Raw genomic sequence first — 55,461 nt, forward strand, 5'->3', positions numbered from 1 at the left:
CGTCGCCGCCGCGCCGGGCCTCGGCCAGCTCGGCCGCGAGCGCGGCGCGCTGCGCCGCGCCCCCGGCGGCCTCCTCGCGGGCGCGGGCCGCCCCCGCGGCGGCCTCCTCGCGGGCGGCGTCGGCCGCCGCCCGCGCGGCGTCCCGGACAGCGGTCGCGGCGGCGGCCTCCGCGTGCGCCCGCCGGGCCTGCTCGGCGTGCCGGTCGGCCTCGGTACGCGCCCGCGCGGCCTCGGCGGCGGCAAGCTCGGCCTGCCGCACCGCCTCCGCGGCGGCGGCGGTGGCCCGCTGGGCGTCGGCGCGGGCGGCGTCGCGTTCGACGGTCAGGTCGGCGGCGCGCTGCCGGTCGGTGTCGCGCTCGGTGCGCAGGCCGCGCAGCTCGTGGCGGGCGGCGTCGCGGTCCCGTTCGGCCTGGGCGCGCAGCGCCTCGGCGGCGCTGGCCTCGCGGCGGGCGACGTCCCGGTCCGCCTCGGCGCGCTCGGCGTGGTCCCGCGCGGCGGCGGCCCGCGCGTCGGCCTGCTCGGCGCGGGCCAGGGCGGCGTCGCGGTCGGCGGCGGCGGCGCGGGCCTCCTGCCGGGCGCGGGTGGCCTCGGCGGCGCTGGTCTCGGCGTCGGTGCGGGCCTCGTCGCGCTCGGTGTGCGCCCGGGCGATGTCGGCGGCGGTCTCGGCGCGCAGCTGGACGAGCTGGCGTTCCACCCCGGCCGGGGAGAGCTCGGCGTGCAGCGCCTCGGTCAGCGTCTCGACGATCTGGTCGAGCCGGTCCACCGCCTCCCAGGTGCGGGCCACCTGACCCGGCAGGCCGGGGGCGTTGCGGTGCCGCATCCGGGAGTTGCGGGAGGCCCGCTGGCAGGCGCCGTCGTTGTCCCGGCAGTAGCGGAACGGCCGGCCGGCGCCGACGCGCTGCGGCACGTCCCGTCCACAGTGGGCGCAGGGGCGGGTGTCGGCGGGGGCGGGCTGGGCGTCCATCGAGGCGGAAGTCTAGTGCCGGCGTCGGGACGGTCAGTCCCCGGCGCGGGCGGCGCGGTCCAGGGTGTAGCGGCGTTGCAGCAGCAGCGCCGCGAGCATCGCCGCGGCGGGCAGCAGCCCGAAGCCCCAGCGGATCGCGTCCAGCGCCGCGTCGGGCTGGGTGACGTTCTGCCCGGCGGTGGAGGCGACGAACCCGCCGGCGGCCAGGCAGAGCGCGTACGCCCAGGGGCCCAGCGCCGCGCCGGTGGCCTCGGTGGCCGTCCACACCCCGGTGTAGGTGCCGGCGGCGCCGGTGCCGGCGCGGATCACGTCGGGCACCATCGAGAACGGCAGCAGCTGCATGCCGGCGAAGGCCACCCCGAGCACCGCCACCGCGGCCACCAGCACCGGCAGCCCCGCCGGCCGGCCCACCGCCAGCACCAGCGACCCGGCGGCGAACGCGCCCTGGGCGCTCAGCAGCGCCCGCTGCTTGCCGACCCGGCGGGCCACCGCCAGCCAGCCGGGGGTGACCAGCAGCGCCGGGGCGACGAACGCGGCCACCAGCACCGTGGTCAGGCCCGGGCGGCCCAGCTCGTACTCGGCGTAGTAGGGCACCCCGGCCAGCACCAGGTGGGTGGTGGTGGACATGGCCAGGTAGGCGGCGACCAGCCAGCGGAACTGCCGGTCGCGCAGGGCGGCGGCGAGCGCCCGCCAGCCGCCGGAGTGCGGGGCGGCGCTCGCGGCGGCGGCCCGGCGCAACCGGGCGATGCCGGCGAGGCCGACCAGCATGGCGGCCAGCATCCCGGCGGCGAGCAGCACGCCCATCCGCTGGTAGCCGCCCCGGGTGGCGGCGTCCCCGCCGGTCAGCAGCGGCGCCAGCAGGCCGGAGACGAGGATGCCGAGCGTCAGCACCACCATCCGGAAGGCCATCAGCCGGGTCCGCTCGTGGTAGCCGATCCGCAGGTCGGCGGGGGTGGCCAGGTAGGGGACCTGGTAGGCGGCGAAGAGCAGGTTGCCGGCGACGAAGAGGACCGCCACCCAGGCGGCGGCGGGCGCGCCGGTCAGCCCGCCGGGCACCGCGAAGAGGGCCGCGAAGGCCACCGGCAGGGCACAGCCGAGCAGCAACAGCCGCCGCCGGTCGCCGCGGCGGGCCTGTTCGACGTCGCAGCGGTGCCCGACCCATGGGTGCAGCAGCACGTCGGCGACCTTGGGCAGCAGCAGCGCCAACCCGGCCAGCCAGGGGGCGACGGCCAGCACGTCGGTGAGGAAGTAGAGCAGCAGCAGGCCGGGCACGGTGACCCAGATGCCCATGCCGAGCGAGCCGGCGGCGAAGCCCAGCAGCGGACCGCGGGGCAGGGCCGCCGCGTCCGCGCTGGTCGGCTGCTGGTCGAGCCCGGTCATGCCCCGTCTCCTCCCGGCCAATCCAACAGTTGCTGGATTGTAGGGGCACAATGGCCGGCATGACCATGCCCCGACGCCGCCCGGGCCGTCCCCGGCGCGACGAGACCCGGCAGACCCGTGAGGTGGTGCTCGCCGCGGCGACCGAGCTGTTCGCCCGGCGCGGCTTCGACGCCGTCGGGCTCCGGGAGGTCGCCGCCGCCGCCGGCGTCGACGTGGCCACGGTCTCCCACCACACGGGTACGAAGGCGCAGCTCTACGACGCCTGCTTCGCGCGGGTGTTCGCCGCCGAGCGGGCGGCCCTGGAGGAGGCGACGGCACGGGCCCGGGCGGCTCTCGAGGCGGGGCCGGGCGAGGCGCTGCGGGCGCTGCACGAACTGGTCGACGTGTTCGTGGACTTCCTGGAGGACCGGCCGGAGACCACCGCGCTGTGGCTGCGCCGCTGGTTGGAGCCGCAGCGCCACGCCGAGCTGGACGAGCGGTACGCGGCGCCGCTGTACCGGCTGGTCGCCGAGCTGCTCACCGCCGCCGCGGCGACCGGCGCGCTGGCCGAGCCCACCCCGCACGTCACCGTGCGCAGCCTGGTCTGGGCGGTGCACGGGCACGTGGTGGCCCTGGCCGCCGGCGGCGGATCGCAGGCCCGCGAGCGCCGCGAGTTCCGCGCCTTCGTGCACCGCTTCCTCGACAGCCTGTACGGCTCTTGACGGGCGGCCCCACCCACGACCATTATCCGACAGTCGTTGGATTTTCGTGGGTAGGGGAGGCGGGGATGGGCGCACCACCGTCCGTGGCGGTGATCGGGGCGGGCGCGGCCGGGCTGGCCACCCTCAAGGCCCTCGCCGACGCCGGCGTGCCCGCGGTCTGCTTCGAGGCCGGCGACCGGGTCGGCGGCCTGTGGGTCTACGGGTCGGCCGGCTCGCCGGCGTACCGGACGCTGCACCTGAACACCAGCAGGAGGCGGACCGAGTTCGCCGACCACCCGATGCCGACGCACTGGCCCGACTACCCCGACCACACCCGGGTCGCCGGTTGGCTCGCCGACTACGCCGACCGGTTCGGCCTGCACGAGTCGGTACGGCTGCGGCACACCGTCGACCGGGTCGTCCCCGGGGCCGGCGACCGGTGGACCGTGCACGCCGACGGACCCGACGGGCCGGTCACCGTCACCGTGGCCGCCGTGGTCGTCGCCAACGGGCACAACCGGGTGCCGAAGTCACCGGTCCCGCCGCCCCCGGGCACCGGCACCGCCCAGCAGCTGCACAGCCACGCCTACCGCGGGCCGGAACAGCTCGCCGGCCGGCGGGTGCTGGTCGTCGGTGGCGGCAACTCCGCGATGGACATCGCCGTCGACGCCTCGTACGCCGCCGCGCGCACCCTGCTGTCGCTGCGCCGCGGCGTGTGGGTGGTGCCCAAGCACCTGCTGGGCCGCCCGTCGGACACCCTCAACGGGGCGCTGGCCCGCCGGCTGCCGTGGCGGCTGCGCCAACGGATCAGCCAGACCATGCTCACCGCCACCGTCGGACCCCCGACCCGCTACGGCCTGCCCGCACCCGCCCACGGCTTCCTCCAGGACCACCCCACCCTCTCCGACGGGCTGCTGTCCCGCCTCACCCACGGCGAGATCGAGGTACGGCCCGGCGTCGCCGGCTTCGACGGCGACCGGGTCACCTTCACCGACGGCCGCGCCGACGAGGTCGACCTGGTGATCTGGTGCACCGGCTACCGGGTGGATCTCCCGTTCCTGGACCCGGCGCTGCTCGGCGACCGGCCGGACGCCCTGCCGCTGTACCGGCACGTCTTCCACCCCGACGTGCCCGGCCTGGCCTTCGTCGGGCTGATGCAGTCCACCGGGGCGGCGTTCCCGCTCGTCGAGGCGCAGGCCCGGCTGGTCGCCGCCCAGCTCGCCGGCACGTACGCGCTGCCCGACCCGGCCCGGCAGCGCGCCGACATCCGGGCGGAGCTGCGCGCGGCGACCGACCGCTGGGGCGACCGCCGCCCGGCGATGCGCGTCGACTTCGACGCCTACCTCGCCCAGCTGGCCCGGGAACTCGACGAGGGCGCCCGCCGGGCCGCCGCCACCACCCGGGTGCCGGCGTGAGCGGGCTGGCCGGCCGCCGGGCGGTCGTCACCGGCGCGCACGGCACCTTCGGCCGGCAACTCTGCGCCGTGCTGCACGCCGCCGGGGCGCGGGTCGTCGGCGTCGACCGCTACCCGGGCATGGCTGCCGGCGTGCCCGTCCTCGGCTGCGACCTGACCGACCCGGCCGCCGTCCCGCCCGCCGTACGCGCCGCCGCCGACCGCCTCGGCGGGCTGGACCTGCTGGTCAACAACGCCGGCGTCGGCGGTCCCGCCCCGGCGGAGCTGCCTCCCGACGAGACTGTCCGCCAGCAGCTGGAGGTGAACCTGCTCGCCGCCTGGCGGACCACCGCCGCCGCGCTGCCCGACCTGGTCGCCGCCCGCGGTCGGGTGATCTTCGTGGCCAGCCGGATGGCGGTGCTGCCGCTGCCCCTCGCCGCCGCGTACGGGGTGAGCAAGCGGGCCCTGGTCGCCTACGCCGACGCGCTGCGCCACGAGGTCGGCACCCACGTCGGCGTCAGCGTCGTCTACCCCAGCATGGTCGCCTCACCGATCCACGCCAGCACCGCCGAGGCGGGTCTGTCGCTGGGCGGGGTGTCGCGAATGGAACCCGTCGAGGGAGTGGTGGCGGCGATCCTGCGGGCGGCCACCGCCCGCCGGGCGCCCCGGGACGTGGCCACCACGACCCGGGGCCGGCTGGAGATGGCCCTCGCCCGGCACGCTCCCGCGCTGGCCGACCGGATGGTGCGCCGTACCGTCGCGGGCCGGATCGCCGCCGGTGACCTCGATGCGGCGCCGCTGGCCGCCGGGATGGTCCGCCGGCACCGCGACGCCACCGGCTAGCGTGTGCCGGTGCCCGTCCCCTCGTACGTGACCCGGCTGCGCGCCCACATCGGCCACGACCTGCTCCTGCTGCCCGGCGTCAGCGGCGTGGTGCGCGACGACGCCGGGCGGGTGCTGCTGGCCCGGCGGGGCGACAACGGCCGCTGGTCGGTGCCCGCCGGCATCGTCGACCCGGGCGAGCAGCCGGCCGACGCCGTGGGGCGGGAGGTCTTCGAGGAGACCGGCGTGCGGGTCCGGGTCGACCGGGTCGGCGGGGTCGCCACCCACCCGGTGGTCTATCCCAACGGCGACGTCTGCGAGTACCTCAACGTCTGGTTCCGCTGCGCGCCGGTGGGTGGCGAGCCGCGCGCCGACGGCGACGAGTCGACCGAGGTGGGCTGGTTCGCCCCGGACGACCTGCCGGAGCTGGACGAGTGGGCGCGGCTGCGCATCGACACCACGCTGCGCGAGGACGCCCCGACCTGGCACGCACGGCCCGGCGAGCGGCACCCGGCGCTGCGCCGACCCGACGCCCTCTGAGGCTCGTGCCGAGCCGGCGGCCGGGACGGGTCAGCCGGTGGCGACGGCGGCCCGGGAGCGGTCGGCGGCGATGCGCACCGCGAGGCCGGCCAGCACGGTGCCCATCACGTACCGCTGCGCCCGCGCCCAACCCGGCCGGCGGAGCAGGAACGCCGACACCGAACCGGCGGTCAGCACGATCAACGCGTTGACCGTCAGCGCGATCACGATCTGGGTCAGCCCGAGCAGCAGGCTCTGCACCGCCATGTGGCCGCGCGCCGGGTCGACGAACTGCGGCAGCAGCGACACGTACAGGATGGCGATCTTCGGGTTGAGCAGGTTGGTGACCAGGCCCATGGTGAACAGCCGGCGCGGCCGGTCCGGCGGCAGCGGCGTCGGGGTGAACGCCGACTGCCCGCCCGGGCGCAGCGTCCGCCAGGCCAGCCACAGCAGGTACGCCGCGCCGGCCAGCTTCACCGCCGTGTACAGCGGCGGCACCAGCACGAAGACCGTGGCGATGCCGGCCACCGCGGCGGCCAGGTAGACCAGGAATCCGACCGCCACCCCGAGCAGGGAGACCAGCCCGGCGCGGCGGCCCTGGGTCACCGACCGGGACACCAGGTAGACCATGTTCGGCCCGGGCGTCAGCACCAGGCCGAGCGCCACCAGACCGATCCCCACCAGCGCGCCCACCGTCACCATCGCCGCACCGCCCCTCCCGTGCCCGCCCCGACCCTACGCCGGGAACCGCTGCGCCGTGCGCACCGCATCTTTGCGCCGGCCCGTTCAGCGGTGACACTGCTGTGATGTCCGTCGTCCTGCGGGTGCCCGCCACCACGTCCGCCGCCGAGTTGGTCCTGCGCCCGTGGCGCGACGACGACATCGAGGCGCTGCTGGAGATCTACCGCGATCCGGAACTGCGGGCGCGCACCCGGCACCCGCTGCGCACCGCCGCCAACGCCCGCCGCTGGGTGGCGCGGCACCGGCAGGGCTGGGCGGCCGGCCGCCGCTTCTGCTTCGCCGTCTGCGAGACGGACCCGGTCGACGGCGGGCAGCGACTCGTCGCCTGCGTGCTGCTCAAGGACGTCACGCCGGGACGGCCGGAGGCCGAGGTGGGCTACTGGACGGCCGCCGCGGCCCGGGGCCGCGGGGTGGCCTCGCGCGCGGTGGACGCGGTGAGCGGTTGGGCGTTCACCCGCTTCGCCGCCACCGGACTGACCCGGCTGGAGCTGCTGCACGAGGTCGACAACCCGGCGTCCTGCCGGGTGGCGGAGAAGAGCGGGTACCCGTTCGTGGAGGTGCTGCCCGCCCGGCCGCCGTACCCGGGTGACGGGCACCGCCACGTGCGCCGGGGGGACTGACGTCCTCGGCGGGGATCAGGCCGGCGGCGTGGCGGGCGGGCCGAGCAGCCGCAGCAGCAGGCGCGGCTCCCCGGGCCAGGCGGCGAGCAGCACCTCACGCGGCACCTGCCGGCCCGCGTAGCGCAGGGCGAGCGCGACCACCACGATGTCGTCCAGCGGGCCGATCACCGGCAGGAACTCCGGGATCAGGTCGATCGGGCTGGCCAGCCAGAGGCCCGCCACCACGATGGCGACCTTCGCCTTGCGGGGGACCCGGGGGTCGGCGCGCAGCCGGCGGACCGTGGTCAGACAGTCGGGGATGAACGCGGCCAAATCGCGCAGGATGCCCGGCGGCAGCCGCCGGGCCAGGAGCACCAGCAGCGCCCAGCTGGCCAGCAGGCAGGCCACGGCCACACCGAGCCCGATCAGCCAGTCCCGCACGCTGCCCTCCTCCGACCCGCGTCGCCCCTGCCGGGAATCTACGCCCCGGCCCCCGTCACCACCCGCCGGCGGGGAATGCCCGGCCGCGCCGGGGCGCTGAACCTCGGCGGTACGGCGGATACGGTGGTTCGGGGAGGTGGGTGACGTGAGCAACGCGTGGGAAGCGGCGGTCGAGGCGCAGATCCGCACCGCCGTGGAGCGCGGCGACTTCGACAACCTGCCCGGCATGGGCAAGCCGATCCCGGGCCGCGGCGCCCCCTACGACGAGTCGTGGTGGATCAAGAGCTTCCTGGAGCGGGAGGCCCTGCCCAGCGATCTGCTGTTGCCGACGCCGCTGCAACTGCGCCGCCGGGTCGAGCAGGTTCCCGACGAGGTCCGTGACCTGCCCACCGAGGAGTCCGTCCGGGCGTACGTGGCCGCGCTGAACACCGAGATCGTGGCCTGGCTGCGTACCCCGACCGGCCCGCGGGTGGTGGTCCGGCCGGTCAACGTCGACGAGACGGTACGACGCTGGCGGGCCGACCGGGAACAGCGCTCGGCGGCTGTCGTGGCCGCTGCCACCGAACCGGCGACCACCACCGGCCGGCCGGGCCGGCGCCGCCGCTGGCGTTTTCCGTGGCGGCGCTCGCGCTGACCGCACCCCCGTCGCTGGCGCCGGCCAGCAGCTCGTAGCCCTCGGCGTAGGGGCTTGAGCACCAACCGAACGGCGTGACGTTCGCCGGGCCGCAGGTCGACGTGGAGCGCCCGGAGCGAAGCGTGGCCGTACTGTTGGCCTCCTCCGGCCTGATGCCGTATCCCGGTGATGATCAAGCGGCCGGCCTCGATGACACCATCGCCTTCGTCACCGAGGGGTCCCGGGGGCACTGACGAAGTTTCGGTCGGAAAACCGTTTGAGCCGTCCTTTCGCGTTCCCGTAGGTTGCCTGCGGCCCGTCGCACCGAGGACAGAGGACAAACCGCGTGACCCCGCCTGCTCTTTAGACCTGACACCTTCTTCCGCTCACCTGTAGCCGACGCTCCCGTCGGTTCTGCCGGGCTGCCCTTGTGCGCCCGGTCATACAGCGTCTGAGGCCGCGCGCGTAATCGGCCTCGTGTCAGGTCCAGAGAGAGATCATGTCTTCACAACCTCATATCGTGCTGCCCTGGGTCGTTCGTCGGACCAGGTTGCCTCTGCTGTCGTTGCGGTGCGCGGACTGCCGGTCGGAGTCGGCCACCACCGGCGAGGGCAAATTTCGCGTCAACGCCAACGGCAACCTGCTGGACGTCTGGCTGCTGGTCCGCTGCGTGTCCTGCGATCGGACGAGCAAGCTCAGCGTCCACGAGCGGGCGCCGGTCAGATCCCTCGATCCGGCCGAGCTCCACGGCTACCACGTCAACGACCCGGAACTGGTGGCGTCCAGGCTGTTGGATCCGCTGCTCGCCCGGCGCAACCGCTTCACCCTGGACTGGACGGGGGCCTGGCAGCTCGACACCCCGTCGGCATGGCTCGACGAGGCGTGGCCGGTCCAGGTGGAGGTCGTCTTCGAGGATCCGGTACCGGTGCGCCCGGAACGGCTCATCGCGCAAGGGCTCGGCCTCAGCAGGAACGAGGCACTGCGCCGGATCAAGTGCGACATCCCGCTGCGCCGTCCGACGAGGGCCGGATTCACCTTCACCGTGATGGCCGGGGACTAGCGGGGAGGTAGCCGGGCGGGCCACCCGGCCCGCCCGGCTTCACCCCCGAAACCATGCCGATACCGGCGGCGCAAGCCACACCCGTCACAGAACGCTGCCAGCAACCTCTACCGCCGGCCAGCCGGGAGGCTTGACCATTTATTGGATAACCGGCAATGACATTCCGATAATTCGCGCGGACATAACGGGGCAAAACTGTGGTGCATCATAATGTCTGTTCTGTTGATCCCTATTGGATCGGTAGGTTTTTTGGCCCGCGGGCGGGGCCACTGCTTGCTTCGCCGCGGTGGCAGACTGCACCGATGATCGACGAGGCAGGTGACGAGGACGCCCTGGATCGCAGCGATTTCATTCCGGCCGAGGGCGGTGAGTGGCAGGGGCTGTTGTTCGAGAACCCGACGCTAGGACTCGCACCGCAGCTGACCTGGAGCTTTCACTTCCCCTTCCAGCCGGTGTCCCGCCATCATGGGAGCAGCCCACTCACCCTGGACATCGAGTGGCTGCCGATCCAGGCGGACGGGTGGCGCAGCATGGCAGGCCGGAGTGCCAGCAGCTCACGCTTCGCCGAGCCGGGCGAGGCCAGCGTCTACTACTTCGCGCATCACCGCTACGACGCGATCCAGCTGCAGGTACTGGAGCAGCGCGACCTGGCCATCCAGGTCCGGGCGAACGTGTCCGGTGACCTGGACAGCCTGGGAGTCGAATCGGTCGCCGCGGACGCGTGGTTGCACTTTGCCGGCATCACCGTGGCGCTGAGCGACACGGTGACCGCCGACGCGGCCCTCGCTCGGCTCAGGGACTTCAGCGACATCACCGGGCTGACGCATGCCGCCGTTCCCAACGGGATCCACTTCCGGTTCGCTCCCGCCGGCCCCATGGAATAGGTGCGGCGGTGCGCAACGCGGAGTTCACCGATCCCCGCCTCGTCGCGGTCTACGACGTCGAGTGCCGGTGGGGCCCGGACGACGACTTCTTCGTCACCGAGGTCGGCGTCAGCCCGGCCGCCCGGGTGCTGGACTTCGGCTGCGGCACCGGCCGGCTGGCCCTGGCCCTGGCCGCCGCCGGGCACACCGTCACCGGCGTCGACCCGGCCCGCGCCTCACTGGACGCGGCGCGCGCCAAGCCCGGTGCGGACCGGGTCACCTGGGTCGAGGGTGGCGCGGAGGTGCTGCCCGGCGGGGCGTACGACGTGGCGGTGATGACCAGCCACGTGGCGCAGTTCGTGGTGGACGACGACGAGTGGCGGCGGGTCCTCGCCGCGTTGCGTCGGGCGCTGCGTACGGGTGGCCGGCTGCTCTTCGACTCCCGGGATCCGGCCGATCGGCGTTGGGAGCGGTGGAACCGGGTCGACTCACGCCGGTCGGTTCGTCTGTCGGACGGCTCGGAGGTGGTGACCTGGACGGAGGTGACCGACGCCCGGGACGGCGTCGTGCGCTTCACCCGGCACTTCGGCTTCGCCGACGGTGAGCTGCGCGGCGACGCGGTGCTGCGGTTCCGCACCGAGGGGGAGTTGCGGGACTCGCTCGCGCAGGCGGGTTTCCGGGTGCAGCGGATCCACGGCGGCTGGCAGGGGGAACCGGTGGGTGCGGGGGACGACGGCGAGTTCGTGGTCGTGGCGACGGCGGGCTGACGATTTCGGCTCAGCCGCCGTGGCGTACCTCCCGGTCCCAGATCTGGTCCCACGGGCGCCGCAGGCCCTGACAGAGCCAGATCGGGCCTGCCGTTGAGCCCGGAGCAGCGCGCGATGGAGGACAGGGTCTGGTGGCAGTCGCGGTACGGAAGGCTGTCGCAGCGGGTACTTCGGCTGTTGGTGGACGGTGCAAGTGGCGAGCTCAGCCGGAGTACGGTGTCGGCCTCGCTCGATCGGCTCACCATGGCGGTCGACTCCGACCCAGAGGACGTACGCCACGCGGTCCAGGTCCTGAGCAGCTCGCTCGCTCACCGCGGGTTGAAGATCAAGCTAGCTCACTCTGTCAGCAGTTTCAGCCGGCTGTCCACGGCTTCCGGGCTGTAGAGCGACTGAACCACCAGCCGGGCCATTCCTATCGTGCCGGCGTCCTCTCCGAGACGACTGGGTTGGATGCTGGTCCGCTCGATCATCCGGGGCAGGGTGCTGCTCTTCACCTCGGCGCGGACGGACCGCACGACCAGTGGATGGTGTCCGAGCAGGCCACCGAGGACCACGACGGACGGATTGATGCAGGCGAGCAGACCGCCGAGGACATGACCGATCGCCTCACCCGCGCGACGCACGGTGGCCGTCACCTCCGGATCCTTGCGGTCCAGCAGCGTCACCACGTCCGAGAGGCTGGTCACGCGGCGATGTCGCAGTTGCCGCAGAATGGCTCGTCCTGAGGCGTACGCGGCGAGGCACCCGCGTCGACCGCACCGGCACCGTGGGCCGTCCCTGGTGACACGCGTGTGACCGATGTCGCCAGCCGCGCCGGTCGAACCCCGAAGGGGGTGGCCGTCCATCACCACTCCTGCGCCGATGCCCCAGCCGAACTTGACAGCCAGCAGGATGTCCACACCGGACTCAGCGGAGGACATCAGGCTGTCCTCGCCGATGGCCAACGCGCGTGCGTCGTTCTCGAGTACGAGGGGGACCGGCCACCGCCCCTGCAAGGTGTCGGAGATGAGGCGTTCGGACCAGCCCCGCATCGGTGAGCTGTCCCAGTGGGTCTGCCCCTCCTGCACGACCGGCGCGGGCACGCCGAACCCGATGCCGACAATCTCCCAACCCGGAGACCGTTGCAGTACCTCCTCGGCTGCCTTGATCAATGCAGTCAGCACGAGTTCCGACGGCGACCTGCCCTTCACGGCGATCTCGGTCGCCGCCAGGGGTACCCCGGCGATGGACACGGCCGCCACCCGGGCGTGAGTGTGCCCGAGATCGATGGTCAGCACGACCTTGTCGACGGCGTCGAACTCGATGATCTTCGCGGGTCGGCCGCCGGTCGGATCGGTGCTGCGGCTCTCGCGGATCAAGCGGGCGGCGGTGAGTTGCTCGAGACGTTCGGTCAGGGTGGTCCGCGACATGCCGGTGCGGGCCAACAACTGTGCACGGGTCACCCCGGACTCGCTGCGGATGAGGTGCAGCAACCGACCGGCGGACAATGCCACTCCCGCGGGGGCGGCGGCAGCCTGCAGCCGTGGCGGATCGTGCATGGATACAGACGTTACAACCCCCCGCAACCCTTGACGACCAGGAGGACGGCACTTATGTTCAGCAGCCTGACAGAAGGGTGTCGACGACGACACCCACCACAGTGGAGGTCCTCATGTCTTCGATCAACGACAGGCCCCTCTCCCGGCGCACAGCCCTCAAGTTCGGCCTCGGGGCGACTGCGATGCCCTTCCTGGCCGGGTCCTTGTCGGGCTGTCAGGGCGCGAGCACGTCCGGCGGTGGAGACTTCACCTTCATCTCCACCCAGTTCACGCCGATCGAAGAAAAGCAGCGCTACGAGAAGATCCTCTCGACGCATGTCAAGGACTTCAAGATCGCCTACAACTCCATGACGGCCGGGGAGGTCGTCACGCAGGTCTCCGCTCAGGTCAAGGCGAACAAGGTCAGCATCGGCCTGGTGGGGGGGCTGCACGGTGACCTCGCCACCCTCGCGGACAACCTGGAAGACCTGGACACCGTCAAGTCTCAACTGTCCTCCGCCGGCATCTCGGACGACCTCTGGTCGCTGGCCACGCTCGGTGGCAGCACGGTGAAGTACATCCCGTGGATGCAGGCCACGTACGTGGTGGCGGCGCACAAGTCGACGCTGGCGTACCTGCCGTCGGGCGCCGACCAGAACAAACTGACCTACGACCAGTACCTGCAGTGGGCGATCAACGCCAGGAAGGCCACCGGCAAGGCGGTCTTCGGCTTTCCCGCCGGGCCCAAGGGCCTCTATCACCGCTTCTTCCAGGGCTTCCTGCTGCCGAGTTTCACCGGCGGACAGGTCACCGGCTTCGCGTCCGCCGACGCGGTCACCGCTTGGAAGTACATGAAGGAACTCTGGGCGAACATGAACCCCGCGTCGACGAACTACGACAACCTGCAGGAACCGATGGCACGCGGGGAGGTTCTCGTCGGCTGGGACCACGTGGCCCGTCTGGTCAATGCTCCCAAGGACAAGCCCGACGACTGGGTGATGCTGCCTTCCCCGACGGGCCCGAAGGGGCAGGGCTACATGCTCGTCGTCGCCGGGTTCGGCGTACCCAGGGGTGCCGACCTGGACAAGGCCACCAAGGTCATGACCGCGCTGTCGCAACTTGCGGCCCAAGCGGAGACGTTGCGGCAGAACGCGTTCTTCCCGGTCGTCAAGGGCGACCTGCCGACGGACCTACCGCCGGCGGTCAGCCTCGAGGCAAAGGCCGTGGGTGCGCAGCAGAACGCATCCAACGCGATCATCGCGGTGACGCCGGTCGGGTTGGGCAAGCGGGATGGCGAGGTGTCACAGGTCTACAAGGACTGCTTCGCGCAGATCTGCAAGGACGGCAAGGAACCGGCAGCAGTGCTCGGCGCCCAGGCCAAGGTCCTGCAGGGCATCCTCGACCAGGCGAAGGTCCCTTGCTGGGCGCCGGACAAGGCGGTTGCGGGTCAGACCTGCAGCGTGGCCTGAGCCATGACCAGGACGGAACTGGTACGAGAAGGCACGCGGGGAGGTCGTGCCAGTCGTTCGCGCCGGCTCTCGCCGGCGCTGCTGCTGATCTCCCCGTCGATCATCCTCATGCTGCTGCTCTTCGCGTGGCCGATGGTCGCCGGCATCCTGCAGGCGTTCCAGTCGCCGGACGGGCTCGGCCTCGAGCATATCGAGCGGATGGTCGGCGACGGCCAGTTCGGGCCCGCCGTGCGGAACACGCTGCTCCTCATCGTGGTTCTGCTGCCTGTGCAGTTCGTGCTCGCCATCGTCATGGCGCTGCTGCTGCACCAACGGCCGAAGGGCCAGGGCCTCTACTTCTACCTCTGGGCGGTGCCGATCGCCGTCTCCGACCTGGCCGCGGGCCTCGTATGGCTCTCGATCTTCACCGACAACGGGTACCTGAACTCGGGCCTGTCAACGATCGGTGTCGGCCCGGTGTCGTGGCTCTCCTACACCAACCCGGCATCGCAGTTCACGGCGATCCTCGTCGCCGAGCTGTGGCGGGCGACGTCGCTCGTCATGGTCATCGTCGTCTCCGGCCTGCAGGGAATCCCCAAGGACTACGACGAGGCGGCGAACGTCTTCGGGGCGACCTACTGGACGAGGCTGCGGCACGTCTGGTTGCCGCTCCTCAAACCGAGCCTGCAGGTGGCTCTGATCCTGCGGACGATCCTCGCCTTCCAGACCTTTGCCGTCGCGCAGGCCCTGACCGGCCAGGACTTCCCGTTGCTCGTCGGGGAGACCTACCGGTTCTACACCGCGCTGCAGAACCCGAATGTCGCCTCGGCGCTCGCGCTCGTCGTCATGTTCGTGTCGATGGCGGCGGCGTTCCTCTACCTGCGAGTGCTACGCGACGGGACGAAAGGGGCGGCCCGATGAGCACGCTGGCACCCTCGCGCACCGAACAGTCCGACGACGTACCGGTCGATCTGAGGCCGCTACGTCGGCTCAAGCGCAACCGCCTACTGCTCCAACTGGCGTGCGTCGCGGTCAGCCTGTTCATGGTCGTGCCGTTCTACCTGATCGCGGTCGCGGCATTCTCTTCTCCAGCCGCCATGAACGAGTTTCCGCTGCGGTTCCTGCCGACCGCCTTCTCGGTCGAGACGATGTCAACCTTCCTCAGCTCGACCGGTGTCGGTGCTGGCCTGATCAACTCCCTGATCGTCGCCGTCGGCACGCTGGCTCTCTCCCTCGTGGTCGGCGCGCCGGCCGGATATGCCATCGCCCGGTACGTCTTCAAGGGCCGTGACCAGTACCAACTCTTCCTGCTCTTCACCCGGGCGCTGCCCATCGTCGTGCTCTCGGTGCCGCTGGCCGAACTGTTCCTCAACGTCGGCATGTACGACACGCCGCTCGCCGTGGTGTTGCTGCACACGGCGCTGACGCTGCCGACGACGATCCTGGTCACCGCGAGCGTCTTCCTCGCGGTCCCGGTCGATGTCGAGGAAGCGGCCCGCATCTTCGGCTGCGGGCCGCTCGGTGCCTTCGGCCGCGTCGTCCTACCGCTCGCGCTGCCGGGGATCTCGGCTGCCTCGATCTTCACCTTCGTGCTGAGCTGGAACGAGGTGCTGGGCGCCACCATCCTCACCCTCAACCAGCGGACGCTGCCGGCCACCGTGCTCTCGTCCCTGTCCGACTCCCCGCTGACCTTCCGCTTCGCCGGCGGCTTCTTCCTCATCGTCCCGGCGTTGATCTTCATCGCGGTGATGCGCAAGTACCTGATCAACATGTGGGGGACCACCATCCGATGACCCGGCTCCGCCTCCCGCGCCGCACACCGAAAGTGGACGACCACCATGGCTGACATCTCAATTCGTAACCTGGTCAAGACCTACCCTGGCAACACAGAGCCGGCCACCAAGAACATCTCCCTGCACGTCGAAGACGGCGAGTTCATGGTCCTGCTCGGCCCGTCCGGCTGCGGCAAGACGACGCTGCTGCGGATGATCGCCGGGCTGGAGTTGCCCGATGCCGGGGCGATTGCGATCGGTGGCAGGGACATGACCTACCTGCCACCGAACCGGCGCAACCTGTCGATGGTGTTCCAGTCGTATGCGGTGTTCCCACACCGGCGCGTACGCCAGAACATCGGGTTCGGCCTGATGACCCGAAAGATGCCCAAGGATGAGATCGCCAAGAAGGTGGCCTGGGCGGCGGATCTGCTCCAGCTGACTCCGTACCTGGATCGCTACCCGGCACAGCTCTCCGGCGGCCAGCGCCAGCGGGTGGCCGTGGCGCGAGCGATCGTCGTCGACGCCGACGTCCTGCTCATGGACGAGCCACTGTCGAACCTCGACGCCCTGCTGCGGCTCAACTTCCGCGCCGAGCTGAAGAAGATCGTCGAGCACATCGGCACGACCACCGTCTACGTCACCCACGACCAGGTCGAGGCGCTTTCACTCGGCGACCGGGTGGCGGTGATGGAGGCCGGCAAGATCGCCCAACTCGGACACCCGATGGAGGTGTACGACCGCCCAGCGGACACCTTCGTCGGGGGGTTCATCGGGTCGCCACCGATGAACTTTCTCGATGGCCAGGTAGCCGACGGCCGCATCATCTTCGGTGAGGACGCCTCCATCCCCGCACCGGCGGCCGTACCGCTTGGTCCGATCAGGATCGGCATCCGTGCCGAGGCCATCTCCATCGCCGCGCACAGGCCGGACCCGGTTCCCGCTGTCGTCGACGTCGTCGAGCCGTTGGGCGCCGCCACGCTACTGACGGTCAAGGTGGCCGACCAGAGCCTCAAGGTCCAGATTCCACCGAGCCAGCGGGTCTCCTCGGGCGAGACGGTCCTCCTGCACTTCGCCCCGGACTCCGTGCGGCTGTATGACCCGCAGACCGGGCTTGGTCTGCTGGCAAGCGTATGAACGACAGGAGCTTCGTGGTGGACGCGTCGACGTTGGATGAGGCGGCGCGGAGGGTTCTGCGCGACAACGACCTCGGCGGGATGGTGAAGGCCGCGCCGGCGCTCTACCCACATCAATGGTCGTGGGATGCCGCCTTCATCTCCATCGGCCTGGCGCACATGTCCGTCGAGCGGGCGCTGCTGGAGCTGCGTAACCTCTTCGACGCGCAGTGGTCGACCGGCATGATTCCGCACATTGTCTTCTCCGACGTGCCCGGCTATTTTCCTGGGCCGGACGTGTGGGGAACCACCTCGGCCAGGGCCAAACCCGGCGGGGTGCTCACCAGCGGAATCTGTCAGCCCCCCGCGCACGCCATCGCCCTGGCACGCATCCTCGACATCGCCCGGTCGCGGGGCGGCGCGGACGCCGTGCGTGCGGAGGCCTTCGTCACCGAGCATCTGCCGAAAATCGTTGCGTGGCACCAGTGGCTGACCGACGTCCGCGACCCGTCGGGGCGTGGGCTGATCGAGATTCATCATGGCTGGGAGTCCGGCATGGACAACTCGCCGCGGTGGGACTCCGCGTACGCGGGTGTGACCGTCGACGAGCTCGTCGAACTGCGCCGCCACGACACGAAGGTCGTCACCGATCTGGCCGACCGGCCGAGCGACGAGGAGTACCAGCGCTACCTCACGCTGGTCGGGGAGATGAAGTCGGTCGGCTACGACGACAAGATGATCGAAAAAGTCGTGTCCTTCCGCGTCCGTGACGTCTTCATGACCGCAGTCCTGGCCCTCGCAGCCGATGAGACCGCGCGGATGGCCGACAGCCTGGGGCGCGGGGACATCGCCGACCAGCAGCGGCTGCTTGCCGAGCATGCCCGGCAGGGGGTCCTGTCGACCCTCGACCCGGTCACCCGCCGCTGCCGCGACTTCGACGAGATCCGCGGGACCTGGATCCCCGCCGAGTCGGTGGCGTCCTGGTCGGTCGCGCTCTGCGGCGGGGACGAGACCGTGCGGCGTGAGCAGACCGCGATCCTCGCCGGACCACGGTGGGCCGAGCATCCCTCACTGCGTTTCAAGGTGCCGCCATCCGTCTCGCCGGACGACCCCGGGTTCAAACCGCGCACCTACTGGCGAGGCCCGAGTTGGCCATTCCTCAACTGGCTGTTCGTGTGGGCGCTGCGGCGGCACGGCGAGGATGCGCTCGCGCAGCGATGGCGGGAACAGACCCTCGCCATGGTGGCGGACCGCAACTTCGGGGAGTACTACGACCCGCAGACCGGCGAGCCCGCCGGCAGCCACGCGCAGTCCTGGACAGCTGCTGCCATCGTCGACTGGCTGGCTGATCCGCGCACCGAGCAGCATGCTGCGCCACGGCCACGGCCACTCCGGTCGGATCGGGAACCGTTCACCTCTCGGGACAGGTCATGACGTCGACACCCCAGACGCTGGCCCTGCACGCGCCCCGCCTGTTCGGTACGCGTGACTTCCACGCGCCACCGCCCATCGCCCCGGCAAATCCACGAAGGCGGGGAGGAAGCCATCATCGCCGTCGCCACACCACAGTGCCGAGGAGCCGGTGGCGCCGTTGTTGTTGACGTTGACGATCGGAATTCCGGTCGGGCCGAGGCCGTAGACGGCAGCCTGGCCACAGGTGGAAACCCCGTACACGTAGCCGGCGTGGGCCTGCTGCACCAGCTGGCAATCGACACCGGCGGCGGCGAGGGCGGCGCGGGCTGCCTGCGCACCCGCCAGCTGGTACGGCAGGCTCTGCGATGGTTTGCGGAACGGAACCATGCCCACCCCGGCGACGTGCACGCGCCTCATGGCAGCCGTCCGATGTGGCTGGCGACAGCGGCCGCACCGTTGGCGGACAACAGGATCGTGTAGTGGTTGACGTCGGCCAGCTGTTCAATGCCAATCCGGGTGCGGTCCACGCCGGCGGCCTCGAACCGGGCCTCGTCGTACAGGCCCTGAGGTTCGTCGAGGATGCCACGCTCACACCACAGCAGGGTGGTCGGGCAGCCGACGCGGTGGATCGCGGTGGTGATCTGATCGTCCAGGAGCGTGTCGGTGGCATCCTGGCGCACCGCGTCCAGGTTGCACGAGGAGCGCAGTATCGGGGGTTGGCCGACGAGGTCGCGCAGCGCGTACGCCTCCATGACCGGTGACCAGTCCGCCGACAGTGCCGGGTGGGCGCGCCAGAAGTCGAGATACGCCTGCGCGTCCGCGAAGGTCATCCGCAGCCGGCGCATGGCCGGGCCGATCACGGCCTCCAGGGTGGCGTCGATGTCGCCGCCGCCGGGTGTCGGGAGGGTGACCCCGCCGTCGACGAGCAGCAGCGACGAGATCCGGTCCGGGTGGCGGAGGGCTGCGACGGCGGCGACGAAGGCGCCCATCGAGTGCCCGGCGATCGCCACTCGGCCGAGGTGGAGGTGCCCGGCGATGGCGATGAGGTCGTCGGCGTGTTGGGCGAGCCCGTACGGGCCGGGCAGGCCGGCGCTGCCGGCACGGCCGCGCAGGTCGGCGGCGACCAGGGTGGCCCGGCCGGCCAGCGCGTCGGCGACCGCCGCCCAGGACAGCGCGTTGGCGGTGATCCCGTGCGCTGCCAGGACGGTGGGCGCGTTGTCGCGGGTGGCCGGCCACCGGCAGGCCCGCAGGGTGCCGCCGGTCACCGGGACGTCGAGTTCCGTGTACGACATGGGTGGCGCTCCCTACTGGTTCATGGCAACGGCGGGCGGGGCGGTCTGGTCGGCGGTCAGGGTGCGTACGACCGCCGGGGTCAGGGTGCCGCCGTTGCCGGTCAGCCGGGCATGGAACATGGGCTGCAGCGTGGCGTGTTCGACGGCGGGAGAACCTGGCGCAGCGGTCTCATCGGGGCTCCTCAGGGAGAGGTCCTGGGGCGGCGGAAGGTGGCCTCGCGGAACTCGCGCAGCCGCGGGGCGAGGCGGTTCGTGAGCTCGATGCGCTTGGCCTTGCCGGTGGCGGTGTAGGGCACGTCGTCGCCGAAGATGACGACCTTGGGCCGGTGAGCGAAGTCCAGCCGGGCGGCGCAGTGCTCGAGGACGTCCTGTTCGGTGAGCGGGCCGTCGGGGACGACGTAGGCGGCGATCTCGTCGCCGTAGACCCGGTGCTCGAACGGCACCGCGAGGGCGAACCTGATCCGCGGGTGGGAGCGCAGGACCTCGTCGATCTCGAACGGGGAGATGTTGTGCCCGCCACGGATGATCAGTTCCTTGATCCGGCCGGTGATGAAGAACGCCGGTCGGCCGCCCGGTCCGGGGCGCCAGAAGCCCTCGTCGCCGGTGTGGAACCAACCGCCGCGGAAGGCCTCGGCGGTGGCGTCGGGACGGCCCGCGTATCCGAGCATGACGATGGCGCCGCGCACCGCGAGTTCGCCGCGGACCTCTGCGGGCGCGGGCTCGCCGGTGACCGGGTGCAGCACCGCCATCTCGGCGTGCGGCACCGGGCAGCCGATGCTGGGGAAGCCGAAGTCGGCGTGCCAGCGGCGACGCTCGTCGACGTTCAGAGCGGGCATGGCGCAGGCGGCGCAGGTGGTCTCGGAGAGGCCGTAGATGTGCCGGATGGCGATTTCGAACCGCTGCTCGAAGCCGAGTGCGGTTTCCACCAGCAGCGGCCCGGCGCCGCACAGCACCTCGGTGAAGTGGTCGGGGGCGCGGCCGTCGTGAGCGAGGAGGAACTCCAGCAGGGTGGGCACCAGGCTGGCGGTGGTGGCGCGCTCGTTGTCGACGTCGCGCCAGAACGTGTCGGTGCGGAACCGGTCGACCAGCACCGTCGAGGATCCGGTCGACCAGGGCAGCAGGCTGGAGATGACCAGCGCGTTGGCGTGGTGCACGGGCAGGACCGTGTACACGCGCGTCGTGGCGTCCCAGGCGGAGGTGGCGGCGAGCGCGTCCAGGTCGGTCAGCAGGTTGCCGACGGTGGTGATGATGCCTTTCGGGTCGCCGGTGGTGCCGCTGGTGTACAGCCGCAGCGCCGGCACGTCCAGGCCGGTCGCCGGGTCGTCGATCGGCCGGTCGCCGGTGGTGGGCAGCTCGCCGGTCGCATGGCGCGGGGTCGACGTCATGGCCGCCACGGCGGCGGCTCGGTCGGCGTGCTCGGGGGCGTACACCAGCAGTCCCGCCTGCGAGTCGCGCAGCACGTAGGCCTGCCGGTCGGCGGCCTCCTGGACGTTCAGCGGGACGCAGCAGGCGCCGATCAGCCAGCACGCGTAGGCGACCGCGAGGGCATCGGCGGTGTTCCCCGTGAGCGTCGCGACCGCGTCGCCGTGGCTGACGCCGCTATCGCGCAGCCACGCGGCCGTCGCCTCGACCCGGGCCCGCCACCGCCCGACGGTCCACTCGCGGCGGGTGCCGCGGGCGTGGTGCAACTCGGTCAGGTACGTCGTATCGGTGTCGGTGCGATGGCGCAGGAACTCGGCGAACCCGGCGAACGGTGGCTGGAAGTCGTCGACCGGCAGCCGAGGATCGAGCACGGGCTGGCGGTCGGCGGCCAGGGCGGTGGGGCGGGCATCCATACCCGGAAACCTAGGAACCGTTCAGCCTTGAGGCGATGGGGCAACCTTCCGTCGTGCGCCGGTTCGTGTGGAGTTTTCCTCCACTACCGGCCGGCGCGGTCAAGATGGACGTCGATGCGGTGCAACTTGATCGCGAGCTGGTTCTGCAGGGCCTGGTCGCCGCTGCGCCAGCCGTCACCCAGCAGGCCGTTGATCCGTTCGATGCGCTGGTACAGCGTGTTGGGGTGGATGAACAACGCCGCCGCTGCACGGGCGTGGGATGTGTCGGCGTCGAAGTACGCCTCCATGGTGCCCAGCAGGTCCGTGCCGCGCCGGGCGTCGTGCTCGAGCACCGGGGCGAGCGTCGCGGTGATGAAGCGCTGGATGCGATCGCGGCCGGACGGGCCGAACAGGATCCCGAACACGCCGAGGTCCTGCGGGGTGGCCACGCTGCCGGTCCGGCCGAGGGCGGTGAGCACGTCCACGCACTGGCGCGCTTCGCGGTGCGCGTCACGGATCGGGGCCGGCCCAGCCGCGGGCCCGGTGGCGGTGACGGTGACCGCGCAGCCGGCGCAGCGGGCTCGGTCTCCACCATGCTCGGCGGCGGACTGCGGGTCGGCGGCCGGGACCAGCAGCACCACCGTACGGCCGTGCTCGCCGCCCAGGCCGCCGCGCTCGCCGGCCCACCCGGTCAGCGCGCTGACCGCCAGCCGCAGGTCCTTTCCGCTGACCGGTTCGGCCACCACGACCACGTGCGGAGTGTCGAGGTCGATGCCGAGTAGCCGGGCCCGGCGGCGCAGCCCGTCGGAATCGGGTTGGGTGTCGGCGAGCAGGTCGGTAAGTAGGTCGCCGCGGACGCGCTGCTCGGCTTCCGCCAGCTGCCGCTGAGTGAGCAGCAGGATCGCCACGACGAGCGCGGCGCGTTCGAAGGTGCGCTGGTCGGCGTTGTCGAGGTCGCCGCGTCGAGCCGCGAGCACCGCCAACGGCTGGGTGCCTGCGGTGACGGGGGTGGCGCACCCATCCGCGGTGATCACGGTGGCCTGGGTCGTCAGTGCCGCCCGGCACGCCGTGGCCAGGCCGCCGGTGATCGCCGCCGGCTCCTCGCTCGTGCCCGCGGCGGCGAGGGCCCGCAGCGCGGGGTCGGCGACGACGACGGCGCTGTCGAGGGCTTCGGCGACGGCAGCCGCGAGGTCGGGTAGCCGACCGCCGCCGGCAGCGACCGCGGTCAACCGCTCGTGCACGCTCCCGGCGCGCTCCACCAGATCGCTGTGGGCGCGCACATCGGCGAACAGCGACGCGGTCTCGATCGCGATCGCGGCATGCGTGGCCAGGGAGATCAGCAAGGCGACCTCGGAGTCGGCGAAGGGCCGCTGCCGCCGGTTGGCCGCGAACAGCACCCCGATCACCTCCTCGCGCAGCAACACCGGCACCCCAAGCACGGCGATCAGCCCCTCAGCATTGACGATCGCGTCGACCGTGTGCTTGAACCGCCGATCGCCGGGATAGTCCGGGGTGGCGTAGGGGCGGCGGGTCTGGGCGACCAGCCCACCCAACCCGGCACCCATGTCCAGCCGGGCCGCCTTGAACGCATCAGTGCGGATGCCGTCGGTGACCCGCACATAGGTGTCGCCGCGCTGCCTGTCGATCAGCATCAGGTAGGCGGCCTCCGTGCCCAGCAACCCACGGGCGCGGGTGACGATGGCCTGCAGGACCTCCTCCAGGTCGTGCCGCGACGACAGGTCGCCAGCCGTCTCGTACAAGGCGGTCAGCTCCCGTTCGCGCCGGTCCCGCTCGGCCAGCCGCTCCGCGACCGCCCGGGCCAGCTCGATGCTCTCGGTCGCCCGCGGATCGTCGGCGGCGTGGGCGGCCAGCCCGGCCAGGGTATCGGGTACCCCGGCATCGGGGCCGGCCAGCAGCCGAAGCGCCCGCAGGGCGACATCCGGGTCGGCAGTCGACACGATCGTGTCACCTCCTCCGGCCGGTGAGCGGGGACGGTAACACGGCAGAAACAGAGGATGTCACCACCGGAGCCGCATCGTTATGGAGCGCCCCTCCATGTCAGCCATCGATGATGGCGCCTACGCTCCAGGGGCTCCGTCCCGTGCCGCTCGGCCGACGTACGCCGATGCGTGGCAAGTTCACCGTCGCGTTCGCCGAGCAGAAGGCAGCCAACACGCCAACACCCTGGCCTGTCTGGCCACCGGCCGTCAGGGCACCGCAGGCAGGCTCACACGAGCCAGCGGTTCTTCTGTACCAGCGGCAGCCGCGTCCACCACCGGCCCAAGCCGCAGGTGTGGCCAGCACGAGTGGCTGCGAGAACGACCAGCACCAGGGCGTAGATGATGTGGTAGTCGACCAGCGGGTTGGTCGACCCGGTCGGCTCGCCAGCGTTGTTGTGCTGCGCCGGCGGGAACTCGGCGAACCACATCAGGACCATCATGACCGCGCCGGCGACGGCGGCCACGCGCAGCCCGATCCCGGCGATCAACGCCACGCCAATGGCGAGCAGACCGAACATGAACAGGATGTTGGCCCACCAGGTGCCGGCGATCGAGTGAAACACCGAGGTCAACGGGCCGACCTCGACCGAGGACAGAAAGCCCCTGGCCGGCGACCCGCCGTTGATCCACGCCCGCTCCGACGGTGTGGAATAGCCCAGCCCGACGAGCTTGTCCAGGAATGCCCAGAGGAACACGGCGCCGGTCGCGATCCGCAGCACGGCGAGGGCCTTGCCCCCGGTACTGGTCGCCGTCTCCCCGGGCGCCGCCGCCCCCTCGTACGATGGGCGGTCGGCATCGCGCACAGTCACTGTTGCCTCCGGTTCTTCCAGCGAAGCACGCTGATTCTCAACCTCGTGGATTACCCGATCGGCCGTGCAGCCAAACGGTGCCTGCTGACAACCTCGTCCCGGTACACGAGGCGATGACGGGTGGCGACGTGAACCGGCATCTGACACAGGGGTCAGGGCGTGTCCTCGGCAGCTTTCGGCGCGCGACGTACAGGCGGCCACGGCGACGTGACCGTCGCATCCGTATGCCAGCCCTGCTATGCCCAGTCGCCGAGGACCAGTCGCGGACCTCGGGCATGTCCTCGAGGTGCTAGACCAGGTCGAGCTGCAGCGGTACGACGACAGCGGACTGAACGCAGCATCGCGGGCGGACATGGTGCAGCCCGAACCCGCCGGCGATTGCGTCCGTCGTCAGCAGTGCGGCCACCTGAGCCGCGTCCCCGAGCGCGCTGGTCGCGGGGCGAGCACGACCCCCACCAGATCGTGCAGCAGGGGTTGCAGGTGGCGTTCGGTTACGGTGTGGCTCCAGGTCCTTCTCGGTGAGGTGCGGATGCGGATGTCTTGACAGACCGTCCCGCGCGATGCACATTGCGAAATTCCGGCAACTTGAACGATCCAATGCTGCCCTCAGATCGTTCAAAGCGGCGAAGGGGATGACGTGCCCGAAAAGGTAACCATCGCTACGGTGGCCCGACGTGCCCGAGTCAGCCGGCAGACCGTGTCCAACGTGCTCAACGCGCCGCACATCGTGCGCGAGGAGACCCGGCTGCGCGTGCAGGAGGCCATCGCCGCGCTGGGCTACCGGGCCAACCAGGCCGCCCGGCAGATGCGGACCGGCCGGTCCCGGCTGATCGCCGTCCGCATCGAGCCCACCCGCGATGGGATCAACGGCTCGGTGCTCGACCGGTTCCTGCACGGGCTCACGGAGACCGCCGAGGCCGCCGGCTACCGCGTCATGCTCTACACCGCCGCCGACACCGAGCGCGAGATCGCGACGTACGACGACCTGCTCGGGGCGTACGACCTCGACGCCTTCGTGCTCACCGGCACCGACCACGGCGACCCCCGGACGGCCTGGCTCGCGCAGCGGGAGGTGCCGTTCGTGACCTTCGGCCGGCCGTGGGACGCACCCGACGTGCACCCGTGGGTCGACGTGGACGGCGCGGCCGGCACGGCGGAGGCCACTGCCCACCTGCTGGCCGCCGGTCACCGCCGGATCGGCTTCATCGGCTGGCCAGCCGGCTCCGGAGTCGGCGACGACCGGCGGTCGGGTTGGCGCCGCACGCTCGTCGCGGCCGGTGTCGACCCGGCCGGACTTGCCCGGGAGGCGGTGGACGGCATCGCCGAGGGCGAGCGCCACGCGCGCGGGCTGCTCGCCGAGGCGGCGCCGACCGCGCTGCTGTGCGCCAGCGACTCGCTCGCCCTCGGCGCCCTCCAGGCTGTGCGGGCCGACGCCCCGGCCCTGGCGGTGATCGGCTTCGACGACACCCCGGTCGCCGCCGCGATCGGCCTCACCAGCGTCAGCCAACCCCTCGGCGAGGCGGCGGCCCGCTGCGTCGATCTGCTCACCGCCGTCCTCGACGGCCCTCACCCCACCACCGACCAGGTACTGCTCCGGCCCACCTTGGTGCGGCGCCACACCGCGTGACCCCCGTTCCCCACAAGAGAACCCGATGTACCCCGCTCCCTCATCCATGGCCGGCCTCGCCGCCGGCCCGGCCGCCCTGGTCAGCGGCTCACTCGGCAAGGGCACCCAGTATCCGTTGAAGCTCGGGGCGGCGCTGCTGGCCACCATCCCGGTGGCGGTCCTCTTCGTGATCTTCCAGCGGTACTTCGTCCGAGACGCGGCCGAGGGGCGCGGAGAAGGGCTGACACGTGCGTCCGGTTTCCGGGTCGCCGGCGATGCGGATGAGGTGCAACCGGCGGCGGCATGGAAGCGGCCAATCGGCGTTCCTCTACCTTCTTCGACGTGGCCGTCTGTGAGTGGACCGGCGCGTTGGTCGGCTGCATCGCGTCGCCCGGCCGCTGGCCGTGGTCCACGTTGGCCGGTCGGTGCGATCGCGACCGGGATGACGGTGTGGTAACGGCAGTTGACCGGTCGATGCGAGGAAGATTGAATTGGAACGTTCAAGTCACCTGGTCCGTCGCGGGCGACCTGGCCCTCACGGGCCGGAGATTGCGTTGGTCGATCACCCTTTGCGGCGGCACGACGAAGCGACGCGATGGAGCGACGCGAAGAGGAGCTGTGATGCGAGGACGACGCCGTTTGTCGCTGTCGGTTGCCGTCATCAGCACATTGGCGCTTGCCGCGGGAGTTGCCGGGTGTGGTGGCGACGACGCCGGCGGCGGAACGCAGGCCCAGCCAGGCACCTTCGATGGCAAGGGTCCCATCACCTGGGCTACCGGCAAGGACACGTCTGGCTACATCAAGTCGGCGTTGGACAAGTGGAACAAGGACCATCCGGACGAGCAGGTACGGCTGATCGAGTTGCCCGAGGCCGCCGACGCGCAGCGGCAGCAGCTGATCCAGAATGCGCAGACCAAGTCGGACGCGTACGCCATCATCTCTACCGATGTGGTCTGGACTGCTGAGTTCGCCGCCAACGGGTGGATCGAGCAGCTACCGGAAAACCAGTTCCCGTTGGACAGGATGCTCCAGCCGGCGATCGAGACGGCCAAGTACTTCAACAAGCTGTACGCGGCGCCGTGGCGCACCAACGGCGGGCTGCTGTTCTACCGCAAGGACCTGCTCGATAGCGCGGGGGTCACGTCGGCCCCGAAGACCTGGGACGACATGAAGCAGGCCTGCCAGAAGGTGCAGGCAAAGAATCCTGGGATTGGCTGCTACGCCGGCCAGTTCGAGAAGTACGAGGGCCTTACGGTCAACTTCAGCGAAGCCGTGCACTCCGCCGGCGGCGTCGTGGTGGACGGCCAGGGCAAGCCGAACGTGAACACGCCCGAGGCGAAGCAGGGTCTGGACTTCCTTGCGCAGGGCCTGTCGTCCGGGGTGATTCCCAGGGATGCCATCACCTATAAGGAGGAGGACGGCCGGCGCGCCTTCCAAGACGGCAAGCTGATCTTCCACCGGCAGTGGCCATACCAGTACGCCCTGGCGAACGCCACCGACGGCTCGAGCAAGGTCAACGGCAAGTTCGCGGTGAGCCCGCTGCCCGGATTGAGCGGCCCGGGCAAGTCCAGCCTCGGCGGCCTGAACCTGGCGATCAGCAAGTTCGGCAAGAACAAGGGCAGCGCCCTGGAGTTCATCAAGTTCGTCACCAGCGAGGCCGAGGCGAAGGTGCAGCTGGAAAAGACGTCGGAGGCGCCGGTCTACACCGCGCTGTACGACGACCCGGGCTTGCAGCAGAAGTTCCCGTACCTGCCCATGCTCAAGGCGTCGGTGGAGAACGCGGTCGCCCGGCCGCAGGCGGTCAAGTACGGCGACACGACCCTCGCGATCCAGGAAGAGGCGTACGCGGCCCTGACCGGTAAGAAGTCCTCCGACCAGGCGCTGAAGGACCTCCAGAGCAAGCTCGAGTCGATCACCAGCAAGTAGCCGCATCGCGGGCCGGGGCGCCGAGCCCCGGCCCGGCACACCTCGGCAGGGAGGTCCCCACGTGACCACGACGACCTCGGTGGATCCGCCCACCACGAGACGCAGACTGCGCGGGCGCGACCCCGGCCGTGGCCAGGGCGTGGGCAGACTGGCGGCGTACCTGGTCTCGCCGTCCCTCCTCGTGCTCGGCCTGGTGATCGGGTATCCGATCCTGTCCGCACTGCGGCTCTCGTTCGTCAAGTCGATCGAGGGCATCGACCCGAACACCGGCCTCATCACCCGCACGACTGCGTTCTCGCTGGAGAACTACACGAACATTTTCACGGGCGATACCGGCAAGGTGTTCTGGAACGCCTTCTGGAACACGACCACGTTCACTGTCGTCACGGTGGTCATCGAGACCACGATCGGCATCTGCATGGCGCTGATCATGAACAAGGCGTTCCGGGGCCGCGGCTTGGTCAGGGCCAGCATTCTCGTACCTTGGGCCATCCCGACCGCCATCTCGGCCCTGCTCTGGCGCTGGATCTTCGCGGCGGACGGCATTGCCAACGACGTCCTCAACGCCAACGTGCTGTGGACCACCGAGGGCTTCCAGGCGTGGCTGGCCGTGGTGATCGCCGACACCTGGAAGACCGCGCCGTTCATCGGCCTGCTGGTCCTCGCCGGAATGCAGATCATCCCGGCCGAGGTGTACGAGGCCGCGAAGGTCGACGGCGCGAACGCGTGGCGCACCTTCTGGCGGATCACCCTGCCACTGGTCAAGCCGGCACTTGTGGTCGCCGTGCTGTTCCGGATGCTCGACGTGCTGCGGATGTTCGACCTGCCGTTCGTCCTCATCGGTCCGCACAAGGCGTCAGTCGAGACACTGTCCATCCTGTCCTGGTACGAGATGAACAACTTGCGCTTCGGTCCCGCCGCGGCGTACTCGACGGTGTTGTTCATATACGTCGCGGTCGTCGCGTACGTCTTCGTCCGGGTCCTCGGCGCCGACATCGTCGGCCGCGGCATTGAGAGGTCACGATGAGTCAACCGGCCGGCAGATCGGTCACCAGAACCCGGCTGCCGGAGACGGCCGCCGTTGGCGTTGGCAAGGGGCCGCGCTGGCGGACCAGCCCTTTGTACTACGTCGGCGTGGCCGCGATCGTGTTGTACTGCCTGGCGCCGTTCTACTGGATGGTGGTCTCGGCGCTGAGGCGGCCATCCGACCAGTTCTCCAATTCGCTCGTGCCCGCGCCGCCGTCGCTGGACAACCTCAAGGCGGCGTTCTCACCGGGGAACGGGTTCGGACGTGCGCTGCTCAACAGCGTCATCGTCGCCGGCACGACGACGCTGCTCACCCTGATCCTTGGCGTCAGCGTCGCGTACGCCCTCGCCCGGCTGAACTTCCGCGGCAAGGGGCTGATCCTCTCGATCATCATCGCGATGTCGATGTTCCCCGGGATCGCGGTGGTGGTGCCGCTGCTGCAACTGTTCACCGAAATTGAATGGATCAACACCTACCAGGCGATGATCGTGCCGAGCATGAGCTTCGCCCTGCCGCTGGCGATCTGGCTGCTCACCGCATTCTTCAGGCAAATGCCGTTCGAGCTGGAGGAGGCCGCGCAGATCGACGGGTGCACCCCCGCACAGGCATTCCGCAAGGTGATCATGCCGCTGGCCGCGCCGGGGGTGTTCACCACCGCGATCCTGGTCTTCATCGCGGCTTGGAACGAGTTCATCATCGCGGTCAGCGTGGTGAACAAGAACGAGATGAAAACCGCGAACGTGATCGTGTCCCAGTTCACCGGGCAGTACCGGTTCGACCAGCCGTTCGGTACGCAGATGGCCGCCGGCGTCGTGGTAACGATTCCGCTCGTCATCGCGGTGCTGCTGTTCCAGCGGCGGATCGTGGAAGGCCTCACGGCCGGTGGGGTGAAGTAACCGCCGCGCAGCGCGCTGGTCGGTGCGCTCATCGTCGGGCTGCTCAACAACGGCGGAACGCTGCTGGGCATCGACCCGTTCTGGCTGCAGGTCGCGATCGGCGGGCTGATCCTGGTCGCCGTCGGCATCGACCAGCTGCAGGGCACGCGGCTCGGGCGCAGGGGAGTGTGAGCGGTGCTCATCGCACACGATCTCGGCACCACGGGCAACAAGGCGTCGCTGCACGAGGACGACGGACGGCCGGCGACGAGGTCACGCACCCGAAGCCCGCGACCGACATCTACCTCGCGGCGGCGGCGCGCCTCGGTGTGACGCCCGCCGAGGTCGTCGTGATCGAGGACTCGCCCACCGGTGCGCGGGCGGCGCGACTCGCCGGCTGCCGGGTGCTCGGTGTCGAAGCCCCGGGCCGGCCACCGTTGACGGATGTCGAGGCCAGCTTCCCGGACCTGCCGACGCTCGCCGCTCACCTGCAGACCTTGTTGCCGGCCGACGCGATCCACGTGGAGTCTTGTCCCGTACCGGTCACGGTTCGCCCGACGGGCACGGATCGAATCCGTTTGGCGTCGCGGCGGTGCCCCGACTAACTTTGCCTCGATGCTGATCAGAGAGTTCGCCGACGCCGACTGGCCGCAGGTGTGGCCGATCGTGCGGGAGGTCGTCGTCGCGGCCGACACCTTCGTCTACGACCCGGGGCTGACCGAGGAGTCGGCTCGCGCCATGTGGGTGGAGGCACCGCCGGGCGTCACCGTGGTCGCCCTCGACGGTGACCGGGTCCTCGGCACGGCGAAGATCGGCCCGAACAAGCCCGGGCCCGGCGCGCACGTCGCCACGGCCAGTTTCATGGTGTCCGCCGGGGCGCGGGGTCGCGGCGTCGGCCGGGCGATGGTCGAGTACGCCCTGGACCGGGCCCGCCGGCAGGGGTACGCGGCGATGCAGTTCAACGCGGTGGCCGAGTCCAACACGTGGGCGGTGGAGCTGTACCGGCGGCTCGGGTTCACGGTGATCGGCACGGTGCCGGAGGCGTTCGCGCTGCCGGACGGCAAGCGGGTCGGCCTGCACATCATGCACCGCTTCCTGTGAGCCCTGCGGGGGACACCCGCGCGGGCGCGGCGGTGCCAGGATGGGCCGATGAACGATGAGCCGATCGACCTGGCGGTGGCGCTGGCCGGTTTCGACCAGCTGTGGAGCCCGCGGATCGTCACCCGGGTCAACGACTACGACGTACGGGTCGCCAAGGTGGCCGGGGAGCACGTCTGGCACGTCCACGACCACACCGACGAGTTCTTCCTGGTCCTCGACGGCGAGCTGCGCATCGCGCTGCGCGACGGCGACGGCGAGCGGACGGTGGTGCTGCCCCGCGGCGCGGTGTACGTGGTGCCGCGCGGGACGACGCACCGGCCGTCCTCGGTGGACGGGGCGTCCATCCTGATGTTCGAGCCGTCCGGCACGTCCAGTGTCGGGGACCGGCACGACGAGATCCCCGAGCACGTGGACGCCACCACCGGCCACGCGCTCTGACCGGTCAGCCCACCGTCGCCCCGGCCCGCGCCGGAGCCGGGGCGCCGGGCCCGGTCAGCCGCCGTCCGCCGGGCACGGCGGCGGTGCCGGCGCAGGCGAGCGCGACCAGCAGGGCCGCCCCGGCCAGCGGCGCGGACGCGCCCCAGGCTCCGGCGGCGAGCGGGGCGACCGCGTAGCCGATCGGCATCGCGCCCAGCGACATCAGCCAGTCGTACGAGGTGACCCGGGCGAGCACCTCGGGCGCGAACTGCCCCTGCACGACGGTCTCCCAGATCGGGTTGAGGAAGCCCAGCGCGGTCAGCGCGAGGCAGTACGCGGCGATCACCGCCGGGGCGGGCGCCGCGGCGGCCAGCAACACCAGCGGGACCGCGTACGTGGCCAGGGCGAGGTTGCCGACCAGGACGGGCCGGCGGGGCCGGAACCGGCCGGCCGCCAGCGAGCCGGCCAGCATCCCGACGGCCCCGCCCTGGAGCATGAGCACCCACACACCCTCGCCGCCCAGGCGGTCGACGGCGACCGCGGGGCCGAGGGTCATCAGCACGGCCGCGGCGCCGTTCCACACGCCGTGCCCGATCAGGCTGGTCCAGTACCAGTCCCGGGCGCGCACCTCCCGCCAGCCGCGCAGCAGGTCGGTGCCGAGGGAGCGGTGCGGCACCGGCACGTGCCGGACCCGGATCGCGGCCAGCAGCAGGGCGCTGACGGCGAAGGAGAGCCCGTCGAGGACGAACGCCCAGCCGGGGCCGGCGGCCCAGATCAGCAGGCCGGCGAGGGCGGGACCGGCGAGCCGGCTGACGTTGGCGGTCACCCCCAGCAGGGCGTTGGCGCGTTGCCGCCCGTCGGCCTCGACGGTGCCGGCGACCAGCGGGGCGGCGGTGGGGATGGCGAAGGCGGAGGCGGCGCCGCCGACCGCGGAAGCCACCGCCACGTGGGTCAGCGAGGGGGCGTCGGCGAGCAGTTGCACCCCGACCACCAGTTGGGCGGCGCAGCGCACCAGGTCGGTGGTCACGGCGACCCGTTGGGCGTGGAACCGGTCGGCCACCACGCCCCCCAGGGGCAGCAGGAGCAGCCGGGGGACCATGGCGCAGGCCAGCACCAGGGCCAGCGAGCCGGTGGAGCCGGTCGCGCGGAGCACCGCCAGGGCGAGGGCGACCGGTACGACCGCGTCGCCCAGGCCGGACACGGTGCGGCCGAGGAACAGCAGCCGGAAGGAGCGTGCGCGGAGAGGATGGGTCACGCCGACAAGTTAGTTCGACACCGAACATTTCGTCAACGAATATTTAGCTGTCGACGTACAGTGGCCGGCATGACCGCACGTGACCGCACCGATCGGCACATCGAACGCTGGCTGCCCGTGCTGCCGGAACTCGACCCCGACGTCGAGGGGGCGGTCACCCGGATGTCCGGCTTCACCCGGCACCTGCGCACCGTGAAGGACCGCTCCCTGGCCGAGCTCGGCCTGCCCGCCCACGAGTACGACACCCTGCACGCCCTCGCCGGGCGGCGCGGCCGGGCCACCCCCGGCGAGCTGGCCGACGACATGGCGATGGCCCCCGCTTCGGTGACCGCCCGGGTCGACGCCCTGGAGCGACGCGGCTTCGTGCGGCGCACGCCGTCGACGGTGGACCGGCGCCGGGTCGACGTGGAACTGACCGAGGCCGGGCACGCGGCCTGGCACGCGGCGATCGAGGTGATCGGCCAGGAGGAGCACCGCCTGCTCGGCGTGCTCACCCCGGACGAGCGCCGACTCCTGGCCGACCTGCTGCGGCGGGTCTCCCTGCACGCGGAACGCAGCACCGGCTGAGCCGGCCGGGAAAACGCCTGGCGTCGCCGGTGAGCCGGCTGGCAGGGTGGCCGGCATGACGACCCAGGCTCTGGCGGGCGCCCTCGCCGACGACGTGCGGCGACAGGTCTTCGCGGCGATCGTGCTCGGCGCCGCCGACGCGACGGCGGTGGCGGACCGCACCGGTCTGCCGACCCGGCAGGTCGTGACCGCGCTGCGGCGGCTGGCCGAGACCGGGTTGATCACCGACGCGGGCGGGGACCTGCGGGTCGACGCCGACCGGTTCCGCGAGGCCGCGCGGACGCCGGCGCCGGACGCCGCCGCCGAGGAACCGGTGGACCGGGTGCTGCGCACCTTCCTGCGCGACGGGGTGGTGGTGCGGCTGCCGGCGCAGCGCGGCCGGCGGCGGGTGCTGCTGGCCCACGTCGTGGGCGCGTTCGAGCCGGGTGTGCGGTACCCGGAACGGACGGTCGACGAAATCCTGCGGCGCTGGTGCGACGGCGGCGGCTCGGATCACGTGACCCTGCGTCGCCACCTGGTGGACGAGCAGTTGCTCGCCCGTGAGCAGGGGATCTACTGGCGCATCGGGCCGTGACCGTCCGGGGCGCAAACCATCTGGTGCCGGACGGTGTTGTTAGCCTCGGGGCATGACCTCGCGCTCGCCCGGTGGCTCACCCGACCTGATGTTCCTGCTCTCCTGGGCGAGTCACGCGCTGATGGCGGAGCACGCCGCCGGCCTGGCCCGGCTGGGCATCTCCCCGCGCGCGCACTGCGTGCTGCTCAAGGCGCGGCCCGGGGGGCTCACCCAGCGGCAGATCGGCGAGCTGTGCGGGATCGACAAGACCACCATGGTGGTGACCCTGGACCAGTTGGAGGGCGCGGGCCTGGCCCGACGCCTGCCCTCGCCGAGCGACCGGCGGGCGCGGCTGGTCGAGGTGACCCCGGAGGGGGAGAAGGTCCTCGACGAGGCGCAGGAGATTGCCGGCCGGATCCAGCAGGACGTGCTGGCCACCCTGCCCGAGGCCGACCGCGCCGTGTTCCTGCGCTCGATCAGCGCCCTGGTCGGCGGTCGACTCGCCGGCGGCGGGGCCTGCGGCGCCCGCCCCGCCTGCTAGTCCTGAGCAGGATAGTTCCGAACGAAACTATCTGGTACGGTCGCACCTGTCTGGTTCCCTGACCGAGGAGCACGCATGACCGCGACCGCGCATCCCACCGTTACGACCCCGTCCCTGCGCCGCCGCGCCCTGGGCGTGGCCGTCACCGTCCTGACCTGCGTCGTGCTCTGGATCGTGGGCGCGGTCGCCGGGGTCGACTACACCGTCGAAAACCCCGGCCAGCCGGCGTTCGTCGTCAACCTCGCGCCGGTCATTCTCTTCTCCCTCGGCTCGGCGCTGGTGGGCTGGGCCGGGCTGGCCCTGCTGGAGCGCTTCGCCGGCCGGCGGGCCACCGCCATCTGGATCACGGTCGCGGTGCTGATCGCCCTGCTCTCCCTCGTCCCCGTCGTCGCCACCGAGGCCACCACCGGCGCCAAGGTGATGCTGGGGCTGATGCACCTGGCGGTCGCCGCGGTGCTGATCGCCTCCCTGCCCCGGCGGGCCCGCTGACGATCGACGCATGACGGCGGCGTCCCTGCCGGGGACGCCGCCGCCGCGTCCCCGGCCAGGTCCCCGTCGGCGGAATTGCGTTGACCTCGGCGCGAGGATCGACGGGTGCGCACCACTGAACCCCCCACCTGGACGCTGATGCCGGCCCGGCCCGCCGACCCCGACGCGGCGGATCTGCTGTGGCGGTACTTCGAGGAGATCGTCCGCCGCTACCACCGCCGACCCGTCCGGCCCGGCGAGGTCGAGGCGGCGATGGTCGAATCTCCCAGCGATGACCTCGTCCCGCCGACCGGTCTGCTGCTGGTGGCGTACCGCGACGGCCGACCCGCCGGCTGCGCCGGGCTGCGGCGGCGGCCCGACTGGGCGGAACTGACCCGGGTCTACGTCCACCCCGCCCACCGGGGCCACGGCGGCGGCGCCGCGCTGCTGGCCGGCGCCGAGCGGCACGCCCGCGCGTTCGGGGCCGACCGGATCCGGCTGGACACCCGCGCCGACCTCGTCGAGGCCCGCGCCCTGTACGCCCGGCACGGCTACCTGGAGATCCCCGCCTACAACGACGACGTGTACGCCGAGCACTGGTTCGAGAAGGTCCTCCGCGAGTTGACGCCGGGCGCGCGGCGCGTTAAATAGAGAAGAGGAAGTTGAGCCGCATGGACTCAACTACGACACCTTCGGCCAGGAGAACCGAGGAGGCACGACCATGCTGATGCGTACCGACCCGTTCCGTGAGATCGACCGGCTCGCCGAGCAGCTGTTCGGCACCACCAGCCGCCCCGCCGTCATGCACCTGGACGCCTACCGCGACGGCGACCACTTCTACGCCGCGTTCGACCTGCCCGGCGTCGACCCCGACAGCATCGACTGCACTGTCGAACGCAACGTGCTGACCGTCCGCGCCGAGCGGCGCCGCCCCACCGGCGACAACGTCGAGCTGATCGCCGCCGAACGTCCGATGGGCACCTTCACCCGACAGCTGTTCCTCGGCGACACCCTCGACGCCGACCGCCTCGAGGCCGGGTACGACAACGGCGTGCTGACGCTGCGCATCCCGATCGCGGAGCGCGCCAAGCCGCGCCGGGTCACCGTCACCGCCGGCAGCAGCGGCAACGGGCACAAGCAGCTCACCTCGTGACGGTGGAATCGCCGGTGGACGGGTGCGGCGCGTCCGCCGGCGCCGGATAGATGGCGGCCATCGCGTGGGCGCTGGCCGCCATCAGCTCCCGCAGCTCCGCCGGGGCGAGCACCTCCACCTGCGCGCCCAGCTTCAGCAGCTCGGTGTGCCCGTGCCGCACCGACTCGATCGGCACCGTCGTGTGCAGCCAGCCCTGCGCGTCCGGCGCGCCCGCCGCCGCCCGGGCCGCCCGGCTCATCGCCGGCGGGAAGACGTACGCCATGAACTCCAGCGCCGCGGCCGTGACCCGCACCCGCGCCTCGTCGCGGTAGACGCCGCGCTCGTACCGGTCGGTCCACTCGCGCCAGAAGGCGACCAGGTCGAAGTCGGCGGGCCGGTCGAACCGCTCGTCGCGCACGGTCAGCGCCAGGACGGCCGCGACCCGGTAGGTGCGGACCTGCTCCCCGGCCCGGGCCACCAGGTACCAGCGGCCGGCCTTGAGCACCACGCCCAGCGGCGCCAGCACCCGGCTCACCTCGCGGGGGCGCTTCCACCGCTGGTAGCGGAGATCGACCAGGCGCTCCTCCCAGATCGCCTCGGCCAGCGCGGTCAGGTGCGGGGTGGGTTCCGGGTCCCGGAACCAGCCGGGCGCGTCCAGGTGGAACCGCTGCCGGATCCAGTCACCCTGCTCCGCCAGGTCCGGCGGCAGGGCGGCGCGCAGCTTCAACTCGGCCGCGGTGAGGACCGCGCCGAGGCCCAACTCCGCGGCCGGCCCGGGGACCCCGGCCAGGAACAGCGCCGCCGCCTCGTCGGAGGTCATCCCGGTCAACCGGGTGCGGTAGCCGCCGAGGAGCCGGTAACCGCCGGCCGGGCCCCGGTCGGCGTACACCGGCACGCCGGAAGCGCCGAGCGCCTCGACGTCGCGGTAGACGGTACGCACCGAGACCTCCAGCGCCTCGGCGAGTTCCTGGGCGGTCATCCGCCCCCGGGCCTGCAGGAGCAGCAGCAGGGAGACCAGCCGGCTGGCACGCACCCGACGACGGTAGCGCGCGGCGCGGATCCGCTCGGGCGCGCCTCATGGTCATTGGCCGCCGAGGCTGAGAGCCTTTTTCACATGCTGCGTTCTGACGTCCCGGTCCTGCCCCGCGCCTCGGCCCGGCCCGCCCTGCCGACCGGGCCGGTCGACTTCACCGAGGCGTGGCTGCGCAACCGGCGGCTGTCGGAGCACACCCGCGCCGCGTACCGGCGGGACATCGCCGGCTGGCTGGCCTGGTGCGCCGCCCGTGAACTGGACCCGCTGCACGCCAACTTCCTCGACGTCAACGCCTACGGCCGCGACCTGGAGGCCACCCTGGGCGCGCGGACCGGCCGGCCGCTGACCCCGGCGACCGTGGCCCGCAAGCTCTCCGCGCTCTCCAGCTGGTACGAGTTCCTGGTCAAGCTGCGGGCGGTGGAGGCGAACCCGGTCTCCGGCGCCGACCGGCCGCGCGTCGACCGGGACCACTCGGCGACCATCGGGCTCACCCCGGAGGAGGTGGACGCGTTGCTGGCCGCCGCCGACACCGACACCGGCCCGACCGCCGCCCGCAACCGGGCCGCCATCGCCCTGCTCGCCGACCTCGGGCTGCGGGTGGGGGAGCTGGTCTCGCTGAACCTCGACGACCTGGGTGCCGAGCGGGGGCACCGCAGCGTGCGGTTCGTCGGCAAGGGCGGCAAGCCACGCCGTCGGGCGTTGACCCCCGGCACCGCGTACGCCGTGGACGCGTACCTGGCCGAGCGGGCGGCGGCGCAGGGGGTGGGTGTGGAACAGCTCACCGGCCCGCTGCTGGCCACCGCCACCGGCGGTCGACTCGACCGGCACTCGGTGTTCCGGCTGGTCCGCCGGCTGGCCCTGGCCGCCGGCATTCCGGCGGCGGCGAAGTTGTCGCCGCACTCGCTGCGGCACGCCTTCGCCACCACCGCCCGAGCCGAGGGCGTGCCGCTGGAGGACGTGCAGGACGCCATGGGTCACGCCGATCCGCGCACCACCCGCCGCTACGACCGGGACCGGCACAACCTCGACCGGGACCCGGCGTACGCGATCTGGGCGGCGCGGGCCCGCCGCCGCGGCTGACCCGCGCCGCACCAGGGAGACGACCACCGCCGCCCCCGGTCCGGCCGGGGGCGGCGGCCGTCAGCCGCGCGGGCGGGGACAGATGCAGAACGGCTGGCCCACCGGGTCGAGCAGCACCACCCAGCGCCCGTCGCCGGGCTGGAACTCGGGCTTCGTCGCGCCCGCCGAAACGAACTCCTTCTCCGCGACGGTCAGGTCGTCGACGTACAGGTCGAGGTGGTAGCGCTTGGCGGAGGTCTCGTCGGGCCAGCGCGGCGGCTGGTAGCCGTCGACCCGGCCGAACCCGATCGAGACGCCGTCGGGCCTGCTGATCATGGCGTAGTCGGCTTCGCTGTGGGTGATCTCCCAGCCGAGGACGCGGTGGTAGAAGTCGGCGTGCGCGGCCGGGTCGGAGCTGTCCAGGTTGACCATGGCGAGGTCGGCGGTGACTGTCATGACCGCAAGGCTGCCGCAGGTACCTGACATCTTCTGGCAGGTTCAGTCGACGTCCCGGCGGCGGCGCTGGTTGGCGTGCTTGCGGACGGCGAAGTCGTACGCGTCGGCGAGGAGTTCGGAGACCAGTTCCCGGGTCGCCGGGCCGGGGTCGACGACGCACACCCAGTGTTGCGGGGCGTAGACCGGGTGCGGCAGCAGCGTGTCGGCGCGGGTGTGGTCGACGGCGGCCGGCGGTGTCGGGAACAACGACAGATAACGCGCCCGGGTCAGCCCGATGTTGAGCCGCCACGCCCCCGGCCGCTCCAACGCCGAGGCGGTGTCGTAGTGGTCGCCGGTCACGATCGTGGCGAACGGCAGCCACCGGTCGGCGGGCAGGTCACCGAGCGGGTCGTAGACGAGGAACGTGTCGCCGCCACCGTCGACGGCGCTGACCCCCTCGAACGAGTCGCAGATGTGTCGCTTCATGTCGTCGGCGTCCATGGCTTCAATTTTTTCATTGAAGCTCCTTGTGAAAGTTGAGCCGGACTTCGCGCTCGAAACCCGGCTCAACCGTCAACCGCGGCGGTAACCCCTCAGCAGAGCAGGTCGAGGTGGTGGTGGGCGTCGGCGGCGATGCCCTCGTGCCGCAGCCACCGCCGCCGCCGACCGTGGCCGTGGCGAATGCGACAGGGGCGATGTTCCTGCGCGGACCGGACGCTGCGCATACGGTCGCAGGTGATGAGCGGTGAGCAGGCGTGGACCCGACCGGCCCGGCCCCGCCGGCCGGTACGCACCGGTCTGCTGCTGGGTGGCCTGACGATGGCGCTGTGCCTGGTCGGCGTGGCCGGGCTGGGCGCCTGGAACGTGCAGGTGGTGATGCAGGCCGGCGGCCCGGTGCGGGAGACCGCCGACGGGTTCTTCCGGGAGCTTTCCGCCGGGGAGGTCGACCGGGCGTACGACCGGCTCTGCGACCAGGCGCGCGGGCGGTGGAGCGAGGTCGGCTTCGCCGGCTGGGTGAAGACGCCGCCGGTGGTCAGCGGCTACGAGATCCTCGACGTGTCGGTGCGCACCAAGGCCGGCCGCCCGATCGGTGAGGTGACCGTCCGCGTCACCCGCGACGGCGGGGCCGCCGAGGAGCGCCGGCTGCCGGTGGTGAAGGAGGACGGCGACTGGCGGGTCTGCGGGGACCCGTTCTAGCTCAGTTGTCGTCCGGGGCGCCCGGGTGGGGCCCCTCGGCCGGAGCTCGGCTGGGGAGATCCACCTCGACGGACATGTCGACGCCGCCAGTGGGCTCGGCACCGTCAGCGGGGTCAGCTGCCCGGTCCGCCGCCGGCGACTGCACCGCCGGCCGGTCACCCTCCCGGTCCGGCGGCAGTTGCTCCTGCGGGTCGACATCCCGGTTGGGTTCCTCCGCCGCATCCTCGCGGTTCTTTCTCTCCTTGACTCCCGACGCCCCTTCTTCGACGATCTCCGCGGCTGTCGTCGCGGTCCGTACCACCTCCGGCAGCTTGTCGTCCGTCTTCTGCCAACCGAGGATGCTGGCCGCCGAGACCAGGAGTGTTCCGGCGCCGGCCGCCACGACCTCGCCCGCCCGGTGCGCCCCGGCCTGCAACCGCTCCCGCAGCGACGCGTCGGCGGTCGCCGCCCGCTCCTCGGCCCGGTCCAGCGTCTCCGCCGTCTCCGCCCCCCGCGTGCCCGGACCTCCGGCGTCCCGCCCATCGCCCTGCTCCGGCGACCGTTCCGCCCCGTCCCGATCCTCGCCCCGCCCGGTGCTCTCGGCGCGTCGCGGGTCGCGGCGGTCGTCGTCGTCCGGCTTTCCGGCCACGTGCAGCGGGTCGTCCCAGCGTGGACCCATCTGTCACACCTTCCTGGCATATCGGCCGCTGGCGAGGACCCGCATCGGCCATCGGCAGGCGGCGAAGTGGGTGTCGACGGCCTCGGCGAGCCGGTCGGGCCAGGAGGGGGTGTCGTACCCCGCCCCCACGGCCGTCTCGACCACCGACGGCGTACGCGACCCGAAGGCTACGACCCGGCAGGCTGCCCGGTCCCGCTGGTCGATGTCGAACAACTCCGAGACGGCGGCGAACTGCTCGGTGACGGTACGGCCCGGGATCTCCACGCCGTACCGTCGCGCCCACTCGGGGCTTCGCGCGGAGCGTCCGGCTCCCGCCGCCGCTCCGGTCGCCTCGGCCCGCAGGTCGTCGCGCAGCACCGCCCAGCGGTACCGGTGCGCCAGGAAGTCGGGTTCCTGCTCCGCGCAGTGCCCGCCGCCGAACGCCGTCCAGTGCAGCGAGTCGACGACGTGCTTCACCAGCTCGTCAGGGTCGCACCGGCTCGACAGTTGCGCGGACCGCGCGGCGACCGCACCGTCGACCGCGTGCGAGAGGGCGCACTCGCGCAGCCGTGCCGGCATCATGCGCAGGACCTGGATCAGTTCCGCGCGCAGGGCCGGGGTGGGCCAGCCGGTGAGGTGCCCCAGTACCGCAAGTTCGGCCCAGAGCCCCAACCAGGGCAGGTCCGCCAGCAGCAGTTGCGCCCGGCGCATGTCCCGCAGGGTGCAGGGCTGGGCCAGGCAGGCAGCGCCGCAGCTGGCGCTGCGCCGGCCGATGATCTCCGACGGGTCGGCGGTGGCGGCCGGCCCGGCCGTCTCCCGATCGGTGCCGTCCGGCACGCGGACGAGCACCGGGTGGTCCATGCCGTCGGTGAAGACCGCGCCGACACCGGGCGGCAGCGTCACGACGAACTCCGACTGACGTTCGGTGAGGTTGACGGTCGCGCCGACGGCGTCCCGGTCGTCCCGCGCGGGCAACCTGTGGATGACCTTCACGGCGGTGTTCTTGATGACGTCCGGGGCGAGTTTCTCCGGGATCTGCTCGGCGATCACCAGGCCCTCCCCGTACGCGCGGATCTCCGCCAGCAGGCCGGCGAACAGCTCCACCGCGTGCGCGGCCGGGCCGGGGCGGTCAGTGCGCCGCAGCAGCCGGTGCGCCTCCTCGAAGACACTCAGGTGTCGCAGGGTCACCCCGGCGGGGTGGTCCTCCCGGCGTACCCGCACCCGCAGGTGCTCGGTCAGCTGGATGAGCAGGACCCCCATGAGGAACGCCTTGTCCCGGTCGTCACCGACGTCCTCTATCTCGAAGACGACGTTCGAGTCCAGCAGGCGCGCGACGTCGATGGGGTGGCCGCCCTCGAAGAAGCCGCCGGTCGTACCCAGCCGCAGGCTGGCCAACCTGACCCGGATGAAGCCCCGGACGTTGTCGGCGACCTCGCGGCCGTACCCGATCTGGTCCACCACCTCCTCCGCCACCTGTTGCAGGTCACCCAGGGTCGGATAGCGCGGCCGGTGCCCGGGCAGCCGCGGCTCACCCAGGGCCAGGTCCCACCCGAGTTGTTCATAGGAACGTGCCAGGGCGGCGCCGAGTACCTGGGGGAAGGGCTCGTCCGCGTCGAAGGCGGCGAGGAACAGGGCACGGACCAGGTCCGCGTGGGTCTGCAGCGGGAAGCCGGGCACCGGCCGCAGCGGGTTGAACCCCGCGGGCGGCGCCGTACCCTCGCCGGGGCGGACCACGACGACGCTCGCCCGCCGCAGCCGGTTGGCCATCCGCCGGTACTCGGCCTTCGCCGGCTCGATCACCAGCCAGGGCAACCCCACCGCGGCGGCCTGTTCGAGCAGGTGCCGCACGGTCTGCGATTTGCCCGCCCCGGTCGCGCCGCAGACGAAGGTGTGCCGGTTGAGACTGCTCATCGGGATCCGCAACTGGTCGCCCACGTTGCCGTGCCGGTCGAGCACATCACCGATCGCCATCGACTCGGCGCGGACGTCATTCCCCGCCCGTGCGGCCGCGGGCTGCCGTACCTCGACGGCGGTGGTCTCCGGGGTGACGTCGAACTCAGATCGGACGGTCAGGCGCACTCCGGGCGCCTCCTCCGTCGGGGGGACCGCCAGCGCGGCGACCAGCGACGAGCTGCCGAGGAACGCGCCACCCGGGACCACGGGCCGTGGTCCCGGGGACCGTGCCGGTTCGCCGGTCACGGTGGCCAGTTCGGCCCGCCCGAGCAGGCCGGTCAGGTCGCCGGAGGCGCGGGTGGGCGCCAGGGCGTACGGCAGACCGTGCAGGTCGACCGACGCGCAGAGCAGGCCCGCCACGGCCGCGGCGGCCCCCGGCGTCGTACCGGCGGCCAACAGGTCGATCCGCCACCACCCGAGCGTCTCGGCGGCGGCCAGTTCCCGGTGCCGGCGCCCGAGCCGCAGGGCGCGTACCGCCTGGGTGGGCGACGAGCCTCGGGCCTTGGCGTCGCGTTCCTGAGCGGCGAGCTGCCGGGCCTGCTCCGCGACCTCGTCGGCGGGGACCGGGTCGGCGACGAGCAGCCAGGCGAACGCGCCCTGCCAGACGCCGAGCAGGCAGTCGTCGAGCCGGGGGCGCAGGTCGGTGGCCGGATCCCGGTCGTCCCGCTCCTCGACCAAGCCGTCCGTCATCCCGACGAGCCGCGTCCAGCAGGGCAGCGCGTCGAGCAGCGCGGTCAGGCCTCCGGCGGGGTAGGCCAGGCCGACCGAGCCGGCGAAGAGGCTGGACCGGTGCCGACCGGCGGTACCCGCGGCCGCGGCGGTGCCCGCGGCTTCGACGCCGCCGCCGGTGAAGACGTGCACGCCGCTCTGCTCGTCCGGCCGGCACCAGCCGACCACGACGCGGCCACCGCCTCCGGTCGCGGCAGCCGCATGGTACGCCGCGACGACGGCGGCCAGCCGCTGGCGGCGCCCCGGATCACCGCGTGCCTGGTCCATCAGCGGGCGCATCCGGGGCAGCTCCACGATCCGGTACGCCGTCACGTGGTCGAGCCAGCCGCGTACGTCCGACCGGGGATCGGCCGGAGACGTCACCGCCAGTCCTCCGGGTAGTGCTCCTCGACCCACTCGGACTCGTCGTCGTCATGGTCGGGGCGCGGTTGTCCGGGTAGGTTCCGCAGCGGTGTGCCCGGCTCACCGGACAGGTAGGCCGCCGCCGCCTGCGAGGGGTCCGGGAGAGGCAGGTCCGGCAGTGGACCGGTGGTGACCCGAGGGAGGGAGACGATGTCCGGGTTGCACTCCACACTGCGTACCGACAGTCGCCCCGTGCCCTGGGTGACCTCGATCAGCGCATAGTCCGGCAGGTCCTGGAGGGTGCGTGGCTCGACCACGTACTCGTACACCCGTTGCTCACTCTGGGACTCGTTCCAGTTCGTACTGTCGGCGACCGTCCTGGTGTGGGTCCAGCTCCGGCCGACGCTGACGTGCTTCTGCCACAGGGCACCGCTGGTCTGGTCGGAGAATCCGAGGCTGTTGCCCTGGGAGTGGGTCTGGCTGCCGCCGAGCGTACGGGTGAGCTGGCTGAGGACGAAGGTGTGTTGCCGGCCGATGAAGTCGGCCGCTCGCGCGGCCTCCTCGTGGTTGCTCAGGCGCATGAACGCGACCACATCCGCGCCGACGGCGCGGACCGCCGAGTCCCGCAGGTGACGGAACATCAACACGAGTCGGACCCCGCGGCGTACGCACAGGTCGGTCAGCCGCTCGATGTGTCGGTGGCTGAGGTCGTCCGCGCCGGCGATGACCAACGGGCCGGCGAACGGCTCCGGCGAGGTGAGCCGCTGGACCAACCCCTGCAACACCAGTTCCTTGAGCAACTCCTCCCGGACGTTGTACGCGGCGTTCTCGTAGACGAGGCAGGTCAACCCGGGTTTCCCCAGATCGTGCCGACCCTGTTCCTGATCGGTCGCGGCGAACAGTTCGCGCAGCGGGTACAGGTGGGATTCGATCCGTCGCAGGTTCGGGTGGGCCTGGCGCCGGAACTCGTCGGAGAAGAGCGAGTCGGTGATGTGCTCCCGCTCGGCCTCGCTCAGCTCGGGAAAGTCGCCTGGCTCGTCGAGCAGGACGCTGACCGCCGCGGCGATCCTGCGGATCGTGACATCCTCGCCGAGCGCCCGGCAGACGGTCGACAGGATGCGGTCGTCCTGCGCGCGGTCGGCCCGCCGACCGGCGGGGGCGTCGCCGTGCATCGCCTCGACGAGGCTGTCGACCAGACCCCGTCCGTCCACCTGGGACAGCAGCGTGGTCTCGCCCACCTGGTCGGGCAGTCGGACGGCGGTGACGTCGACGGAGGCCGCCCTGGCCAGCCAGACCAGTTCGTGGCAGGCGGGCTCGCCGGAGAAGTCCACGAGGGTCATCGCGCCCCTGGTGCGCAGCATCGAGGCGCCCATCACGGTCAGCAGGGCCTCCCAGCCCCAGGCGCTGCCACCGACGATGTCGACCCGGCGGGTCGTCGGCGGCAGCAGCGCTGCCCCCCATTCGAGATAGCCGCTGACCCGCTCCCGCTCCTCGGCGTCGAACTGCTCGCGCAGCTCCTCCCACCACGCGCAATGGGCCTCGTAGCGCCGCAGCTGCTTTTCGCGCTCCCGCTCCGGCCCGGCCTCCGCGTAGCGACTGTTGGACCAGCTGTGCCACGCGCCACCCACCATCACCGCGAGCCCTATCGCGAGGATGACGCGCAGGTCGGACGGTCCCTGGCCCACGATGCCGAGACAGAGCAGAACCACCGTCACGCCGAAGCCGATGCCCACCCACCGCCGCATCCGGCGCCACTTGTCCACCTTCGCCGTCGCGGCGTCGAAGAAGACCTCGTCCCGCACGGGTTCGAGAGTCGGGTACGGCTCGGGGAAGTGGTAGCGGTAGCGGTTCCGGTCGCGGAAGATCCAGCCGAGGCGTTCCCCCTCGACGAAGAGGAAGTCCAGGTACTTCGATCCGCCCGCGGAATCGGTCATCGTTCACCTCGTATGGTGAAGTGGGGATCGAAGCAGTATCCCGAATCGATGAATCGATGACCATAGTCCTCGTGGGCGCACCCTCAGCCGGTACCCGACCGGGGCAGCCGATCTGACCCCCCGGCCCGGCGGCCGTCGTCGGCGCGGCTAGGAGCGCGGGCCCAGGTCGCCGGAGCGGTAGTGCCGCCGGCAGAGCACCTGGTAGCGCACCTGGTAGCGCACCTCGGCGCTGTCCGCGGTGTCGCCGATGACAACCTGCGCGCCCTCGCGGACCACCCGCCCGTCGACCACCCGGGCGTTGAGCAGTCCCTCCCGGCCGCACCAGCAGAGTACCTCGATCTGGATCCGGGCCACCTCGTCGGCCAGCTCGAACAGCCGCTGGGCGGCGGGGAAGAGGCAGGACCGGAAGTCGGTGGCCAGGCCGAAGGCGTAGACGTCGACGTCGTAGCCGTCGACCAGTTCGGCCATCTGCTCGACGTGCTCGACGTTGTAGAAGGACGCCTCGTCGCAGATCAGGTAGTCGACGCGTACCCCCTCGGCCCAGGTGTCGCGGACCAGTGTCCGCAGGTCGAGGGAGTCGGTGACCTCGACGGCGGAGTGGGCCAGGCCGATGCGGCTGGTGACCTGCGGGCCCAGCGACCGGTCGATGCGGGTGGTGACCAGGCCGCGGCGGCCCTGCCGGGCGTGGTTGTAGTTCATCTGCAACGCCATGGTGGACTTGCCGCAGTCCATCGGCCCCCAGAAGAACTTCAGGGCGGCGGCGTGCAACGGCCGCCCGTCGACACCGCGGGCGGCGGCGCAGCCGATGCCGTTCTCGTCCGGGCCCGGCAGGGGTCGGGCCAGGCAGGTGGGGGCGGCAGCGGCGTCGTCGGTCACGTCGGGGCAGCCTAGTCCATCGAGGCGCCCCGATCGGTTCGGCTCAGAGCACCTTCGGTGGGGTGTTGCCGGCCGCGAGGATGGCCCGGCGGATCGGCACGGCGGCCAGCAGCGCGAAGCCCAGCACGAAGAAGATCAGCAGTGAGACCAGGCCCACCCGGTAGGAGGCGGTGAGCTGGAACACCAGCCCGAAGGCGAGCGGCCCGAGCCAGCTGGTGCCCTTGTCGCTGATCTCGTAGAAGCCGTAGTACTCGCCCTCCTTGCCGGCGGGGATGAGCTGGCTGAACAGCGACCGGCTCAGCGCCTGGCTGCCGCCGAGGACCAGGCCGATCGCCGCGCCGAGGGCCATGAACGGCAGCGGCGCCTCGGCGGGCAGCCGGAACGCCGCGATGATCACGCCGGTCCACAGCACCAGCGACAGCAGCACCGTCTTCCACGCGCCGATGCGCCGGGCCAGCGCGCCCAGGGCGAGCGCCCCGCCGAAGGCGAGGAACTGCACCAGCAGGATCGTCACGATCAGGGTATCCTGCTCCAGCTTCAGCTCCTTGGTGCCGTACTGGCTGGCGAGGGTGATCACGGTCTGGATGCCGTCGTTGTAGACCAGGAAGGCGAGCAGGAAGAACAGCGTCAGCGGGTACGCCTTGATCTCGCGCAGGGTGCGGCCGAGCTGCCGGAAGCCGTCGGTGAGCACGTTGCCGCCGCCGGCCAGCGCCGCGGCGGTGGGGTGTTCGCGCAGCCAGCGCAGCGGCACCAGGGTGAACACCGCCCACCACACGCCGGCGGACACGATGGACCAGCGGGCCAGGTCCAGGGTGCGCTGCGGGTTGCCCTCCTCGCCGAGCGACCTCACCGCGAGCAGGTTCAGCGCCAGCAGCACGCCGCCGCCGAGGTAGCCGATGGCCCAGCCGCGGCTGGAGATGCCGTCGCGTTCGTCGGGGCCGCCGAGCTGCGGCAGGAACGAGTTGTAGACGACCACCGCCGCGCCGAAGGCGATGTTGGCGATCAGGAACAGCGCGCCGCCGAGCAGGTACCGCTCGCCGGTGACGAGGGCCATCGCGATGGTGGCCCCCGCGCCGGTGAACGCCGCGCCGGCGAGCAGCCGCTTCTTGTGCGTCGACCGGTCGGCGATCGCCCCGATGACCGGCAGCACGAAGACGGTGAGGAACACCGACAGCGAGATCAGGTACGGGTAGTAGGAGCCGGCGGCGACCCGGATGCCCAGCGGGTGCACGTACCCGTCGCAGCTGTCCGCGCCGAGTTCGCAGCCGGCGGCCAGCTCGGTGACGGTGGTGAGGAACGGGCCGAGGAAGACCGTGATGACGGTGGTCTGGAACGCCGAGTTGGCCCAGTCGTAGAGGTACCAGCCGCGGCGTTCCCGGCGGGTGCTCGCCGGCGCTGGGTCCTGCACCGCGGGGGTGACGGTCTCGGCCATGGGGTTCCTCGGTGTTCAGGCGGCCCAGTGGCCGCGGCTGCGGTAGACGTCGCGCAGCACGCCGACGTGATCGGTCATGATGCCATCCACCCCAAGATCAAGTAAGTCGTGCATCTCGGCAGGTTCGTCGATCGTCCAGACGTGCACCTGCAGCCCCAACCGGTGGCAGTAGGCGAGGAACCGCCGGTCCACCACCGGCACCCGCCCGTAGCGCGGCGGCACCTGCGCGGCCACCACCGACGGCGGCAGCCGCAGCCGCCACCCGTGCAGCGACGCCACCCGCAGCCGGGCCACCCCGCGCATGCCGAGGCTGGTCGCGACCCGACCCTCGGTCAGGGCCCGCAGCCGGATCAGCCGGGCGTCGCTGAACGACGCCAGCAGCACCCGGTCGGCCGCGCCCGCCCGGGTCACCGTCTCGACCGTCGGCGCGACCCCGCCGTCGGCCTTCACATCGATGTTGAACCGCACCCGCGGCCACGCGGCCAGCACCTCCTCGAGCCGGGGTACGAGCGCCGCCCCGCCGACCCGCACCGACGCCAGGTCCGCCCAGCGCAGGTCGGCGATGCGCCCCCGCTCGCCGGTGATCCGTTGCAGGGTGGCGTCGTGGAAGACCACGGCCACCCCGTCGGCGGTGCCGTGCACGTCGGTCTCTACGTACCGGTAGCCGAGGCCGACGGCCCGGGCGAACGCCTCGACGGTGTTCTCGTCGCCCTCGGCGGCCCCGCCGCGGTGGGCGAAGGCCAGCGGCGCGGGCGCGTCGAGGTAGCCGTATCGGGTCAGCACGCAGCGCAGTATGCCCCGCCCCGGTGGCCCGCGGACGACCGGCCGGCGAGCACCCCGTGTCGCCGGTCGGGCCACCCGGTACGGTGCCCTGCGACGTCGCGGCGCGCCCGCCGCGACCGGCGTGAGGCGGGGGAGACGCGTGCGGCCCGGCATCCTGTTCGTCACCGACCTGGCCTACCCGGCGCAGGGCCGCCGCTACGGCGACGAGGACGTCTTCCTGACCTCCCGGCTGCGCGAGGACTTCGACCTGGCGCTGTGCCATCCCCGCGACGCGGCCGCCCTGATGGACCGCTTCGACGCGGTCGTGGTCCGCAACAGCGGCCCGGTCCTGGCCTACCGGGAGGCGTACGAGGCGTTCCGCGCCGCCGTGCTGGCCGGGGGCGTGCGGGTGTACAACCCGCTGACCGGCCGGGGCGACATGGCGGGCAAGCGGTACCTGGTGGAACTGACCGCCGCCGGCGAGCCGGTGATCCCGACCGTCGACCGGCTCGCCGACGTCGACCGGCTGCCGCCGACCGACGAGTACGTGCTCAAGCCGGTCGCCGGCGCGGACTCCGTCGGCCTGCGGATCGTCGCGCGCGACCGGCTCGCCGAGGCGGTCGACGGGCAGTCGCTGATCCAGCCGCGGGTGCCGTTGCGGTACGAGGTGTCCTTCTACTTCGTCGACGACGCCTTCCAGTACGCCCTGCACGCTCCCGACCCGCGGCGGCGCTGGGCCCTCGCGCCGTACGCGCCGACCGGGGCGGACCTGGACTTCGCCCGCCGCTTCGTGCGCTGGAACACCCTCGCCCACGGCGTGCAGCGGGTGGACGCCTGCCGCACCGTCGACGGGAGGCTGCTGCTGGTGGAGCTGGAGGACCTCAACCCGTACCTGTCGCTGGACCGGGTCGCCGCCGACGTGCGGGAGGGGTTCGTGGCGGCGCTGACCACCTCCCTGCGCCGCTTCCTGGCCGCCGGCCAGGGTCTTTGACGCAGGCCCTGAGGCGGGTCAGCGCAGCCAGCCGGAGGTCAGGTCGGTGACCGCCGTCCCGGCGAGGTCGGCCAGTTTCACCCGGACGAACTCCCGCGCCGTCGTCGAGGTCTGCGTGCGCGGCGACGGGGTCGGGCCGGTGACGGCCGCGACGACGACGGTGGCGGCGTCCGCCGGGGACTGCGCCGCCGCGAAGACCCCGGCGCCGCGGTCGAGGTACGCGCGCAGCGCCGGCCCGTACACCCCGGCCCGCTCGATCGCGCGGTCCCGGTCGACGCCGACGTTGGCGACGAACTCGCTGGCCACCGCGCCCGGTTCGATCACGGCGACGGTCACCCCGACACCCGCCGCGACCGGCGCGAGGGACTCCATGAACCCCTCCACGGCGAACTTCGCCGCGCAGTACGCCTCGTTGAACGGCTGACCGACCACCCCACCGACGCTGGTGACGGTGACCAGCCGGCCCCGACACGCCCGCAGGTGCGGCAGCGCGGCCCGGCTGACGTGCAGCACCCCGAAGAAGTTGACCTCCATGACGGCCCGTACGTCGTCGACGGTCTCCTGTTCCAGGGTGCCGACGTGCCCGGCGCCGGCGTTGTTGACCACCGCGTCGAGCCGCCCGTACGCGGACACCGTCTCGGCCACGGCGGCGGCGGCCGCGTCGGCGTCGGTGACGTCGAGCCGGCGTACGTCGATCAGGTCGGCGACCCCGGCGGCGTCGGCGGCCTCGCGCAGCCGGTCGGCGCGACCCGGGTCGCGCATGGTGGCCACGGTGCGCCAGCCGGCGCGCGCGCAGCCCAGCGCGATCTCCAGCCCGATCCCGGTGGAGGTGCCGGTGACCAGCACCGTCTGCTCGCTCATGCCCTGCCTGCCTTCCCTCGCCGTTGCCTACCGGGCAGACTCTCACCGTTGGCGTGCGCTCGAAGGCAAATCCACCCGGCCGGCACCGACTCCACCCGCGCAGTCGGGCGAGCAGGCGGTGGGGTCAGCCCGGCGGGCGGCGGCGGTAGGCGCGGCTGGTGTCGACGGGGCGGCCCGGGTCGACGTGGCGGGGGCGGTCCGGCTCGTCGCGGCGCAGCGGCGCCAGGGTGTCGGTGATCGCGTCGATGATCCGGTCGGTGCCCCGCCGGGCGGCGCCGGGTGCGCCGTGGGTCAGGTCGTGCAGGTCCAGCGGGTCGCCGAAGCGCACCCGGATCACCGGTCGGCGCAGCAGCGACCGGGCGATGCCGGGCAGCATGCCCTCAGGTGTCCGGTAGGGCAGCACCTCGTGCGAGCCCCACTGGGCGACGGGGATGATCGGGGCGCCGCAGGCCAGGGCGAGCCGGGCGGCGCCGGTCTTGCCCCGCTCGGGCCACAGGCCCGGATCGAGGCCGATGCGGCCCTCCGGGTAGACCAGCACCACCGAGCCGCGCGCCACGGCCGCGGCGGCGTCGTCGAGGGCCCGGTGCACCCCGGCGGTGCCCCGGTCGACGCGCAGGTGCCCGGCGTGGCGCATCAGGGCCCCGATCACCGGGGCGCGGAAGAGCCCGCCGGTGGCCATGATCCGGGGGGCGATGCCGCGGGTCTGGCAGGCCGCGGCGAGGACGGCCGGGTCGAACGGGCTGATGTGGTTGGCGGCCAGGATCAGCGGGCCGCGGCGCAGGTGCTCGGGCACGTCGCCGCTGACCTCCAGCCGGGCCAGTAGGGCGACGAGGAGGCGGGCGAGGACCTGTACGGCGCGCCAGAACAGCGGCGGCCGCCAGGTGGCGGTCGGGGTGTCCATCAGTGCTGGATGGTCGCACGCCGCCGGGTGAGGGCGGGCACCGATCCCGGGTCGGGTGGCAGAGGTGATCAGGGTCATTGGTCCCGGGGCGGGTCGGGACCCCCGGCCCTGCCCCCATCTCTACGACGCGCAGTAGTATTTACTACGTCTCGTAGTATGAAGAGCTGGGGGTTACTGGTGGACGCGTTGGACGTCGCCCGCTGGCAGTTCGGTGTCACCACCGTCTACCACTTCCTATTCGTGCCGCTGACCATCGGCCTGTCGGTGCTGGTGGCCATCCTCCAGACGCTGTGGCACCGTACCGGCAACGAGCGCTACCTCAAGCTCACCAAGTTCTACGGCAAGCTCTTCCTGATCAACTTCGCGATGGGTGTGGTCACCGGCATCGTGCAGGAGTTCCAGTTCGGCATGAACTGGAGCGACTACTCCCGCTTCGTCGGCGACATCTTCGGCGCCCCCCTCGCGATCGAGGCGCTGGTCGCGTTCTTCCTGGAGTCGACCTTCATCGGCCTGTGGATCTTCGGCTGGGACCGGCTGCCCAAGCGGGCGCACCTGGCCAGCATCTGGGCCGCCGCGATCGGCACCAACCTCAGCGCCTACTTCATCCTCGCCGCGAACTCGTTCATGCAGAACCCGGTCGGCTACTGGATCAACCCCGACACCGGTCGCGCCGAACTCACCGACTTCCTCGCCGTGCTCACCAACAAGGTCGCGCTGATCACCTTCCCGCACACCCTGGCCGGCTCGTTCCTGGTCGCCGGCTCGCTGGTGGTCACCGTCGGGCTGTGGCACGTGATGCGCAACCGCGGCAGCGCCGACACCGGGGCGTACCGGTTCGCCACCAAGTTCGGCTCGTGGGTGGTCCTGGTCTCCGCCACCCTGGTCGTGATCACCGGCGACATCCAGGGCAAGATCATGACGCAGGTGCAGCCGATGAAGATGGCCGCCGCCGAGGGTCTCTACACCACCGAGAGCCCCGCCTCGTTCTCCGTGCTCACCGTCGGCAGCCTCGACGGCAGCCGCGAGCTCTTCGCCATCAAGATCCCGTACCTGCTGTCGTACCTGGGCACCGGCGACCCCAACGGCACCGTGCACGGCATCAACGACCTGCAGGCCCAGTACGCCAGCCAGTACGGCGCCGGCAGCTACACCCCGATCATCCCGGTCACCTACTGGAGCTTCCGCTTCATGATCGCCTTCGGGCTGGCCGCCGCCGCGATCGCCCTGCTGGTGCTCTGGTCGCAGCGCAAGGGCCGCACCCCCACCAGCCGGTGGCTGCTGCGCGCCGGCCTGGTCATGCCGGTGCTGCCCCTGCTCGCCAACTCCTTCGGCTGGATCTTCACCGAGATGGGCCGCCAGCCCTGGATCGTCTTCGGCGAGATGCTCACCCGCGACGGCGTGTCCCGCAGCGTCTCGCTGACCGAGGTGCTCACCTCGTTCACCGCCTTCACCCTGATCTACGCCACCCTCGCCGTCATCGAGTTCAAGCTGCTCGTCCGCTACGCCCGCGCCGGCGTGCCCGACCTCACTCCCGATCCGGCGATCGACGACAGCCACGACGACGCCGAGCGCCCGCTCGCCTTCGCCTACTGACCCGGAGCCCACCGTGGAACTGACGACCGTCTGGTTTCTCCTCGTCGCCGTGCTCTTCACCGGCTACTTCATCCTCGAAGGCTTCGACTTCGGCGTCGGCATGCTGCTGCCCGTGCTCGGCCGCGACGACCGGGAACGCCGCGTCCTGATCAACACCATCGGCCCGGTCTGGGACGGCAACGAGGTCTGGCTGATCACCGCCGGCGGCGCCATGTTCGCCGCCTTCCCCGAGTGGTACGCCACCCTCTTCTCCGGCTTCTACCTGCCGCTGCTGCTGATCCTGCTCGCCCTGATCGCCCGGGGCGTGGCCTTCGAGTACCGGCACAAGCGCCCCGAGGCGTCCTGGAAGCGCCGCTGGGACACGGCGATCTTCGTCGGCTCCGTCGTACCGGCGGTGCTGTGGGGCGTCGCCTTCGCCAACATCCTGCGCGGCGTGCCGTTGGACGCCGACCACGAGTACGTCGGCGGCCTGGTCGACCTGCTGCACCCGTACGCGCTGCTCGGCGGGGTGACCACCGCGGCGCTGTTCCTCACCCACGGCGCGGTGTTCCTCGCCCTGAAGACCACCGGCGAGATCCGGCAGCGGGCCGGCGCGCTCGCCGTGCGCCTGGGCGCGGGCACCGCGGTGGCCGCGGTGGCGTTCCTGACCTGGACGCTGAGCATCCGCTCCAGCACCGCCGCCGTCGTGTTCGCCGTCGGCGCGGCCCTGGCCCTGCTCGGCGCGCTCGCCGCCGCCCGGGTACGCCGGGAGGGCTGGGCGTTCACCGGCACCGCCGTGGCGATCGGCCTGGCCGTGGCGACCCTGTTCGCGGCGCTGTTCCCGAACGTGCTGCCGTCCACCCTGGACGCCGCCGGCACGCTCACCGCCACCAACGCCGCCTCCACCCCCTACACCCTCAAGATCATGACCTGGGTGGCGGTGGTCTTCACCCCGATCGTGCTGGCCTACCAGGGTTGGACGTACTGGGTGTTCCGCAAGCGGATCGGGGTAGTGAACATCCCGCAGCACTGAGAACCTGCGGGGGCGCGGGACGCGGGGCCGGGCGAGGGGGTCGCACCGGCCCCGCGGGCTGTTCCCCGCCGGAAAATCCGCCCACCCTCAAGATCCGCGCCGCTATGGTGGGCCGATGGCCGGCCCCCCGCACGTGCGTGAGCTCACCGTCGACGACCTCACCGACGCCTGGCACCTGGGTCGGCGCGCCTTCGGCTCCGACCCGCAACCGGCGCCGCACGCCACCGTCGCGGTGCCCGGCCTGACCCGCTACGGCGCCTTCGACGACACCGGCCGGCTCCTCGGCAAGGCCGTCGACCTGCACCACGAGCAGTGGTGGTCCGGGCGGGCCGTGCCGGCCGCCGACGTCGCCGGGGTCGCCGTCGCCCCCGAGGCCCGCGGCCGGGGCGTGGCCCGCGCCCTGCTCACCGGCCTGCTGCGCGGCGCCCACGAGCGCGGCGCCGCCGTCAGCGCGCTGTTCCCCACCGTCACCGCCCCCTACCGCGCCTGCGGCTGGGACGTCGCCGGGGTGATGCGCACCGTCGACGTGCCCACGGTGGCGCTGCCCCGGCACCGCCCGGCGGCGCACCTGAGCGTCCGCGCGGGCACACCCGACGACATGCCGGCCGTCGTCGCCCTCTACGAACGCCTCGCCCGGGACCGGCGCGGGCTGCTCACCCGCCGCGGTGACCTCTTCGACCTGGACACCACCGCCGACACCCTGCCCTTCGACGGGCTCACCCTCGTCGAGGACGACGGGCACCTCGTCGGCTACGCCAGCTGGGACCGCGGCCGCGGCTACGGCGACGACGCCGTGCTCACCGTCCACGACGTCCTCGCCACCACCGCCGACGCCGCCCGGGAACTCGCCGGCGTCCTCGCCAGCTGGCACAGCGTCACCCCGACGGTGCGGCTGCGCCTGCTCGACGGCGACGCCGTCAGCGCGCACCTGCCGCTGGAAGCCGTCCGCGAACACGAGCAGGAACCGTGGATGCACCGGCCGGTGGACGTCACCCGCGCCGTCGCCGCCCGCGGCTGGCCCGCCCACGCCCGCGGCACCGTCGAGTTCACCCTCACCGACTCACTCGCCGACTGGAACACCGGCACCTGGCGGCTGGCGGTCGCCGACGGCGCCGCCGAACTCACCCGCGTCACCGCCGAGGTCGACCTGCACCTGTCCGTACGCGGCTTCGCCCTGCTCTACAGCGGCGCCAGCACCGCCGCGTCCGTCGCCGACGCCGGCCTGCTGCACGCCACCGGCACCGACCCGCGCGCGCTGGACCTGCTGGCGGCCGGGGGAGCGGCGCAACTGCTCGACTACTTCTGAGCTCGCAGGGCATCCCGGCCGGCGCGAACGGCGGCCGGGCCGCCCACAGGTGGTGGCCCGGCCGCCGTCATGCGGGGTCAGTGCGCGTGGTGGTAGGCGTGGACGACCGCGTGGCCCTTGCCGCGCGAGATCAGCCACCGGTTGACCGGGGTGGTCAGCAGGAACGCCACCAGCAGCGCGAACGCCAGCGACGCCCAGAACACCCAGCTGGTCAGCCCGGCCTCCATGGCGCCCGGCACCGCGAGCATCACCGCGTTGTCGAGGATCTCCATCACCGCGATCGACACGGTGTCGGCGGCCAGCGCCACCTTCAGCGCGGTACGCCCGTCCACGCCGGCGCGCAGCACGCCCCGCATGGTCAGCGCGTAGCCGAAGACGAACGCCAACGCGACCGCGAGGACGACGGTGGGCAGGGCGGACCAGCCCAGCGCCGTGCCGATGACCATGCCGAGCACCTCGCCGATCGCGCAGCCGGTGAGGCAGTGCAGGGTGGCCTGCGCGGCCGTGGTCCACGACGTCGCCGCCGCCGTGCCCGGCGAGGCGGGCGGGTGGTGGCCGTGGCCGGCGGTGGCGGGCGGGTGGTGACGGGTTCCGTGGTCCATGACGGGACCTCCCTTCGGTGCCACCGACCATACCCCCCAGGGGTATCAGTGGGAAGGGTCGGGCGAGTGAGCCGGGTGACAACACCACCGCCCGGCGACCGGCGGCGCGCCGCACCCTCGCCGACGTGAGCCGGGATGCGGCGCGCCGCCGGCACCGGTCAGCGCGCCTCGCGCAACTCCGCCAGCCGCGCCTCGATCTCCGCCAGCTCCGCGCGCAGCTTCTCCGCCTGCTGCTCCGCCTCGGCCCGCTCCGCGGCCATGATCTGCTCCACCGCCTCGTGCACCCCCGGAACGTCGACCAGCGCCACCATCCTCA

The 55,461-nt window shown here is 72.2% G+C and carries 58 protein-coding genes (1 of these 58 only partly in view); 34 read left to right on the forward strand and 24 right to left on the reverse strand.

Going from position 1 to position 55,461, the window contains the following annotated elements; translation table 11 throughout:
- On the reverse strand, positions 1-964 hold a 964-nt coding region (locus KBX37_RS09295; RefSeq protein ID WP_210775483.1), incomplete at its 3' end, for a hypothetical protein.
- Between the two features lie 33 nt (positions 965-997).
- Complete coding sequence (locus KBX37_RS09300; RefSeq protein ID WP_210775484.1) at positions 998-2,344, reverse strand: MFS transporter; 1,347 nt, start codon at positions 2,342-2,344, stop codon at positions 998-1,000.
- Positions 2,345-2,403: 59 nt separating this feature from the next.
- On the opposite strand from KBX37_RS09300, the gene KBX37_RS09305 reads away from it, so the two are divergent.
- The 4 genes from KBX37_RS09305 to KBX37_RS09320 all read left to right on the forward strand — a co-directional run bounded on the left by KBX37_RS09305 (position 2,404) and on the right by KBX37_RS09320 (position 5,779).
- Positions 2,404-3,045 (forward strand): TetR/AcrR family transcriptional regulator, encoded by a 642-nt coding sequence (locus tag KBX37_RS09305; RefSeq protein WP_305798101.1) that lies wholly within the window; start codon positions 2,404-2,406, stop codon positions 3,043-3,045.
- Positions 3,046-3,110: 65 nt separating this feature from the next.
- Entirely contained in the window at positions 3,111-4,439 is a 1,329-nt protein-coding gene (locus tag KBX37_RS09310) for an NAD(P)/FAD-dependent oxidoreductase (protein WP_210775485.1), read from the forward strand.
- Complete coding sequence (locus tag KBX37_RS09315) at positions 4,436-5,260, forward strand: SDR family oxidoreductase (RefSeq protein ID WP_210775486.1); 825 nt, start codon at positions 4,436-4,438, stop codon at positions 5,258-5,260. Before KBX37_RS09310 ends, KBX37_RS09315 begins: the two co-directional genes overlap by 4 nt.
- Before the next feature lie 9 nt (positions 5,261-5,269).
- Positions 5,270-5,779 carry an NUDIX domain-containing protein gene (locus KBX37_RS09320; protein ID WP_210775487.1) on the forward strand — a complete coding sequence of 170 codons (510 nt, stop codon included), beginning with the start codon at positions 5,270-5,272 and terminating at the stop codon, positions 5,777-5,779.
- A gap of 30 nt (positions 5,780-5,809) precedes the next feature.
- Here the strand turns inward: KBX37_RS09320 and KBX37_RS09325 are convergent, their stop codons facing one another.
- Positions 5,810-6,460 (reverse strand): LysE family translocator, encoded by a 651-nt coding sequence (locus KBX37_RS09325; protein WP_210775488.1) that lies wholly within the window; start codon positions 6,458-6,460, stop codon positions 5,810-5,812.
- Between the two features lie 104 nt (positions 6,461-6,564).
- Here KBX37_RS09325 and KBX37_RS09330 point away from each other — a divergent pair, with 104 nt between their 5' ends.
- Positions 6,565-7,119, forward strand: coding sequence for a GNAT family N-acetyltransferase (locus KBX37_RS09330; protein WP_210775489.1), 555 nt, complete (start codon positions 6,565-6,567; stop codon positions 7,117-7,119).
- 15 nt (positions 7,120-7,134) lie between these two features.
- Here KBX37_RS09330 and KBX37_RS09335 read toward each other — a convergent pair whose 3' ends face one another.
- On the reverse strand, positions 7,135-7,539 hold the full coding sequence (locus KBX37_RS09335; protein ID WP_210775490.1) for a DUF1232 domain-containing protein: 405 nt from the start codon (positions 7,537-7,539) through the stop codon (positions 7,135-7,137).
- A gap of 145 nt (positions 7,540-7,684) precedes the next feature.
- On the opposite strand from KBX37_RS09335, the gene KBX37_RS09340 reads away from it, so the two are divergent.
- From KBX37_RS09340 to KBX37_RS34310, 5 genes are all read left to right on the forward strand, one after another.
- Positions 7,685-8,173 carry a DUF1992 domain-containing protein gene (locus tag KBX37_RS09340; RefSeq protein WP_210775491.1) on the forward strand — a complete coding sequence of 163 codons (489 nt, stop codon included), beginning with the start codon at positions 7,685-7,687 and terminating at the stop codon, positions 8,171-8,173.
- Between the two features lie 478 nt (positions 8,174-8,651).
- Positions 8,652-9,212 carry a DUF1062 domain-containing protein gene (locus KBX37_RS09345; RefSeq protein ID WP_210775492.1) on the forward strand — a complete coding sequence of 187 codons (561 nt, stop codon included), beginning with the start codon at positions 8,652-8,654 and terminating at the stop codon, positions 9,210-9,212.
- Positions 9,213-9,514: 302 nt separating this feature from the next.
- Positions 9,515-10,096, forward strand: coding sequence for a hypothetical protein (locus KBX37_RS09350; RefSeq protein ID WP_210775493.1), 582 nt, complete (start codon positions 9,515-9,517; stop codon positions 10,094-10,096).
- Positions 10,097-10,104: 8 nt separating this feature from the next.
- A complete protein-coding gene (locus KBX37_RS09355) occupies positions 10,105-10,842 on the forward strand; it encodes a class I SAM-dependent methyltransferase (protein ID WP_210775494.1) in 738 nt (245 codons plus the stop codon).
- 93 nt (positions 10,843-10,935) lie between these two features.
- On the forward strand, positions 10,936-11,226 hold the full coding sequence (locus KBX37_RS34310; RefSeq protein ID WP_256440233.1) for a DUF6042 family protein: 291 nt from the start codon (positions 10,936-10,938) through the stop codon (positions 11,224-11,226).
- Here the strand turns inward: KBX37_RS34310 and KBX37_RS09360 are convergent.
- Entirely contained in the window at positions 11,178-12,380 is a 1,203-nt protein-coding gene (locus tag KBX37_RS09360; RefSeq protein ID WP_210775495.1) for an ROK family transcriptional regulator, read from the reverse strand. The two genes, KBX37_RS34310 and KBX37_RS09360, sit on opposite strands and share 49 nt — an antisense overlap.
- A gap of 113 nt (positions 12,381-12,493) precedes the next feature.
- Between KBX37_RS09360 and KBX37_RS09365 the strand changes: the two genes are divergently transcribed.
- From KBX37_RS09365 to KBX37_RS09385, 5 genes are read left to right on the forward strand one after another with little or no spacing between them, the layout of a single operon-like run.
- Positions 12,494-13,828 carry an ABC transporter substrate-binding protein gene (locus KBX37_RS09365; RefSeq protein WP_210775496.1) on the forward strand — a complete coding sequence of 445 codons (1,335 nt, stop codon included), beginning with the start codon at positions 12,494-12,496 and terminating at the stop codon, positions 13,826-13,828.
- A 3-nt stretch (positions 13,829-13,831) separates the two neighbouring features.
- A complete protein-coding gene (locus KBX37_RS09370) occupies positions 13,832-14,728 on the forward strand; it encodes a carbohydrate ABC transporter permease (RefSeq protein WP_210775497.1) in 897 nt (298 codons plus the stop codon).
- A complete protein-coding gene (locus tag KBX37_RS09375; protein ID WP_247657488.1) occupies positions 14,725-15,600 on the forward strand; it encodes a carbohydrate ABC transporter permease in 876 nt (291 codons plus the stop codon). Before KBX37_RS09370 ends, KBX37_RS09375 begins: the two co-directional genes overlap by 4 nt.
- A gap of 45 nt (positions 15,601-15,645) precedes the next feature.
- Positions 15,646-16,716, forward strand: coding sequence for an ABC transporter ATP-binding protein (locus KBX37_RS09380; RefSeq protein WP_210775498.1), 1,071 nt, complete (start codon positions 15,646-15,648; stop codon positions 16,714-16,716).
- Positions 16,713-18,128, forward strand: a complete 1,416-nt coding sequence (locus KBX37_RS09385; protein ID WP_210775499.1) for an amylo-alpha-1,6-glucosidase — start codon at positions 16,713-16,715, stop codon at positions 18,126-18,128. Before KBX37_RS09380 ends, KBX37_RS09385 begins: the two co-directional genes overlap by 4 nt.
- Here the strand turns inward: KBX37_RS09385 and KBX37_RS09390 are convergent.
- The 5 genes from KBX37_RS09390 to KBX37_RS34315 form a co-directional block, all read right to left on the reverse strand.
- Positions 18,123-18,515: a hypothetical protein gene (locus tag KBX37_RS09390; RefSeq protein WP_210775500.1), complete on the reverse strand. Its 393-nt coding sequence runs from the start codon at positions 18,513-18,515 to the stop codon at positions 18,123-18,125. The two genes, KBX37_RS09385 and KBX37_RS09390, sit on opposite strands and share 6 nt — an antisense overlap.
- 5 nt (positions 18,516-18,520) lie before the next feature.
- Positions 18,521-19,399, reverse strand: a complete 879-nt coding sequence (locus KBX37_RS09395; RefSeq protein ID WP_210775501.1) for an alpha/beta hydrolase — start codon at positions 19,397-19,399, stop codon at positions 18,521-18,523.
- A gap of 182 nt (positions 19,400-19,581) precedes the next feature.
- A complete protein-coding gene (locus tag KBX37_RS09400; protein ID WP_210775502.1) occupies positions 19,582-21,234 on the reverse strand; it encodes a class I adenylate-forming enzyme family protein in 1,653 nt (550 codons plus the stop codon).
- Between the two features lie 83 nt (positions 21,235-21,317).
- Positions 21,318-23,171: a GAF domain-containing protein gene (locus KBX37_RS09405; protein WP_210775503.1), complete on the reverse strand. Its 1,854-nt coding sequence runs from the start codon at positions 23,169-23,171 to the stop codon at positions 21,318-21,320.
- Positions 23,172-23,440: 269 nt separating this feature from the next.
- Entirely contained in the window at positions 23,441-24,016 is a 576-nt protein-coding gene (locus tag KBX37_RS34315; RefSeq protein ID WP_307849010.1) for a DoxX family membrane protein, read from the reverse strand.
- 643 nt (positions 24,017-24,659) lie between these two features.
- On the opposite strand from KBX37_RS34315, the gene KBX37_RS09415 reads away from it, so the two are divergent.
- The 7 genes from KBX37_RS09415 (at position 24,660) to KBX37_RS09445 (ending at position 30,995) form a co-directional block, all read left to right on the forward strand.
- Positions 24,660-25,649, forward strand: a complete 990-nt coding sequence (locus tag KBX37_RS09415; RefSeq protein ID WP_210775505.1) for a LacI family DNA-binding transcriptional regulator — start codon at positions 24,660-24,662, stop codon at positions 25,647-25,649.
- A 600-nt stretch (positions 25,650-26,249) separates the two neighbouring features.
- Positions 26,250-27,554, forward strand: a complete 1,305-nt coding sequence (locus KBX37_RS09420; protein ID WP_210775506.1) for an ABC transporter substrate-binding protein — start codon at positions 26,250-26,252, stop codon at positions 27,552-27,554.
- A gap of 61 nt (positions 27,555-27,615) precedes the next feature.
- Positions 27,616-28,581 carry a carbohydrate ABC transporter permease gene (locus KBX37_RS34325; RefSeq protein ID WP_210775507.1) on the forward strand — a complete coding sequence of 322 codons (966 nt, stop codon included), beginning with the start codon at positions 27,616-27,618 and terminating at the stop codon, positions 28,579-28,581.
- On the forward strand, positions 28,578-29,477 hold the full coding sequence (locus tag KBX37_RS09430; protein ID WP_210775508.1) for a carbohydrate ABC transporter permease: 900 nt from the start codon (positions 28,578-28,580) through the stop codon (positions 29,475-29,477). The genes KBX37_RS34325 and KBX37_RS09430 overlap by 4 nt, the downstream gene beginning before the upstream one ends.
- Before the next feature lie 167 nt (positions 29,478-29,644).
- Positions 29,645-30,061: an HAD family hydrolase gene (locus tag KBX37_RS09435; RefSeq protein ID WP_307849011.1), complete on the forward strand. Its 417-nt coding sequence runs from the start codon at positions 29,645-29,647 to the stop codon at positions 30,059-30,061.
- 10 nt (positions 30,062-30,071) lie between these two features.
- The gene (locus KBX37_RS09440; protein ID WP_210775509.1) at positions 30,072-30,557 is read left to right on the forward strand and encodes a GNAT family N-acetyltransferase; all 486 of its coding nucleotides are present in this window, start codon (positions 30,072-30,074) and stop codon (positions 30,555-30,557) included.
- A 48-nt stretch (positions 30,558-30,605) separates the two neighbouring features.
- A complete protein-coding gene (locus KBX37_RS09445) occupies positions 30,606-30,995 on the forward strand; it encodes a cupin domain-containing protein (RefSeq protein WP_210775510.1) in 390 nt (129 codons plus the stop codon).
- A gap of 4 nt (positions 30,996-30,999) precedes the next feature.
- Here the strand turns inward: KBX37_RS09445 and KBX37_RS09450 are convergent, their stop codons facing one another.
- Positions 31,000-32,229 (reverse strand): MFS transporter, encoded by a 1,230-nt coding sequence (locus tag KBX37_RS09450; RefSeq protein ID WP_210775511.1) that lies wholly within the window; start codon positions 32,227-32,229, stop codon positions 31,000-31,002.
- Between the two features lie 69 nt (positions 32,230-32,298).
- On the opposite strand from KBX37_RS09450, the gene KBX37_RS09455 reads away from it, so the two are divergent.
- The 6 genes from KBX37_RS09455 to KBX37_RS09480 all read left to right on the forward strand — a co-directional run bounded on the left by KBX37_RS09455 (position 32,299) and on the right by KBX37_RS09480 (position 35,511).
- Entirely contained in the window at positions 32,299-32,796 is a 498-nt protein-coding gene (locus KBX37_RS09455) for a MarR family winged helix-turn-helix transcriptional regulator (RefSeq protein ID WP_210775512.1), read from the forward strand.
- A gap of 55 nt (positions 32,797-32,851) precedes the next feature.
- Positions 32,852-33,370: a DUF2087 domain-containing protein gene (locus tag KBX37_RS09460; protein ID WP_210775513.1), complete on the forward strand. Its 519-nt coding sequence runs from the start codon at positions 32,852-32,854 to the stop codon at positions 33,368-33,370.
- 52 nt (positions 33,371-33,422) lie between these two features.
- A complete protein-coding gene (locus KBX37_RS35445; RefSeq protein ID WP_210775514.1) occupies positions 33,423-33,890 on the forward strand; it encodes a MarR family winged helix-turn-helix transcriptional regulator in 468 nt (155 codons plus the stop codon).
- 75 nt (positions 33,891-33,965) lie between these two features.
- Positions 33,966-34,379 carry a DUF6069 family protein gene (locus tag KBX37_RS09470; RefSeq protein WP_210775515.1) on the forward strand — a complete coding sequence of 138 codons (414 nt, stop codon included), beginning with the start codon at positions 33,966-33,968 and terminating at the stop codon, positions 34,377-34,379.
- 105 nt (positions 34,380-34,484) lie between these two features.
- Positions 34,485-35,009 carry a GNAT family N-acetyltransferase gene (locus tag KBX37_RS09475; RefSeq protein ID WP_307849012.1) on the forward strand — a complete coding sequence of 175 codons (525 nt, stop codon included), beginning with the start codon at positions 34,485-34,487 and terminating at the stop codon, positions 35,007-35,009.
- Between the two features lie 70 nt (positions 35,010-35,079).
- Positions 35,080-35,511: an Hsp20/alpha crystallin family protein gene (locus KBX37_RS09480; RefSeq protein WP_210775516.1), complete on the forward strand. Its 432-nt coding sequence runs from the start codon at positions 35,080-35,082 to the stop codon at positions 35,509-35,511.
- On the opposite strand, the gene KBX37_RS09485 is transcribed toward KBX37_RS09480, so the two are convergent.
- Positions 35,501-36,523: a YafY family protein gene (locus tag KBX37_RS09485; RefSeq protein WP_210775517.1), complete on the reverse strand. Its 1,023-nt coding sequence runs from the start codon at positions 36,521-36,523 to the stop codon at positions 35,501-35,503. The genes KBX37_RS09480 and KBX37_RS09485 overlap by 11 nt on opposite strands.
- Positions 36,524-36,604: 81 nt before the next feature.
- On the opposite strand from KBX37_RS09485, the gene KBX37_RS09490 reads away from it, so the two are divergent.
- Positions 36,605-37,603, forward strand: coding sequence for a tyrosine-type recombinase/integrase (locus tag KBX37_RS09490; RefSeq protein WP_210775518.1), 999 nt, complete (start codon positions 36,605-36,607; stop codon positions 37,601-37,603).
- Positions 37,604-37,663: 60 nt separating this feature from the next.
- On the opposite strand, the gene KBX37_RS09495 is transcribed toward KBX37_RS09490, so the two are convergent.
- Both KBX37_RS09495 and KBX37_RS09500 read right to left on the reverse strand, forming a co-directional pair.
- On the reverse strand, positions 37,664-38,038 hold the full coding sequence (locus KBX37_RS09495; protein WP_210775519.1) for a VOC family protein: 375 nt from the start codon (positions 38,036-38,038) through the stop codon (positions 37,664-37,666).
- Positions 38,039-38,080: 42 nt separating this feature from the next.
- Positions 38,081-38,518 (reverse strand): DUF6194 family protein, encoded by a 438-nt coding sequence (locus KBX37_RS09500; RefSeq protein ID WP_210775520.1) that lies wholly within the window; start codon positions 38,516-38,518, stop codon positions 38,081-38,083.
- A gap of 237 nt (positions 38,519-38,755) precedes the next feature.
- Here KBX37_RS09500 and KBX37_RS09505 point away from each other — a divergent pair, with 237 nt between their 5' ends.
- A complete protein-coding gene (locus KBX37_RS09505) occupies positions 38,756-39,214 on the forward strand; it encodes a hypothetical protein (RefSeq protein WP_210775521.1) in 459 nt (152 codons plus the stop codon).
- A gap of 1 nt (position 39,215) precedes the next feature.
- Here KBX37_RS09505 and KBX37_RS09510 read toward each other — a convergent pair whose 3' ends face one another.
- The 6 genes from KBX37_RS09510 to KBX37_RS09535 form a co-directional block, all read right to left on the reverse strand.
- Positions 39,216-39,872 (reverse strand): hypothetical protein, encoded by a 657-nt coding sequence (locus KBX37_RS09510; RefSeq protein ID WP_210775522.1) that lies wholly within the window; start codon positions 39,870-39,872, stop codon positions 39,216-39,218.
- A 3-nt stretch (positions 39,873-39,875) separates the two neighbouring features.
- Positions 39,876-42,896 (reverse strand): ATP-binding protein, encoded by a 3,021-nt coding sequence (locus KBX37_RS35590; RefSeq protein ID WP_210775523.1) that lies wholly within the window; start codon positions 42,894-42,896, stop codon positions 39,876-39,878.
- Entirely contained in the window at positions 42,893-44,809 is a 1,917-nt protein-coding gene (locus KBX37_RS09520; protein ID WP_210775524.1) for a hypothetical protein, read from the reverse strand. The genes KBX37_RS35590 and KBX37_RS09520 overlap by 4 nt, the downstream gene beginning before the upstream one ends.
- 147 nt (positions 44,810-44,956) lie before the next feature.
- The gene (locus KBX37_RS09525; RefSeq protein ID WP_210775525.1) at positions 44,957-45,685 is read right to left on the reverse strand and encodes a thymidine kinase; all 729 of its coding nucleotides are present in this window, start codon (positions 45,683-45,685) and stop codon (positions 44,957-44,959) included.
- A gap of 43 nt (positions 45,686-45,728) precedes the next feature.
- Entirely contained in the window at positions 45,729-47,117 is a 1,389-nt protein-coding gene (locus tag KBX37_RS09530; protein WP_210775526.1) for an MFS transporter, read from the reverse strand.
- 15 nt (positions 47,118-47,132) lie between these two features.
- Entirely contained in the window at positions 47,133-47,900 is a 768-nt protein-coding gene (locus KBX37_RS09535) for a glycerophosphodiester phosphodiesterase (RefSeq protein ID WP_210775527.1), read from the reverse strand.
- A 139-nt stretch (positions 47,901-48,039) separates the two neighbouring features.
- Here KBX37_RS09535 and KBX37_RS09540 point away from each other — a divergent pair, with 139 nt between their 5' ends.
- Positions 48,040-48,870, forward strand: coding sequence for a hypothetical protein (locus tag KBX37_RS09540; RefSeq protein WP_210775528.1), 831 nt, complete (start codon positions 48,040-48,042; stop codon positions 48,868-48,870).
- Between the two features lie 18 nt (positions 48,871-48,888).
- Here KBX37_RS09540 and KBX37_RS09545 read toward each other — a convergent pair whose 3' ends face one another.
- Entirely contained in the window at positions 48,889-49,731 is an 843-nt protein-coding gene (locus KBX37_RS09545) for an SDR family NAD(P)-dependent oxidoreductase (RefSeq protein WP_210775529.1), read from the reverse strand.
- Between the two features lie 124 nt (positions 49,732-49,855).
- Positions 49,856-50,632, reverse strand: a complete 777-nt coding sequence (locus KBX37_RS09550) for a 1-acyl-sn-glycerol-3-phosphate acyltransferase (RefSeq protein WP_210775530.1) — start codon at positions 50,630-50,632, stop codon at positions 49,856-49,858.
- A gap of 177 nt (positions 50,633-50,809) precedes the next feature.
- On the opposite strand from KBX37_RS09550, the gene KBX37_RS09555 reads away from it, so the two are divergent.
- The 3 genes from KBX37_RS09555 (at position 50,810) to eis (ending at position 54,543) form a co-directional block, all read left to right on the forward strand.
- Complete coding sequence (locus tag KBX37_RS09555) at positions 50,810-52,225, forward strand: cytochrome ubiquinol oxidase subunit I (protein ID WP_210775555.1); 1,416 nt, start codon at positions 50,810-50,812, stop codon at positions 52,223-52,225.
- Positions 52,226-52,238: 13 nt separating this feature from the next.
- On the forward strand, positions 52,239-53,237 hold the full coding sequence (gene cydB / locus KBX37_RS09560; RefSeq protein ID WP_210775531.1) for a cytochrome d ubiquinol oxidase subunit II: 999 nt from the start codon (positions 52,239-52,241) through the stop codon (positions 53,235-53,237).
- Between the two features lie 115 nt (positions 53,238-53,352).
- Positions 53,353-54,543 (forward strand): enhanced intracellular survival protein Eis, encoded by a 1,191-nt coding sequence (gene eis / locus KBX37_RS09565; protein WP_210775532.1) that lies wholly within the window; start codon positions 53,353-53,355, stop codon positions 54,541-54,543.
- Between the two features lie 77 nt (positions 54,544-54,620).
- Here the strand turns inward: eis and KBX37_RS09570 are convergent, their stop codons facing one another.
- Positions 54,621-55,145, reverse strand: coding sequence for a DUF4396 domain-containing protein (locus KBX37_RS09570; protein ID WP_210775533.1), 525 nt, complete (start codon positions 55,143-55,145; stop codon positions 54,621-54,623).
- Positions 55,146-55,303: 158 nt separating this feature from the next.
- Positions 55,304-55,461 carry the 3' end of a hypothetical protein gene (locus tag KBX37_RS09575; protein WP_210775534.1) on the reverse strand. Its footprint extends 526 nt past the window's final position, so 158 of the gene's 684 nt are visible here — the last part of the coding sequence; its start codon lies beyond the right edge, outside the window; its stop codon occupies positions 55,304-55,306.

It is taken from the genome of Micromonospora sp. U56 (assembly GCF_018070095.1).
Taxonomy (GTDB): Bacteria; Actinomycetota; Actinomycetes; order Mycobacteriales; family Micromonosporaceae; genus Micromonospora; species Micromonospora purpureochromogenes.

What these genes read in the sequence shown, in the direction of transcription:
- KBX37_RS09300 (WP_210775484.1), bottom strand. Translation starts at nt 2,344, where the DNA reads ATGACCGGGCTCGACCAGCAGCCGACCAGCGCGGACGCGGCGGCCCTG.
- KBX37_RS09305 (WP_305798101.1), top strand. Translation starts at nt 2,404, where the DNA reads ATGACCATGCCCCGACGCCGCCCGGGCCGTCCCCGGCGCGACGAGACC.
- KBX37_RS09310 (WP_210775485.1), top strand. Translation starts at nt 3,111, where the DNA reads ATGGGCGCACCACCGTCCGTGGCGGTGATCGGGGCGGGCGCGGCCGGG.
- KBX37_RS09325 (WP_210775488.1), bottom strand. Translation starts at nt 6,460, where the DNA reads ATGGTGACGGTGGGCGCGCTGGTGGGGATCGGTCTGGTGGCGCTCGGC.
- KBX37_RS09330 (WP_210775489.1), top strand. Translation starts at nt 6,565, where the DNA reads ATGTCCGTCGTCCTGCGGGTGCCCGCCACCACGTCCGCCGCCGAGTTG.
- KBX37_RS09345 (WP_210775492.1), top strand. Translation starts at nt 8,652, where the DNA reads ATGTCTTCACAACCTCATATCGTGCTGCCCTGGGTCGTTCGTCGGACC.
- KBX37_RS09350 (WP_210775493.1), top strand. Translation starts at nt 9,515, where the DNA reads ATGATCGACGAGGCAGGTGACGAGGACGCCCTGGATCGCAGCGATTTC.
- KBX37_RS09360 (WP_210775495.1), bottom strand. Translation starts at nt 12,380, where the DNA reads ATGCACGATCCGCCACGGCTGCAGGCTGCCGCCGCCCCCGCGGGAGTG.
- KBX37_RS09365 (WP_210775496.1), top strand. Translation starts at nt 12,494, where the DNA reads ATGTCTTCGATCAACGACAGGCCCCTCTCCCGGCGCACAGCCCTCAAG.
- KBX37_RS09370 (WP_210775497.1), top strand. Translation starts at nt 13,832, where the DNA reads ATGACCAGGACGGAACTGGTACGAGAAGGCACGCGGGGAGGTCGTGCC.
- KBX37_RS09375 (WP_247657488.1), top strand. Translation starts at nt 14,725, where the DNA reads ATGAGCACGCTGGCACCCTCGCGCACCGAACAGTCCGACGACGTACCG.
- KBX37_RS09380 (WP_210775498.1), top strand. Translation starts at nt 15,646, where the DNA reads ATGGCTGACATCTCAATTCGTAACCTGGTCAAGACCTACCCTGGCAAC.
- KBX37_RS09385 (WP_210775499.1), top strand. Translation starts at nt 16,713, where the DNA reads ATGAACGACAGGAGCTTCGTGGTGGACGCGTCGACGTTGGATGAGGCG.
- KBX37_RS09395 (WP_210775501.1), bottom strand. Translation starts at nt 19,399, where the DNA reads ATGTCGTACACGGAACTCGACGTCCCGGTGACCGGCGGCACCCTGCGG.
- KBX37_RS09400 (WP_210775502.1), bottom strand. Translation starts at nt 21,234, where the DNA reads ATGGATGCCCGCCCCACCGCCCTGGCCGCCGACCGCCAGCCCGTGCTC.
- KBX37_RS09420 (WP_210775506.1), top strand. Translation starts at nt 26,250, where the DNA reads ATGCGAGGACGACGCCGTTTGTCGCTGTCGGTTGCCGTCATCAGCACA.
- KBX37_RS09430 (WP_210775508.1), top strand. Translation starts at nt 28,578, where the DNA reads ATGAGTCAACCGGCCGGCAGATCGGTCACCAGAACCCGGCTGCCGGAG.
- KBX37_RS09440 (WP_210775509.1), top strand. Translation starts at nt 30,072, where the DNA reads ATGCTGATCAGAGAGTTCGCCGACGCCGACTGGCCGCAGGTGTGGCCG.
- KBX37_RS09445 (WP_210775510.1), top strand. Translation starts at nt 30,606, where the DNA reads ATGAACGATGAGCCGATCGACCTGGCGGTGGCGCTGGCCGGTTTCGAC.
- KBX37_RS09455 (WP_210775512.1), top strand. Translation starts at nt 32,299, where the DNA reads ATGACCGCACGTGACCGCACCGATCGGCACATCGAACGCTGGCTGCCC.
- KBX37_RS09460 (WP_210775513.1), top strand. Translation starts at nt 32,852, where the DNA reads ATGACGACCCAGGCTCTGGCGGGCGCCCTCGCCGACGACGTGCGGCGA.
- KBX37_RS35445 (WP_210775514.1), top strand. Translation starts at nt 33,423, where the DNA reads ATGACCTCGCGCTCGCCCGGTGGCTCACCCGACCTGATGTTCCTGCTC.
- KBX37_RS09470 (WP_210775515.1), top strand. Translation starts at nt 33,966, where the DNA reads ATGACCGCGACCGCGCATCCCACCGTTACGACCCCGTCCCTGCGCCGC.
- KBX37_RS09480 (WP_210775516.1), top strand. Translation starts at nt 35,080, where the DNA reads ATGCTGATGCGTACCGACCCGTTCCGTGAGATCGACCGGCTCGCCGAG.
- KBX37_RS09490 (WP_210775518.1), top strand. Translation starts at nt 36,605, where the DNA reads ATGCTGCGTTCTGACGTCCCGGTCCTGCCCCGCGCCTCGGCCCGGCCC.
- KBX37_RS09495 (WP_210775519.1), bottom strand. Translation starts at nt 38,038, where the DNA reads ATGACAGTCACCGCCGACCTCGCCATGGTCAACCTGGACAGCTCCGAC.
- KBX37_RS09500 (WP_210775520.1), bottom strand. Translation starts at nt 38,518, where the DNA reads ATGGACGCCGACGACATGAAGCGACACATCTGCGACTCGTTCGAGGGG.
- KBX37_RS09505 (WP_210775521.1), top strand. Translation starts at nt 38,756, where the DNA reads ATGAGCGGTGAGCAGGCGTGGACCCGACCGGCCCGGCCCCGCCGGCCG.
- KBX37_RS09510 (WP_210775522.1), bottom strand. Translation starts at nt 39,872, where the DNA reads ATGGGTCCACGCTGGGACGACCCGCTGCACGTGGCCGGAAAGCCGGAC.
- KBX37_RS09520 (WP_210775524.1), bottom strand. Translation starts at nt 44,809, where the DNA reads ATGACCGATTCCGCGGGCGGATCGAAGTACCTGGACTTCCTCTTCGTC.
- KBX37_RS09530 (WP_210775526.1), bottom strand. Translation starts at nt 47,117, where the DNA reads ATGGCCGAGACCGTCACCCCCGCGGTGCAGGACCCAGCGCCGGCGAGC.
- KBX37_RS09545 (WP_210775529.1), bottom strand. Translation starts at nt 49,731, where the DNA reads ATGAGCGAGCAGACGGTGCTGGTCACCGGCACCTCCACCGGGATCGGG.
- KBX37_RS09550 (WP_210775530.1), bottom strand. Translation starts at nt 50,632, where the DNA reads ATGGACACCCCGACCGCCACCTGGCGGCCGCCGCTGTTCTGGCGCGCC.
- eis (WP_210775532.1), top strand. Translation starts at nt 53,353, where the DNA reads ATGGCCGGCCCCCCGCACGTGCGTGAGCTCACCGTCGACGACCTCACC.
- KBX37_RS09570 (WP_210775533.1), bottom strand. Translation starts at nt 55,145, where the DNA reads ATGGACCACGGAACCCGTCACCACCCGCCCGCCACCGCCGGCCACGGC.